General features: G+C 43.8%; 48 protein-coding genes (2 of these 48 cut by a window edge). 22 read left to right on the forward strand and 26 right to left on the reverse strand.

Going from position 1 to position 57,671, the window contains the following annotated elements; all coding sequences use genetic code 11:
* Both L4D74_RS12815 and L4D74_RS12820 read right to left on the reverse strand, forming a co-directional pair.
* Positions 1–1,131: the 5' portion of a sensor histidine kinase gene (locus tag L4D74_RS12815; protein WP_428752563.1), read on the reverse strand. Its footprint begins 927 nt before the window's first position; the window shows 1,131 of its 2,058 coding nt (coding positions 1–1,131); it begins with the start codon at positions 1,129–1,131; its stop codon lies beyond the left edge, outside the window.
* Positions 1,121–2,581, reverse strand: a complete 1,461-nt coding sequence (locus L4D74_RS12820; RefSeq protein ID WP_428752469.1) for a sigma-54-dependent transcriptional regulator — start codon at positions 2,579–2,581, stop codon at positions 1,121–1,123. Before L4D74_RS12820 ends, L4D74_RS12815 begins: the two co-directional genes overlap by 11 nt.
* Before the next feature lie 243 nt (positions 2,582–2,824).
* On the opposite strand from L4D74_RS12820, the gene L4D74_RS12825 reads away from it, so the two are divergent.
* The 7 genes from L4D74_RS12825 to L4D74_RS12855 all read left to right on the forward strand — a co-directional run bounded on the left by L4D74_RS12825 (position 2,825) and on the right by L4D74_RS12855 (position 8,553).
* A complete protein-coding gene (locus tag L4D74_RS12825; protein ID WP_428752470.1) occupies positions 2,825–3,658 on the forward strand; it encodes an ABC transporter substrate-binding protein in 834 nt (277 codons plus the stop codon).
* Complete coding sequence (locus L4D74_RS12830) at positions 3,658–4,359, forward strand: ABC transporter permease (RefSeq protein ID WP_250619059.1); 702 nt, start codon at positions 3,658–3,660, stop codon at positions 4,357–4,359. Before L4D74_RS12825 ends, L4D74_RS12830 begins: the two co-directional genes overlap by 1 nt.
* Positions 4,360–4,504: 145 nt before the next feature.
* The gene (locus L4D74_RS12835; RefSeq protein WP_428752471.1) at positions 4,505–5,242 is read left to right on the forward strand and encodes an energy-coupling factor ABC transporter ATP-binding protein; all 738 of its coding nucleotides are present in this window, start codon (positions 4,505–4,507) and stop codon (positions 5,240–5,242) included.
* Entirely contained in the window at positions 5,220–5,804 is a 585-nt protein-coding gene (gene mobA, locus L4D74_RS12840) for a molybdenum cofactor guanylyltransferase MobA (protein WP_428752472.1), read from the forward strand. Before L4D74_RS12835 ends, mobA begins: the two co-directional genes overlap by 23 nt.
* A 142-nt stretch (positions 5,805–5,946) precedes the next feature.
* Positions 5,947–7,731, forward strand: coding sequence for a bifunctional molybdopterin-guanine dinucleotide biosynthesis adaptor protein MobB/molybdopterin molybdotransferase MoeA (locus L4D74_RS12845; RefSeq protein WP_428752564.1), 1,785 nt, complete (start codon positions 5,947–5,949; stop codon positions 7,729–7,731).
* A 27-nt stretch (positions 7,732–7,758) separates the two neighbouring features.
* Entirely contained in the window at positions 7,759–8,025 is a 267-nt protein-coding gene (locus L4D74_RS12850; protein WP_250619056.1) for a DUF2960 domain-containing protein, read from the forward strand.
* Between the two features lie 279 nt (positions 8,026–8,304).
* On the forward strand, positions 8,305–8,553 hold the full coding sequence (locus L4D74_RS12855; protein ID WP_428752473.1) for a hypothetical protein: 249 nt from the start codon (positions 8,305–8,307) through the stop codon (positions 8,551–8,553).
* 54 nt (positions 8,554–8,607) lie between these two features.
* Here L4D74_RS12855 and L4D74_RS12860 read toward each other — a convergent pair whose 3' ends face one another.
* Entirely contained in the window at positions 8,608–9,243 is a 636-nt protein-coding gene (locus L4D74_RS12860; protein WP_428752474.1) for a LysE family translocator, read from the reverse strand.
* 251 nt (positions 9,244–9,494) lie between these two features.
* On the opposite strand from L4D74_RS12860, the gene L4D74_RS12865 reads away from it, so the two are divergent.
* A complete protein-coding gene (locus L4D74_RS12865; RefSeq protein ID WP_428752475.1) occupies positions 9,495–10,976 on the forward strand; it encodes a carboxypeptidase M32 in 1,482 nt (493 codons plus the stop codon).
* 157 nt (positions 10,977–11,133) lie between these two features.
* Here L4D74_RS12865 and L4D74_RS12870 read toward each other — a convergent pair whose 3' ends face one another.
* From L4D74_RS12870 to uxaC, 12 genes are all read right to left on the reverse strand, one after another.
* Positions 11,134–11,832: a hypothetical protein gene (locus L4D74_RS12870; protein ID WP_265677639.1), complete on the reverse strand. Its 699-nt coding sequence runs from the start codon at positions 11,830–11,832 to the stop codon at positions 11,134–11,136.
* Positions 11,833–11,934: 102 nt separating this feature from the next.
* Positions 11,935–12,999 (reverse strand): DUF1254 domain-containing protein, encoded by a 1,065-nt coding sequence (locus L4D74_RS12875; RefSeq protein ID WP_428752476.1) that lies wholly within the window; start codon positions 12,997–12,999, stop codon positions 11,935–11,937.
* A 381-nt stretch (positions 13,000–13,380) separates the two neighbouring features.
* Positions 13,381–14,667, reverse strand: a complete 1,287-nt coding sequence (locus L4D74_RS12880) for a radical SAM protein (RefSeq protein WP_428752477.1) — start codon at positions 14,665–14,667, stop codon at positions 13,381–13,383.
* On the reverse strand, positions 14,658–15,341 hold the full coding sequence (locus L4D74_RS12885; RefSeq protein WP_428752478.1) for an ABC transporter ATP-binding protein: 684 nt from the start codon (positions 15,339–15,341) through the stop codon (positions 14,658–14,660). Before L4D74_RS12885 ends, L4D74_RS12880 begins: the two co-directional genes overlap by 10 nt.
* Entirely contained in the window at positions 15,334–16,596 is a 1,263-nt protein-coding gene (locus L4D74_RS12890; RefSeq protein WP_428752479.1) for an efflux RND transporter periplasmic adaptor subunit, read from the reverse strand. The genes L4D74_RS12885 and L4D74_RS12890 overlap by 8 nt, the downstream gene beginning before the upstream one ends.
* Before the next feature lie 7 nt (positions 16,597–16,603).
* Complete coding sequence (locus tag L4D74_RS12895) at positions 16,604–18,970, reverse strand: hypothetical protein (RefSeq protein ID WP_428752480.1); 2,367 nt, start codon at positions 18,968–18,970, stop codon at positions 16,604–16,606.
* Between the two features lie 84 nt (positions 18,971–19,054).
* The gene (locus L4D74_RS12900; protein WP_265677633.1) at positions 19,055–19,258 is read right to left on the reverse strand and encodes a hypothetical protein; all 204 of its coding nucleotides are present in this window, start codon (positions 19,256–19,258) and stop codon (positions 19,055–19,057) included.
* Positions 19,259–19,613: 355 nt separating this feature from the next.
* On the reverse strand, positions 19,614–20,762 hold the full coding sequence (locus L4D74_RS12905) for an S-(hydroxymethyl)glutathione dehydrogenase/class III alcohol dehydrogenase (RefSeq protein WP_428752481.1): 1,149 nt from the start codon (positions 20,760–20,762) through the stop codon (positions 19,614–19,616).
* Positions 20,763–21,223: 461 nt separating this feature from the next.
* The gene (locus L4D74_RS12910) at positions 21,224–21,970 is read right to left on the reverse strand and encodes a GntR family transcriptional regulator (RefSeq protein ID WP_428752482.1); all 747 of its coding nucleotides are present in this window, start codon (positions 21,968–21,970) and stop codon (positions 21,224–21,226) included.
* Positions 21,971–22,266: 296 nt separating this feature from the next.
* Positions 22,267–23,754, reverse strand: a complete 1,488-nt coding sequence (locus L4D74_RS12915) for a UxaA family hydrolase (protein ID WP_428752483.1) — start codon at positions 23,752–23,754, stop codon at positions 22,267–22,269.
* A gap of 11 nt (positions 23,755–23,765) precedes the next feature.
* Entirely contained in the window at positions 23,766–25,226 is a 1,461-nt protein-coding gene (locus L4D74_RS12920) for a tagaturonate reductase (RefSeq protein WP_428752484.1), read from the reverse strand.
* Between the two features lie 33 nt (positions 25,227–25,259).
* The gene (uxaC, locus tag L4D74_RS12925) at positions 25,260–26,669 is read right to left on the reverse strand and encodes a glucuronate isomerase (protein ID WP_428752485.1); all 1,410 of its coding nucleotides are present in this window, start codon (positions 26,667–26,669) and stop codon (positions 25,260–25,262) included.
* A 344-nt stretch (positions 26,670–27,013) separates the two neighbouring features.
* Between uxaC and L4D74_RS12930 the strand changes: the two genes are divergently transcribed.
* Genes L4D74_RS12930 through L4D74_RS12940 form a run of 3 tightly spaced genes read left to right on the forward strand, consistent with a single transcriptional unit; the run spans position 27,014 to position 29,909 of the window.
* Positions 27,014–27,535, forward strand: a complete 522-nt coding sequence (locus tag L4D74_RS12930) for a TRAP transporter small permease (RefSeq protein WP_428752486.1) — start codon at positions 27,014–27,016, stop codon at positions 27,533–27,535.
* Positions 27,536–27,559: 24 nt separating this feature from the next.
* Positions 27,560–28,918, forward strand: a complete 1,359-nt coding sequence (locus tag L4D74_RS12935; RefSeq protein WP_428752487.1) for a TRAP transporter large permease — start codon at positions 27,560–27,562, stop codon at positions 28,916–28,918.
* A gap of 28 nt (positions 28,919–28,946) precedes the next feature.
* Entirely contained in the window at positions 28,947–29,909 is a 963-nt protein-coding gene (locus tag L4D74_RS12940; RefSeq protein ID WP_428752488.1) for a TRAP transporter substrate-binding protein, read from the forward strand.
* A gap of 102 nt (positions 29,910–30,011) precedes the next feature.
* Here the strand turns inward: L4D74_RS12940 and L4D74_RS12945 are convergent, their stop codons facing one another.
* Both L4D74_RS12945 and L4D74_RS12950 read right to left on the reverse strand, forming a co-directional pair.
* Positions 30,012–30,803, reverse strand: coding sequence for a hypothetical protein (locus tag L4D74_RS12945; RefSeq protein WP_428752489.1), 792 nt, complete (start codon positions 30,801–30,803; stop codon positions 30,012–30,014).
* A 202-nt stretch (positions 30,804–31,005) separates the two neighbouring features.
* Positions 31,006–32,193 (reverse strand): MFS transporter, encoded by a 1,188-nt coding sequence (locus tag L4D74_RS12950; protein ID WP_428752490.1) that lies wholly within the window; start codon positions 32,191–32,193, stop codon positions 31,006–31,008.
* Between the two features lie 186 nt (positions 32,194–32,379).
* Between L4D74_RS12950 and L4D74_RS12955 the strand changes: the two genes are divergently transcribed.
* The 4 genes from L4D74_RS12955 to L4D74_RS12970 all read left to right on the forward strand — a co-directional run bounded on the left by L4D74_RS12955 (position 32,380) and on the right by L4D74_RS12970 (position 35,240).
* The gene (locus L4D74_RS12955; RefSeq protein ID WP_428752491.1) at positions 32,380–33,300 is read left to right on the forward strand and encodes a LysR family transcriptional regulator; all 921 of its coding nucleotides are present in this window, start codon (positions 32,380–32,382) and stop codon (positions 33,298–33,300) included.
* A 176-nt stretch (positions 33,301–33,476) separates the two neighbouring features.
* Positions 33,477–33,908, forward strand: coding sequence for a YMGG-like glycine zipper-containing protein (locus tag L4D74_RS12960; protein ID WP_428752492.1), 432 nt, complete (start codon positions 33,477–33,479; stop codon positions 33,906–33,908).
* Positions 33,909–34,025: 117 nt separating this feature from the next.
* Positions 34,026–34,562, forward strand: a complete 537-nt coding sequence (locus tag L4D74_RS12965; RefSeq protein ID WP_428752493.1) for a porin family protein — start codon at positions 34,026–34,028, stop codon at positions 34,560–34,562.
* 204 nt (positions 34,563–34,766) lie between these two features.
* A complete protein-coding gene (locus L4D74_RS12970; RefSeq protein ID WP_428752494.1) occupies positions 34,767–35,240 on the forward strand; it encodes a hypothetical protein in 474 nt (157 codons plus the stop codon).
* Between the two features lie 86 nt (positions 35,241–35,326).
* Here L4D74_RS12970 and L4D74_RS12975 read toward each other — a convergent pair whose 3' ends face one another.
* The 3 genes from L4D74_RS12975 to L4D74_RS12985 all read right to left on the reverse strand — a co-directional run bounded on the left by L4D74_RS12975 (position 35,327) and on the right by L4D74_RS12985 (position 41,431).
* Complete coding sequence (locus L4D74_RS12975; RefSeq protein WP_265677110.1) at positions 35,327–35,848, reverse strand: porin family protein; 522 nt, start codon at positions 35,846–35,848, stop codon at positions 35,327–35,329.
* Positions 35,849–36,020: 172 nt separating this feature from the next.
* Complete coding sequence (hrpA, locus tag L4D74_RS12980) at positions 36,021–39,947, reverse strand: ATP-dependent RNA helicase HrpA (protein ID WP_428752495.1); 3,927 nt, start codon at positions 39,945–39,947, stop codon at positions 36,021–36,023.
* 161 nt (positions 39,948–40,108) lie between these two features.
* A complete protein-coding gene (locus L4D74_RS12985; protein WP_265677108.1) occupies positions 40,109–41,431 on the reverse strand; it encodes a MipA/OmpV family protein in 1,323 nt (440 codons plus the stop codon).
* Positions 41,432–41,694: 263 nt separating this feature from the next.
* Here L4D74_RS12985 and L4D74_RS12990 point away from each other — a divergent pair, with 263 nt between their 5' ends.
* The 3 genes from L4D74_RS12990 (at position 41,695) to L4D74_RS13000 (ending at position 44,639) form a co-directional block, all read left to right on the forward strand.
* Positions 41,695–42,108 carry a VC1380 family protein gene (locus L4D74_RS12990; protein ID WP_428752496.1) on the forward strand — a complete coding sequence of 138 codons (414 nt, stop codon included), beginning with the start codon at positions 41,695–41,697 and terminating at the stop codon, positions 42,106–42,108.
* Positions 42,105–44,093, forward strand: a complete 1,989-nt coding sequence (locus L4D74_RS12995; protein WP_428752497.1) for a metallophosphoesterase family protein — start codon at positions 42,105–42,107, stop codon at positions 44,091–44,093. The genes L4D74_RS12990 and L4D74_RS12995 overlap by 4 nt, the downstream gene beginning before the upstream one ends.
* Before the next feature lie 99 nt (positions 44,094–44,192).
* Positions 44,193–44,639 carry a tellurite resistance TerB family protein gene (locus tag L4D74_RS13000; protein WP_428752498.1) on the forward strand — a complete coding sequence of 149 codons (447 nt, stop codon included), beginning with the start codon at positions 44,193–44,195 and terminating at the stop codon, positions 44,637–44,639.
* 136 nt (positions 44,640–44,775) lie between these two features.
* Here L4D74_RS13000 and L4D74_RS13005 read toward each other — a convergent pair whose 3' ends face one another.
* Complete coding sequence (locus L4D74_RS13005; protein ID WP_428752499.1) at positions 44,776–45,306, reverse strand: 3'-5' exonuclease; 531 nt, start codon at positions 45,304–45,306, stop codon at positions 44,776–44,778.
* Between the two features lie 89 nt (positions 45,307–45,395).
* Positions 45,396–47,012: a sensor domain-containing diguanylate cyclase gene (locus L4D74_RS13010; RefSeq protein ID WP_428752500.1), complete on the reverse strand. Its 1,617-nt coding sequence runs from the start codon at positions 47,010–47,012 to the stop codon at positions 45,396–45,398.
* 280 nt (positions 47,013–47,292) lie between these two features.
* Between L4D74_RS13010 and L4D74_RS13015 the strand changes: the two genes are divergently transcribed.
* The 3 genes from L4D74_RS13015 (at position 47,293) to L4D74_RS13025 (ending at position 52,662) form a co-directional block, all read left to right on the forward strand.
* Positions 47,293–47,925 (forward strand): DUF2760 domain-containing protein, encoded by a 633-nt coding sequence (locus tag L4D74_RS13015; RefSeq protein ID WP_428752501.1) that lies wholly within the window; start codon positions 47,293–47,295, stop codon positions 47,923–47,925.
* Positions 47,925–49,763 (forward strand): Hsp70 family protein, encoded by a 1,839-nt coding sequence (locus L4D74_RS13020; protein WP_428752502.1) that lies wholly within the window; start codon positions 47,925–47,927, stop codon positions 49,761–49,763. Before L4D74_RS13015 ends, L4D74_RS13020 begins: the two co-directional genes overlap by 1 nt.
* Before the next feature lie 97 nt (positions 49,764–49,860).
* Positions 49,861–52,662, forward strand: coding sequence for an Hsp70 family protein (locus L4D74_RS13025; protein WP_428752503.1), 2,802 nt, complete (start codon positions 49,861–49,863; stop codon positions 52,660–52,662).
* A 118-nt stretch (positions 52,663–52,780) separates the two neighbouring features.
* On the opposite strand, the gene L4D74_RS13030 is transcribed toward L4D74_RS13025, so the two are convergent.
* Entirely contained in the window at positions 52,781–53,464 is a 684-nt protein-coding gene (locus tag L4D74_RS13030) for a ShlB/FhaC/HecB family protein (protein ID WP_428752565.1), read from the reverse strand.
* A 161-nt stretch (positions 53,465–53,625) separates the two neighbouring features.
* Complete coding sequence (locus L4D74_RS13035) at positions 53,626–54,750, reverse strand: OmpP1/FadL family transporter (protein ID WP_428752504.1); 1,125 nt, start codon at positions 54,748–54,750, stop codon at positions 53,626–53,628.
* A gap of 117 nt (positions 54,751–54,867) precedes the next feature.
* On the opposite strand from L4D74_RS13035, the gene L4D74_RS13040 reads away from it, so the two are divergent.
* The gene (locus L4D74_RS13040) at positions 54,868–55,665 is read left to right on the forward strand and encodes a Crp/Fnr family transcriptional regulator (RefSeq protein ID WP_428752505.1); all 798 of its coding nucleotides are present in this window, start codon (positions 54,868–54,870) and stop codon (positions 55,663–55,665) included.
* Between the two features lie 150 nt (positions 55,666–55,815).
* Here the strand turns inward: L4D74_RS13040 and L4D74_RS13045 are convergent, their stop codons facing one another.
* Together L4D74_RS13045 and L4D74_RS13050 are read right to left on the reverse strand one after the other, a co-directional pair.
* The gene (locus tag L4D74_RS13045; protein WP_428752506.1) at positions 55,816–56,472 is read right to left on the reverse strand and encodes a DUF2913 family protein; all 657 of its coding nucleotides are present in this window, start codon (positions 56,470–56,472) and stop codon (positions 55,816–55,818) included.
* Positions 56,472–57,671: the 3' portion of a Bcr/CflA family multidrug efflux MFS transporter gene (locus L4D74_RS13050; RefSeq protein WP_428752507.1), read on the reverse strand. The gene runs 6 nt beyond the window's last position; the window shows 1,200 of its 1,206 coding nt (coding positions 7–1,206); its start codon lies beyond the right edge, outside the window — the gene reads right to left on this strand; it ends in the stop codon at positions 56,472–56,474. Before L4D74_RS13050 ends, L4D74_RS13045 begins: the two co-directional genes overlap by 1 nt.

The raw sequence follows: 57,671 nt of genomic DNA on the forward strand, positions 1-57,671 counted from the left end.
GATACGCTCTTCGTCTTTACCAAGCTGTACCATTTTCACCACTCGGTGAATTTGCTCAATGGGTTTAAAAAGACCACGCGCACCGCGGTAAACAATAAATCCAGACAGTAATAATATAGTGACGATGATGGCAGTCACCTCACCGACATTGGTTAAATAGGTTTTTAGCAATGGCCATGCTCGGTAGCCAGTATAAGCGATACCGACAATATTATTATCCATATCACGTAGTGCATCATAGCCGGCAATGTACCAAGTATCATAGACATAGGCTTTATCGATCCAACGTTGTCCTTGTTCAAGGACACTTTTGCGTACTTCGTCAGAGACGATAGTGCCTATTGCTCGGCGACCTTGATATGACGCTTCAATCGGAACATTCGTCGCCACCCGTAAATCTTCTAAAAAGATGGTTACGGTACCCTTAACATGGCGAGCTTGGCTTGTTTCTGAGTAAATGGTGTCCCGAATGCTGTCAACAAGTTCAAGGTTATTATTGAGCAATACCCCACCATCAAGATAACCAACCACGTTACTCGTATCATCAAATATCATAATTACCGAGCGGCTAACCAACGAACGCGTTTCTAATGCTTGCGTCGCCTGATGGCGCACCTCAGAATGCTCAGCAACTTGAGGCTCTAAAGCAAAAGCATCTTCACGTTTCAATACATCAAAAAAAGATCGTTGGCTCGCCATCTTTTGATAGTGACGAGAGTCGGCTTGTGGATTAACGGTACCTTTTATATTGGATAAACTTTGAATTGGAATCCAGCGTAAAAAATCGAGTTGATAACGCGAGTTTTGCAACTTAACCCATTCATCAAACTCTTGAGAAGACTGTATATGAGCAAGCCGCGTACGAAACTCATACGACTCTGAGAACGCCTGTAGGTGTTCGTGCTGCTCATTTTGTAAGCTATCCAGCTTGTCGGTGACAATATTCAGCCGCTCACCAACATCAACCAAAGCGCTTTGCCATGTATAGTGAATAGACCAATAGGCTGTAATCGCGAACATGGCAATTAGGGTAAGGACAATGGGGGCAGACGTAAGAAACAATAGTCGATAACGCACCATTGTCTGAGTACGAAATCGCCATCGGCTGACTAAATAACTATTAATCCTCATTCGACAGCCTGCATTCATCCCATTCCTTATACTTACGCTCTAGTGTTTTCCTCGCGACGCCTAAATCACGAGACGCAGCAGACTTATTACCAGAATGGAAATCCATGACTTGTTGTATGTGCGCCTTCTCAACATCTTTTAAGGACCATGAATCTGGATAGCCAAATTGAGACTCACCAGATCCGCTTGTTGCAGGTAGCGTGGTGATATCATTGGATGATAACGTTATCGCAGCGCTGACTACGGGGCCATTTAGCTCTCTAAAGTAATGCGCTGGCGGCTTACTAAGCAGTATACAGCGCTCTAACATATTCTTGAGTTCTCGTACATTACCCGGCCAATCATAATCTTGCATGGCATACATATCTTCATGCGCCCAGTTTGGCTCGGTAACGCCCAACTCTTTCGCCAACATCCTTGTTAAATACGGGACTAACTCGTTCAAGTCGCTGAGTCGTGTGCGCAATGCCGGAACTTCGATCTTTAACACGTTCAAACGATAGAATAGATCTTGCCTAAACTTACCGTCTTCAACTTCTTGTTGTAGATTTCGGTTGGTGGCTGCGACGATTCGAACATCAACACTGATTTCTCGCTCAGTACCAACGGGTCTCACAGTACGCTGTTCAAGCACTCTCAATAATGATGCTTGCATAGCTAATGGCATTTCACCAATTTCATCTAGAAACAATGTGCCGCCACTGGCCACTCTAAATAACCCTTCACGACTTTTCTTAGCGCCAGTAAACGCGCCTGCCGCATGACCAAACAGTTCACTTTCCAGTAACTCTGGTGCTAATGCGCCACAGTTAATCGCCACATAAGGCCCCTTTCGTTTGCTGGCATCATGTAGCCCTCTTGCCACTAACTCTTTACCTGTACCTGACTCACCTTCTATTAACACCGACGCCTTTGAGGGCGCAAATTGACTGATGAGTTGTTTAAGCTGCGTGGTTTTAATAGAGGAGCCAATTAATTCCTTGGAAACTCGGCGGTTAATATCATGACTTAATGCTGCGGTAACACGTTCAGCGGAACGCTTGTCCATACAACGGCTAACAGCTTGAAGCATTTGTTGAAGATTAAATGGCTTCAAAATAAAATCCGACGCGCCCAATTTAAGTGCGCTAATGGCCACCTCTAAATCAGCATAACCCGTCATAAAGATGATATCGGCCTTGCGATCCGCATCATTGAAGGCTTCTTCCCACTCAATACCTGAACGTCCCGGCAAATTTATGTCTAGGATAATCAAATCATAGTGGTTCTTAAGCCGCAGTGCTTCTGCTTCCTCCACACTACCGGCAGTGTCAACATGACCAAAAGCTTTGCCGAGCGCTTTTTTTAGTACCGCTTGCATGCCAACTTCATCGTCAACGACAAGGGCCGAAAAGGCAAGATAAGGGGACGCTTGCGCGTGGGAGTTTTCAGAAGAGTCAAAAAATGTCATAAATACTTGTTATTATTCCTATTTGAGACAGAGTGTACCAACCTGAGTCAAAACATCCTCATTAATATTGCGACATTTTGTCCCAGCTCAAATTAATTGTAGTTTACCTTTCGGAAAATTTAGCAAAATGTCGCACTTTGCCACTTTTTTCCTATAAAAATTATGGCATTGTCTTTGCTTAATATGCTGTGTCACCCCGAGCATTACGCTCTCCTATAAAAATAGACAAAAATGGATAACATTATGAAGCTCCCTCATTTGATGGTTTCAGCCCTTTCCGTGGCAGTACTTTCTGTATCGGCTTATGCAGAGACTCCTCAAAGCGAACTGCCTCACGTCAGACTTGCGACAACCACAAGCACATATCATTCTGGTTTATTAGACTACCTACTACCTGAATTTACGAAAGAAACAGGATACCAAGTGGATATTATTGCCGCTGGTACCGGAAAATCTCTTCGAATGGGCGAAAATGGCGATGTGGATCTTGTCATGACACACGCGCCTAAAGCAGAAGCTGCATTTGTAGAAGCAGGTTACGGCATCGAGCCACACAAAGTAATGTACAACGACTTTGTTATCGTCGGCCCTGAAAAAGATCCAGCCAACGTACATGACCAAAAAAGTATTGACCAAGTGTTCGATAGCATCGCCAAAACCAATGCTATTTTCATCTCACGAGGCGATGATTCCGGCACACATAAGAAAGAGCTGCAAATTTGGCAGCAGGCAAAAATTGAACCAAACTTTGGAGGTTACCGTTCTGTTGGACAAGGCATGGGACCAACACTCAACATGGCGTCCGAGATGCAGGGCTACACCATGACGGACCGTGGAACTTGGCTTGCCTACCAAGCGAAACTCGATTTAGCGGTGCTGTTTGAAGGAGATAAGCAGCTATTTAACCCTTATCAAGTCATTTTGGTTAATCCTACTCGCTTCCCAACACTAAATACCGAGGGAGCGAAAGCACTAAGTCAGTGGCTAATTTCAGACAAAGGTCAGACAATGATTAACAGCTATCGCAAAATGGGTGAACAGTTGTTTGTTGCCAATGCAGAGAAATCCAATCGTTAATGAGTATTACCGAAACGACCATGGAGGCCTTTGGCCTCCTATTTAGCCTAGACCGAGAGCTGTGGAAAATTGTCGCAGTGTCTTTTAGTGTCTCTATTTCCGCCGTCTCTTTGGTGGTCTTGCCAGCTATCTTATTTTCTTACCTACTCGCCTATAGTAACTTTCCCGGTAAATGGATGCTGTTATCTTTAGTTAATACGCTACAAGCTATCCCTACTGTGGTCATCGGATTACTGCTTTACATGCTGCTTTCTCGCTCAGGTCCATTAGGTGACTGGCAAATGCTGTTTACCCAAAAAGCCATGATCATAGGGCAAATGCTAATTTGCTTTCCAGTTCTGGTTTCTATGATGCACGGTGCTTTACAAAGCACAGACCGAAGAGCAATGGAAACCTCCATTACTCTAGGGGTGTCGAGAACTCGTACGTTGATGACTCTCATATGGGAATCTCGTTTCCCATTACTAGCAGCTGTTGTCGCTGGATTTTCCCGCATCGTCACAGAAGTGGGATGCTCAATGATGGTTGGGGGAAATATTATGGGACTCACTAGAAATATCCCTACCGCTATCGCAATGGAAAGTCATAAAGGCGCTTTTGCTCAAGGTGTAGCGTTAGGGATTGTCCTATTACTTCTGGCGTTAGTTTTAAACTTCATGCTTTCGTCTATGAGAGGCAAAGGGGTGCTGCGAACCCATTAACGCCCCTATGCGTTGTTTCATGAATAACATATTCGTTAAACAATATTATTTCGAAACACCTGAACATTCAGGGCTCGAAGGTGGCTACGAATTAGCATTCACCACTATACTTATTTAAAGGCTCTGCTTTAGGATTACAAAAATAATGACAATACAATTAAAAGCTAAGCAGATTTCCATGCGCTTCAATACTCGCGTGCTTTTCCATATCCCTGAGTTAAGTATTGGTCCCAATGATGCCGTCTACCTCAAAGGGGCAAATGGAGTAGGTAAAACGACCCTACTGAAAATTTTAGCTGGCCTGTTAAAACCTAGTAGCGGTGAAATCACCCCGAAACAAGGAGGTTTTATAAGCCGATTTTGGTCTGGGTCAGGTCGAAAAGACGTCATTTATTTGCATCAATCCGCGTACTTGTTCGATGGCACTGTTTATCAAAACGTTGTTTACGGCTTAAAGCACCGCCGACAGGACGCCCACGATAAACGTGCCGATGTTATCGCCGCACTGCGACTTGTAGGGTTAGAAACGCTTGCTGACGAACATGTTTCTGTACTATCAGGCGGCGAAAAACAGCGGGTTGCAATGGCAAGAGCTTGGGTGCTCAAACCTTCGATTTTGCTAATGGATGAGCCTAGTGCTTCCCTTGACCAAGAATCGATCGAACGCTTAGTCATTATGGCTCAAAATCTTTTGGACTTGGGCTCTAGTATTGTCGTCACAAGCCACCAAGCCAATAAACTCACGGCGTTATGCCGAAAACAGTGGTGGATAAAAGACTGTACCTTGATAGAATCGCCCTTGCTACAAGTTATCGATAAAAGCACTATCCATAAAAGCGATATCAAACAAGAGAGTACTTATGCTGCAACCAACGCAGACTAGTTGGGTTATCCTCGCCGGAGGACAAGCCTCACGCATGGGCGGAAATGACAAAGGGCTCATCGAGTTCAATGGCAAGCCATTGATTGAGCACGTATTACAACAATTGTCGTCTCAAACCAATAACATCACGATTAATGCCAACCGAAACCATCACCGTTACACGCAATATGGCCCTGTAATTAGTGACACCTTCCCAGACTATCCCGGCCCTTTAGGTGGCATTCACGCAGGCCTTCTTGCTGCAAATACTGACTGGGTCGGCTTTGTACCTTGTGACAGCCCTTTTATCGATTCATCACTCATTTCTCGATTTTGTGACAAGGTCACGCCAAATTCGGATATTCTTGTTGCGCACGATGGTGAATTTCATCAGCCCGTCTTTACGATGTTTCATCGACGGGTACTTCCCAAGCTAGAAGCATTTTTAGAAAGGGGCGATCGGAAAATCATTCTCCTTTATAAAGATTGTCACACCGATTATGTCGACTTTTCTGACTCGCCTGACTGCTTTGTTAACCTTAATACACCAGAAGAACTTGCTCGCTTGGCTGCGAACCATTGAGCAAAACCTTCTTTGATTAACGCAAAAACTGAATAGAGCTACGTCGCTTCAAAAATAAGGACTTCTGCCCAACGTAATGGCTGACGTTTCCTTCCTACAGAGCGGCTTACGAAAACCATCGAAATTAGAGTTTGTTATGACCATAAAAACTATCAACAACATTCCACTTCTCGGTTTTGCTGCATACAGCGGCACAGGTAAAACAACATTATTAGAAGCCTTATTGCCGAAATTAACCGCTACTGGGCTTAGAATTGGTGTACTAAAACACGCACACCACAATTTTGATGTCGATAAACCCGGTAAAGACAGCTACCGCTTACGCAAAGCTGGCGCGAGCCAAATGTTAATCTCTTCCCGCTATCGTCATGCCTTAATGACAGAGACGCCAGAGGAAGAAGCGAACTTCGAACACTTACTCTCCCGTTTTGACCATAAAGCACTCGACGTGATATTGGTGGAAGGATGTAAGAATATCGCGTTTCCGAAGATTGAGCTGAACCGAAAAGAATTGAGTAAACCTTGGCTTCATCCCAGTGACGAGAATATTATTGCCGTCGCAAGCGATAGCGCGCTTGACGTGTCATTACCTACTATGGACATTAATGACTTAGATGCTATCACTCAGTTTATCATCGAATACCTAGCGCCAACTGCACAAACTGAAGTAGCCGCAAGTTGCTGCGATACGCTGTCGCCTGCCTTACTGTCGGTCAAACAAGGACAGCAGAAAATACTAGAGGCAGTTTCATCAGCAGCCATGACTGAAAATGTCGAGCTCATGTCAGCGTATGGCCGCGTACTCGCGCAAGATATCGTTTCCCCTATTAACGTGCCAGCCTACACCAACTCAGCAATGGACGGATTTGCACTGCGTGCTGAAGATTTACCAACTGAAAACAATGGTCAGCAGCAATTTGATGTAGTTGCTAGTATCATGGCAGGTCACGCGTTTGACGGTATATTGCAGCAAGGTCATGCGGCTCAGATCATGACTGGCGCGCCGATGCCAAAAGGTGCAGATACGGTAGTCATGCGTGAGCAAGCAACGCACGCTAACAGCAAAGTTTCTTTTGGTAATGCTGCTATTACACCTGGTCAAAATGTCAGACAAGCTGGCGAAGATCTTGCCATCGGACAATCGGTGTTTGAGAAAGGTACCTTAATTGAAGCCCCAGAGCTTGGCATGATAGGATCACTTGGATTTGGCCAGGTTGAAGTAAAACGTAAACTTAAAGTCGCCGTCTTTTCTACTGGCGATGAAGTACAGGCGCCTGGCAGCCCTTTAAAAGCAAATTCTATCTATGATTCGAACCGTTTTACCATTATGGCAATGCTTCAAAAGCTCGGTTGCGATATTGTCGATCTCGGAATTCTTGAAGATGACGAATCTGTCATGGAAGCCGCTATCTTAAACGCCAGTGAGTCAGCGGATCTCGTGGTAACGTCCGGTGGAGTCTCTGTTGGTGATGCTGACTTTATCAAAGATGTACTTGAAAAAAGCGGTAATGTTGATTTTTGGCGCATAAACATGCGACCAGGTCGTCCCCTCGCCTTCGGCCATATTAATGGTAAACCGTTTTTCGGCTTACCGGGTAACCCTGTCGCGGTGATGGTATCGTTCATTAATTTTGTGGAGCCGGCGATTAAAAAAATGCAGGGTATCGCAGAGTTTTTGCCTTTCAAAGCAAGCGCTGTCGCTGAAATGCCGCTTCGTTCACGCCAAGGACGCACCGAATTTAGCCGAGGTGTCTACACTATGAATGAAGAAACTGGTCACTTGACAGTGCGAACGACTGGCAAACAAGGCTCTGGGATCTTACGTTCAATGAGTGAAGCAAATTGTCTCATTGAGATATCTCCGAATATCGATACAGTAAAAACCGGTGAAAGCGTGACAATTGTCCCACTTCAAGGCAGAATCTAGCGTAAAATTTTCAGCAGGTAGCAAATTATGGCTCGTACCATTCTTTACACATATAAAGACGAAGACAAAACACTGACGTTTTCTTATCAACAGCATCGCAACATCCATGAAGCGGTGGCAGAAGCTGAAGGTATCGATTTGACTGAGTTTCTAAAAATGGAACAACAAATCGAAGCAATTTCTGATACAAAGTCGGTGCGTAACTACCGTGATAATCACTTTCGTAAACTTGGTTTTACTAAATTGACGCTCGCCCAAAAAGAAAACCATGGTGTAGGTAAAAAGCCTCAATAGCCACTTTGTGTATACCATCTAGCTTAATCGCGGCAATCACCGTTATGCGAAACGTCGCGATTAAGCTTGCTCTCTTCACAAGTTCCCCTTCATTGAAAATGATGTGTCGCCATGATTACATCGACTCAACAAGCACTATCCCTTTTCTTGAACAGCAGTCCCATCTCTTTCAATCGAAACAAAAATGCTAAACGCAACGGAACTTTTGGCGTGAAATGGCAACTAAATACCCTATAGAAGATTACAATAACGAAAGTTAAGTTAGTCAATTAGGATCACATGTTTAAGTTATTATCATTAAGCGTCATATTTTTTGTACTCACTGGCTGTGCAACACAGAACCAATTAGCAAGCGAACGAGCGTTATACCAACACAACACGGATGCTCGAAATTTCTGTAAAGCCATTGACGAAGAGAATCTCTCTTATCAGTGTTTTGATGAATATGTTCTAAATTCACCCACTGTCACGCAACATGAGTTACTCACTATCAAGCAGTCACTGCAACGTGCCAAGCAACAATCTTGATAACGTATATGATGGTACAGAGCCAATAATTGCGCGAGTTAAGTGGGCTTCAGATTATATTTCCGGTTCTTCGACAAGCAGTTTTATCCCTAAAGCAATCAATACAAATCCGGTGGTCCCTTCCATCCAGCGCATGAAGCGACCACTTTTTAGCAGCGATTTAGCCGAATTGAGCATACCCGATAAACTGCACTGCCATAACATCGCAATAAGAAAATGAATCGACGCCATTGCCATTGATTGTGCAAACGGTGAATACTCAGGGTTGATGAACTGCGGCAGAAATGCCAGATAAAAGACCGCGGTTTTAGGGTTCAATACATTTGAGAGAAAGCCCTCTCTGAGCGATATTGACGTACCCACACCTTGTGAGGCTGTCTCAGCAATAGGAACACCTTTTGCTGCTCGTAGCGCTCGCAAACTCGAAATGCCCAACCATATTAAATACAGTGCACCAACACCTTTCACTAATGAAAACAGCTCGGCAGACTGCGTCAATATGACAGAGATCCCCAAAGCGGAGAACGTCGCATGGACAAACAGTCCAAGGCAAATGCCTAAACTTGTTATCGCGCCATCTTGAAAACCTCCTCTTGAGGTATTTCTTATAACCAACGCAGTGTCAAGCCCGGGAGTCATGGTGAGGATAACAATAGCGACAAGGAAAGCTTCTACATTTAGGAAATACATAACATCCACTGTTTCATGTTCATCAAGGGTAAAGTGGATTTTGACTCAAGCACAACCTAATAGCTACTAAATCGGCAGTAAATAGACAATTAATCGGTAGCAAATAAACATAAATAGTCACTCGCGGATCCGACTAAGCGCCTTCGTTAAAGTGCTAAATAGAAAAAGTGACCGACTTGTTCGCTAAATCTTTTCGTAATCTATTGTAAATGTTAACTTAGCAACATCGTTCGCTTGGAAGGTTACGTAATATGGAAAACTACAATAAACTCGTTGAACATTACAAAACAATAGCAAATTTTAATCATCTCTCTGCAATTTGTGGATGGGACGCTGCCGCGATGATGCCTTCAGGAGGCAACCAAGCTCGCTCTGAAGCCATGGCGCAATTGTCCTTACACATCCACCAACTGTCTACCGCCCCGCACCTTTCTGACTTAATTAACCAAGCCCAAGACGAAAACCTCTCTGCGCCTGAGCATGCCAGCTTACGAGAAATGAAAAGGCAATGGCAGCTAAGTACCGTAGTGCCGGAAGACTTGGTCAAAGCTAAATCATTGGCAGGTTCAAAATGTGAACACGCTTGGCGAACGCAGCGTGGGGCGAACGATTGGTCTGGTTTTTGTAACAACTTCGAAGAAGTGGTCAACCTTTCACAGCAAGAAGCGAAAATTCGTGGTGAGGTAGCTGGCCTAACACCGTACGATGCTATGCTGGACATCTACGAACCAGGCGTCAATTCTGAGCAGCTAGATAGTATTTTTGGTGACCTGACTTCATGGTTACCAGAACTTACCCAACAAGTTCAAGACAAACAAAAACAAGAATCCGTTCATACTAGTAATGAAAGCTATTCTACCTCAGCGCAAAATGCGCTAGGCCTAGAGGTAATGTCGTTACTGAACTTTGACTTTGAACATGGCCGACTCGATATTAGTTCTCACCCATTTTGTGGCGGAGTGCCGGAAGACGTTCGTATTACCACTCGCTATGACGAACAAGATTTCGTGCAATCTCTAATGGGAATTGTCCATGAAACGGGTCACGCTCGTTATGAGCAAGGCTTGCCTCGACAATGGGCTGGTTTGCCGGCTGGACAAGCTCGCTCTATGGGCATTCACGAATCTCAATCGCTGTTTTTTGAAATGCAGCTAGGGCGTAGTGACCCATTTATTGCTAACCTTGCGCCACTTGCACGCCAACATTTTAAAGGCAATGACCCATCCGTCTTTGAAGCAAACAATTTGAAGAAAATCTACACCCGCGTTCAGCCCGGTTATATTCGCGTAGACGCGGATGAGTTGACCTACCCCGCTCATGTCATCCTACGTTACGAAATCGAGCGCGATTTAATGAACGGTAAAATTAGCTATAAAGACATTCCAGAGCTTTGGGATAACAAAATGCAGCAATATCTAGGCTTATCGACAAAAGATAACTATAAAGATGGCTGTATGCAGGATATCCATTGGACCGACGGCGCATTTGGCTATTTCCCATCTTATACACTTGGGGCTATGTACGCGGCTCAATTTATGGCAGCGATGAAAAAAACCGTGGATGTAGATGACGCCATTCGCTCAGGGGAACTATCGCCAATCTTTACTTGGTTGTCTGAAAATATCTGGAGTAAAGCGAGCCTCTTAACCACAGACGAATTAGTTAAACAGGCAACTGGCGATACCCTTAACCCGCATCATTTTGAGAATCACCTCCGAAATCGTTATTTATAAGGTGAAGATAACAGCGTAGCTATTGCTCCCCATCACAATAGCTACGTTTGTAGGGCGGTTCGTACTCAAATTACCTAACTGATGACGTTTACTAAACGCCCTATGAAGCCAGTGGTTAGAGTATCTAGCGCTGCATTTAGGGAGTGCGTTTTCCGTGCTAGAACGCATATTTGTATTTGAAATAAACCTCACCACCTGTTTCTATCGATGTACTGTAATCGTACTCTTCCGCTTGCTGCCACTGGTTTGTGGTGCCTAGTCGGAATTGGTGGCTCTTGTATTGATAGCTAACAAAAGTATCGAATTTAAAACTATCCTCTTTCTCTCCATCAACCACCGTATAGAATGGATCTAGACCGACTGACCAGCCATTGCCCAGTTGTATACGATTATAACTTCCGACGGTGTAAATTGCTCTGTGATGGCTTCCGCCCAACTCACCTGCACTGCCAATAGTCACGATTGGGTATAATTGTAGGGTGTCGTTAAGTTTTAGAGAATAAATTGCGCCTAAAGATGCTGTATAGCCATGGTACTCCTCCTCACCTAGTACCTTGGCAGTGGTTATCGTATTGTCAAAGTACACCCCAAGATCACCAACTACTCCCATTCGAGCGTAACGAGTGTTGATGCTATCCAAACTATCTTTGGACTCGATAGATAATAGATTTTTACCCCAACCCACACCAACAGAGACGTCGCCGTTTGTCTCTTCACCGTTAGCGCCGTAATTCTGAGACAAGGTACCGCCTACGCTTGAGTACACTGCCGTTGGATCGCTCATGTCTACATCTTTAGCGAGTGCAGACAGTGACACAATAGTCACCACCAATAATGCTAATTTTCGTTTTTTCATTACCTTCACCCAGAACAAAAGTGGGTGGCTTTATTTACCACCCACTTTCAAAATCATGTCGCCTTTTTAGTCATCGAGTACTTTCTAGTCATCGAGTACTTTCTAGTCATCTAGTACTTTCAAATCATCTAACACGTTGAAGTCTCCAGATTTAACAATCTCACTAGGTTGGTAATGACGCATCATTAAGTTCCAGGCGCCTGTGTCGTTGTTAATATCAATATTGTTCTTCTTACCTTCACAACCAAAGTGGATGGTAAATGTTCCATCGGCATTAGGTTCGGCGGTATAAGAGTTCAAACTCGCGTTCTCAGAAAACATGTAGATGTCTTTGTTGTACACGGTAAGTGACCAGAATGCGCCGTTCTTAGGGTCATCGAAAGTAAGGACCTGACACTGCATATTGGTGTTTTGTTTGGCCGCTTGATAGACGTTATCTACGGTGTTAGCGCCAGCCCAGCCCATAGCGGCACCAATTGGGTGCTTATAAGCATCAACTTCATCGGACGCGCCAAACATATTAAAACTGTTAATCCCTTTCGAAGCGCTGACCAACAGTTCGTGATGAGTCGCTTCAAATGACTTAGTCTCGTAGTTCACAGGAACGAAAGGTACTGCGGAACCCGCTTTAAGCACTAGGTTGTTTTGTACCTCGCGCATTTTTTCCATGTCAGCTTCTGTCGCATCGGTACCTAAGCGAACGACTATCCATACGTACGGTGTAGACCCTTTGATCTCGACAATATTGGGTTCAGTACCCCCGTAGGCTAGATGACGAGTAAAGTGATTCCCATCGACTTGCTGTAATGACAGGTAACGCCCTTCCTCAACCGCAGGAAGCGTAATCTCAGCGCCCTTCGTCGTATCGACTAAAATGGTCGAGTACAGCGTGTCTTTTTGCATGCGAACCACATTTTGCTTATCAACTGGTGTAGGCTCACGGTAGTGTAGCCAATTGTTAATGCCAACGCGCTCCTGTTGGATTAAGAAGTTACGCTCAGACTCAGCTTGTGCATAGTTTCGTACCGTAACAACCTCAGACGAAGCGCTTTTGTCTTCAAAATATTTAAGGCCGTTTTCACCAGTGAAACTGTCTGTACCTCCTACTGCTGCGAACGCTGAACCAGTAAAACCAAGAGTAAGTACGGTTATTAATAGTTTTTTCATAATGCATACCTTATTTGTGTTGCAACAAGGCGACACAGACAAACCCAAAACAGCGAAACATTTTTACCGCTTTGAATTGAGTCACGATGTCTATCCTTGAGTAAGTTGAACTATTATCGAGTTGATAAAACAACGCATTTCTTAATCGTATTGTTACCTGTTAATGATATTACTGGAAATCATTAGTTCTCATAGCTGATATCCACCTAGGTAATAACAAAGGGCATATCATTTGCCTGCAACAACGGAGCGTGAGCTAACTCTTTTCAAAATATGCGGATCATTGTCGAACCTTCTATAGATATAAAAAAGCCCCATCAGAAAGATGAGGCACTATGGATCTTCACACGTTTTGGTCTAGCAGTCGTCGGGGTTTGTAAATTACGCCTCTCGCGCTAAAGAAGCATATTTAGCGACGGTATTGAATAGCTCCCTTGACCCACAGCAGGTCTTACTGGCTTTACTATCGTACTTTAGAGAGTTAATCCTGTCATGAGAACACCCGCCACGGCAAAACTGAAACCATTCACATGATTTGAGTGCGCGTAAACTGTGTTGCTCTTCTACTATCATATCGTTGTGAAACTCTGACTGCTCATAAAGCGTTGCCAAATCATGTTTTAATATCGAGCCATAAACCGAGCCCGGAGTGCCAAGGTACTTGTCGCAAGCTGTAATATCGCCATTAGGCTCTACGGTGATGATTTCTCGAGCGCAATTCTGATCCCAATAACATTGAGAATGTTGCGAGGTTTCCTGAGTCAGGTAGGCAACAATATCTTCAAACAATGGGATGGAAAGCTCGTCTCTGAATGACTGCCACCATATTTTGAATACTGCGCTAAGAAATGAAATGTATTCTCTGTAGGTGATAAATCGTTTGTCTTGCTCGATGTCCGAAGTTTGTGTATTGCTCGGTACATAGTTTAAGAACTCGACATTATCTATTTTGGCGGCAACAAGGTTACTTAACATAGGGGTAATTTCACACGTCGTGATTTCTCTATCGACCACCATCAGCGCACCATATTGAATATGATGCTGCTTAAGTCTATTGAGCGTTCGGATGATCCTGTCACTACAGCCTCTACCATTAATATCAACACGTCGACGATCATTTATAGCTGGCGAACCATCAAAACTGACGCCTACCGGAAGCCCAATGCCTTTTATAAAGGTGATCCATTCATTTGACATACTGAGCGCGTTAGTCTGAATGCTATTAGATATCTGTTGGTTTGGGGTTTTCAGTGTCTGTTGAACCCAAATGAGTTTTCTGAAAAATTCTGGTTTTAATAAGGTGACTTCGCCACCATGCCAAATAAACTCAAAGCGCTCAATATTAGGCGTAGACAAAAGCCGTTTGACCATAGTAACCATGGTTGAGAAACTCATGGTTGCATCCGGTCGATCAGACCACGATACACAGTATTTACAACGTAGATTGCACTTACGTGTCACCTTAACGATTGCCACGAGTTTATTACCTGTTACCGCACGTGACGACGTAACATTCTGATTAATTCTGTCAAACTCTATCACTTCGTCGACTGATAGCATGTTCTCCTTTGGGGTAGACCCTATGATATGGGCAGCAAGCTTTTTATAGTCCTTATTTGCCAGTGCGATAAGGTTGTCAGGGTCAATTAGCCGATTATCTATTGCCATGTGTTAACTCTTTCCTCTACGATTTCACCATCATGCATAGTCAGTTGTTTAGTCCCGTAATTCGCCGCGTGGTTTGAGTGCGTCACCATGACAATGGTTGCCCCGTTGTGATAAATCTTGCGCAAAGTTTCTAGCACGACCTTACCGGATTCACTATCAAGATTACCCGTAGGTTCGTCTGCAAGAATCAGTTTGGGCTGACTCACACAGGCCCTTGCAATGGCGACGCGTTGCTGTTGCCCGCCTGAAAGTTGGAAAGGCTTGTGGTTCAATCGGTGACCAAGTTGAATATCTTGCAAACTTTTCTTGGCCATCGATTTGGCTTGCACTGGGTTGTATCCTCGATACAACAGAGGAAGTTCAACGTTTTCAAGTGACGATAGATGCGGGATTAGGTTGAAAGATTGAAAAACGTAACCCAATGTCGCTCGTCGAACCCTTACTATATTGGTGTTGCTCATTCGAGACACCTGATGCTCATCCAATGTATATGAGCCCTGATCTAACGCTTCAAAAAGTCCTAAAACATTAAGCAATGTTGACTTTCCGCTACCAGACGGACCCATGATAGAGACAAACTCATGATTATTTATCGTCAAATCAATATCATTTAGAGCAGTGGTACGAACCGTATCGGTTTGGAAATGTTTCGTCGCGTTAGCCAGTTCAATCATTAGCAGCAACCTTTATAAATGCAGAGTGAGTGTAGGTGTTGTTATTGAGAGTAATCACGATCATTTCGCGGTCTACCCCCTCAAACAGCTCGACTTGCTTATTACTTAGCCGGCGAGCTTTTACCTTTGAGCGCACAGCGATCCGCGTCGCTGGATCGAAATGATAGAGGTATTGATGTCCATCTTCGTTGACGATGGCTTTTTCTTGGGTAATGAAAGCTTTATCTGGCGAAGTGGTTTGAATATTCACCGCGATAGATTGACCCCGAGTGAGGGTGTCAGGTTTGAGATCTTTAAATTCAAACTTGACCTTGAATTTGCCATTTTTCACGAGCTTAGAAGTCTGTTTGACTGTGAGAGCATATGGCTTGCCATCGATCGTTGCTGTAACCAATGATGTGTCATGAATTTGGTGCAAATAATATTCACCAATTTGTGCTTCCAAATGATAGGTGCTTGGCTGGTCAACTAGCCCAATGGTTTGTCCCGTAGCAATATTCTGCCCTATTTTAATATCTAGCTCTGAGACCACACCATTAAAGGGAGACCGTATGACCAACTGATCTAGCCCCTGTGAAACGAGGGCTTTCAGCTCAAATAGCTCCTCGATGGAGGTATCAATTACTTGTACGTGTTGTGACGACGCTTTCATTTCCGAACCTAGGAATTCACGTAGCAGCTTGTATCGTGTCTGCCAGTGTTCCAGCTTGTCGGTTAAATTGTGGATTTGATTCTCTTCAATGTAGCCAGAGCTAGAGATAATTCTTTTTTTAGCTAACTCTCTAGACAGTATGTTCATATTGTATTTCGCCTCACTGTAATCAAGCTGGCTGTTGAGTTGCTGACTTTCTATGGATAATTTCAGGCTACGCAGATTTGAGATCTGCTCAGCGATGAACGAAATTCGAGACGAAGTTTCCATGACAAGATTATGATTACTGAGCTCTGCAATCACGTCTCCTTTTAGTACCGACTCTGACGCAGTCCTATTGATCTGGGTGACATTTCCACCGGACAACGCTGTAAGAACGTGGCTACTGCTAGGGATGGCGATGGCTCGGGCGTGAATCGTTTCACTGACCACTGATCTTGTGACGTGATGCATGGCCACGGCGGTATCTGGAACGCGAATAGTTTCATTATTAGGTCGAAACTTCCAAGCTAACCAAACTAACATCGCAATGAGCAAAGCAATGGAAAGAAGGACAAACCATGACTTGAGATGAATACGTTTTTGAGGAATATAAGTGTCCATAGCTTATCTATTCTAGGTGAGCACGATTAAATTTTCGGTGAGATATTAAGTACACGGCGACAGAAATGACGGCGGCAAACAGAGCAAGCACAGTGATGGAAAAACCAGAATAGAAAATCACAATGTTTGACTCATACGCCGGAAGCGGAATAACATTTTTAGACACTAACGTTCCTATCCACAAAGCGGCAATCGCTGCTATCAAACTGGGCAGTGTGAGTCGTTTGAGCAAAAATAGAACATTCATTGTCTTATGCGCGCCCATCGCTTCCATAATGGCCAATATTCGACTCAACTTTTGTGTTTCTGATAAGCCTACCAGCAGAGAAGTCATCACAAGCAATGCAATACAAACTGCGATCAATCCTCGTAGAACACCGCCAATTTGGATCTGTTCGTCAAAATATTCACGCTGCAGTTGTTCAAGCAAGATCCCTTTTGAGGCGCCGGGGTAACTATGTTGAAATTTGACTAGTTTGCTCGCTAGATCGTGCTCGGTTTTAAACGCTGCAATTACATATCGCTGGGGTTGATCTGTTATCAGAATTGCGGTCGCTAGCGGAGACTCACTCAGCTCTCCGAGTTCAAAATTCTGGATCACTTTTGTGACAGTAAAAGCGTACGGGGTCGAATCAAAGGTAAAGTTAAAACGATGGTTAATGAGTTTCTCAAATTCAGTAAACCCAAACTGCCGAGCAAAGCTCTCCGTAACAATGGCATTGTATTCAAACTCTTTTGGGTTAACTTGAACAGCAGAGCGATGCCCTGCCAGTGTTTCTACCCCCAATACATGATGGATATCAGGGCCTGCATACATTGCGTTTGTTGATATAAATTCGTCTTCATTGGTTTGCATTCCATGCTGTAGGCCCAAGGAAATTCTCGATTTATCAAATGGTCGCCAACTACTGGTCGCGACAAATTCTATGTCTTGTTGAATAGCGCTAGGTATGGATGTCACCGGTGTATTGTTCGCGCTTTGCACTATTTCTAATACCGCATGTCGATCAGATTGGTAGCCATAGTCGGTTTTTAACAGGCGCTCATTTTCAATGTAGCTTGCCAAACCTAAGCTGACCATAATGCCGGAAATGAGAATTTGGATACCCAAGAGAAGGTGGTTTGATGACCAGTGCGCCGTTTTCTCGTATCGAGTGGTCGTAATGTTATGACTGACACTACGAATAACGCGATAACTAATGATGCTTTCATACAATAAGGTAACGGTCACAAGGCCAACAAAAACATAAGTTATCGTCGTTACGTTTTGGGCAATAAGATATTGAACTTGTGGGGAGAGGTCGAATTGCTGCTGGATAATAACACTGAGGATTTGGGCTGAGATAAAACAAAATGATAAAAACAGCAATTGATAACTAAGGACATCAAACAGCGCCTGCGATGAACTGCACCCAACGGACAACTTTACCTTTAAACTCTGCAATTTCTTTGTCAGTGAAATAGAGCTTAAACAAAAATAGCAAGCCACAGTACAGCAAGCGACAATGAATCCAACCATATAAATGATGTTTAAGGTCGCTTTGGAAATGGTGTTATGTATATCGTCTGGCAACCCCAAGTCATAGTGTATCTGTGATACTGGGTTTGCCTGCAGATCGATAAACTCTTGGGCTGTAAAAGGTGCGCCCGGAAGATTGGGGGCATTCTGGCTAACAAAGTCAGACAACATTGCTGATGATAATGCATTGGCTTCGCTAAGCTGAGCAAACAAGTAAATAGCAACGTCGTACCAGTTGTGTGACATACCGTGGTAATAATTGTCCCAGAGAGCACTATGATTGACAATCGCTCCGACTCTAAACGACGTGTCCTCCCTGATTGATAACACGTCTTTGATGGTGAACAAGCCGATGCTCTCCACATGAATCACTTTTCCCTTTGGCTCATCAAAACCCAGGTAGTCTCTATTAAACTCAGGTGTAATGATTATCTCGTTATCTTTAAGTCGAGGAGGTACCGTGGTAAATGGATTTATCAACGAAAAGAAATTATCGCTCGCTGTATATAAGTCGCGAGTAGTGGTGGTAGTGGTGTCACTTTTAAGAGTGACTCTTGGATTTCCAAGAAAGCTCGCACCTTCAACCATAGAGCTTTCTTTTATTGCGTGATACGCAGGAAAAGGAGCCATAGAGGAGCGAACGACATCACCGTTGGGCAGGTTAAAATTAGTCTGAAGTCGAACTAAGTTTTCGCTTGTCGAATAATAACTATCAATCGCTCGGTCGGTTACAAAAATTGAGACCGAGAAGCTGAGACACATAATGCCAACGACATAAGTTAGATAGGAAATAAGCATCCCGAAAGGGTCGGCCACTATGTCATAGGCCAGCTCTTTTAAGCAATTCAATCTCATACGCTACCAAGATCACTGTATATTTTAGTCATAGTTAGCCCGACCCTTTCGGTGACTTATGAAGAGCATTTAACGGAAGTCGCTCTATTCTTTATTGCCGAAGCCTCGAGACCAACTCCACGCAGAAATAGCCTGACTTCGTTCAAAAAGTTCTAAGTTGAGAGATGAGGTTAGAACCTTTTCAGTTCTACCCATACCCAGACTTGTATCCAGAGCGTTAAGTTTATGATTCAGCGAATTGACAGCAGATTCGTGTTCGCGAACGTGCAGTTTTTCCAAAGCACTCATAGGTGATCTCCTTTATATCCATGATTTAATTGTGGTTAATCATAGGGTTTGGGCTTTACGTTTCAAAAATAACTTACCTATGATTCAGGTGACCGCTCAGATAACAGAACTTTCATATCAAATAGTTACATTTATATTGTGTCGTGCCGCGCAGTTTCCCGGGAATTTCGAAAAAAGGCAGACAATCAAAATATTACCAACGATTGGCTTAATTGGAGTGAATTAGAACAGAAGAGAAGCATAGCCAGTACAACACAAAAAAAAAGCGCCTCCGTTAAACAACAGAGGCGCTAGACAAATCATTTATCACTATTCGTGTAACCTAGTATGGCTTTACCCTAGGTCAACACTACCTTTACTTATCCATATGTAGAACGGTACGGATTGACTCACCTTTGTGCATCAATTCAAACGCTTCGTTTACATCTTGTAGACCCATGGTATGAGTGATGAACTCTTGAAGACCAAACTCACCTGCCATGTAGCGGTTAACGATTTCAGGTAGCTCTGAGCGGCCTTTCACGCCACCGAAAGCAGAACCACGCCATACACGACCGGTAACCAGTTGGAATGGACGGGTAGAGATCTCTTGGCCCGCGCCAGCCACACCGATAATGACAGATTCGCCCCACCCTTTGTGACAGCACTCAAGTGCTTGACGCATCACGTTAACGTTACCGATACACTCAAACGAGTAATCAACACCGCCATCCGTCATGTCAACAATCACTTCTTGGATTGGCTTATCAAACTTCATTGGGTTAATGCAGTCAGTCGCGCCAAGCTGTTTCGCTAGCTCAAACTTACTTTCGTTGATATCTACGCCAATAATGGTTTTTGCACCCGCCATACGTGCACCGATAATGGCAGAAAGACCAATACCACCAAGACCAAATACCGCAACAGTGTCGCCTTGTTGTACTTTAGCCGTGTTTAGCACAGCGCCCATACCCGTTGTGACACCACAGCCAAGTAGACATACTTCTTCAAGTGGCGCTTCTTTAGCGACTTTCGCTAATGAAATTTCTGGAAGTACTGTGTATTCAGAGAACGTTGAGCAACCCATGTAATGAAAGATTGTTTCGCCATTAATCGAGAAGCGGCTTGTGCCGTCTGGCATTAGACCTTGACCTTGCGTTTCACGTACCGCTTGGCATAAGTTTGTTTTGCCAGAAGTACAGAACTTACAAACACCACATTCTGCGGTATATAGTGGAATAACATGGTCGCCAACTTCAACGCTAGTCACACCTTCACCGATCATTTCAACAATACCGCCACCTTCGTGACCTAAGATTGATGGGAAGATACCTTCTGGATCGTCGCCAGAAAGCGTAAACGCGTCGGTATGGCATACACCCGTTGCCACGATGCGAACAAGCACCTCGCCCGCCTTAGGAAGTTGTACGTCAACTTCTTCCATCTTTAGTGGTTCGCCAGCAGCCCAAGCTACCATAGCTTTTGATTTAATTGATGTTTGACCTGGTTTAATTTCAAGTGCCATTGGGTTTTCCTTTTTGTTTACTTCGGGACAGTAAAATGAGCGATAAAAATAGACGCCGCATAAAGCGAACGAAGAGTGTGCTCACTCGCTGTTTCGTTTTGATGGGCTTAGTATAGATAATTACCAATCTTTGATAATCCCACCAAATTGAAATTAATTATTACGATTATGTAATAATTAGCAGGGTGAAACCACCTCGCTCATACTGCAATATAGATGCAGCGTAATACAACATTAGGATTAGTTAGGTAGTTAGACAAAGTCTAATTTGAGAATGACGCACATTTTGAAACTAAAGGAGCAACGTCTTAGATAATAAACGCTGCTAGTTATGAGTTAGACGTGGACTGATAAACGGATACTTACATAGTCGGATATAACAAAACGAGACTAGCAGGATCGCAAAATACGCCTGCTAGCTCTAAGCGTGGAAGGTTACTGAAACAACCTAATCAACCTACTTACAGGTTGACGGGGCTTTCAGAAAATAAAAAACGATCAAAATCCTCACTTGACGCATCAAATAGCATCTGTTTGGTATTTTCTATATGCTGCCACGCCGCCTCCCTAGCTGCTACTGGGTCCTTTTGAATCAAAGCCTGCACGATTTTGTCATGCTCAGAGCACCAACTGCGGATTTGCGTATCCTTTATATGCTCATGCAGTTTCTTCCAGTAAGGGTTATCCTCTCGATGATTACACATAACTTCTGCGATATGCACAACGACAGAATTTTGTGTACAACGAGCAAGTTGAATATGAAATTCACTATCCCAATAAGAATCACGTGAAAAGTCATCTTTTTTAGCTTGCTCTTGAATTCTCATGAGTGCGACAAGGTCTTGCTTCGTTGCTTGAGTGGCCGCAAATTCAGCAATATTACTTTCAAATAATTGTCGTGCTTGCAACAATTCAAACGGTCCGCACATTTTAATGAAGGCAGTGGGATCAGGAGTAAGATCGTCAGTCGTCATTTTCGGCTCAAGGGTCGCATTGATAAGCCGAATACCAGAGCCTTTTCGTACCTCAACAAAACCTTCAACTTCCAGCATAATCATTGCTTCTCGAATGACGGTTCTGCTAACTTGCATTTCTTCTGCGATCAATCGCTCGGCAGGCAGCATATCACCGACCTGATACTTCTTTGCTGCGATATCATCCTTAATACGGTTTGCAACCTTATGGTATAGTTTTTCGTTTGGTTCCATGCTTCATACTCATCTGATTGCTTGTTATACCAATTATTCTAACAAACTTATGCCTTTAGACAAGTCAACGACGCCGAGTATCATGACTTAATTATAGATTTAATGAAAAAACCTGAACGTAAAAAAATTAAGTAGTTGATAATTAAATAGATATTATCCAATTTAAATCGTTTAGCACTTCGTAATTCAGGCTCAGTCAATAATAAAAAAAGCTCTAAAACAATCAGAACATATATGACAACTTAATTAGTTGAGATATACATCACGTGATAGCATCCTAGAGCTGTGTTCTACTGCTATAACGTTACACCACTTTTGTAGATTGCAATTTCTCTAAAGTCATTCTTTTCATTGCAAGTTTGTTCACCATTCACAATCAATACCACCTTATCAATATATGACGATAACAACTCTTCAATCGTCACACGCTCAACCAGAGCACCCGCGTTAAAATCGATCCAATGGGGTTTGCGCTGGGCAAGCTCACTGTTAGTAGCCAGCTTCATAGTAGGCACAGGACCACCATAAGGCGTCCCTCGACCGGTACTAAACAAAACCATGTGGCAACCTGCGATACTTAATGCTGAAGTTGCTATCGCGTCATTTCCCGGAGCACTTAATAAATTAAGACCTTTGGCTATGAGTTTGTCTCCGTACCGAAGTACATCGACCACTTTGCTTCGCCCAGCTTTTTGGGTGCACCCTAATGATTTCTCCTCTAAGGTAGAGATGCCTCCGGCCTTATTCCCTGGCGATGGGTTTTCATAGATAGGCTGATCATGATCTATAAAGTATTGTTTGAAATCATTAATCATTGATACCGTTTGCTCAAACGTTCCTTTATTTTGACACCGGCGCATTAGAATACGTTCTGCGCCAAACATTTCTGGCACTTCTGTTAAGACAGAGGTACCACCATTGGTTATAACATAGTCAGAAAACCGACCAAGTAGCGGATTAGCAGTAATCCCAGAAAATCCATCAGACCCCCCACACTCTAGACCGAAACGCACTTCACTGAGTAAACCGTTTTCTCTAGAATCTTGTCTCATGGTTTGATGCAGCTCTCCTAGTATTTCAATGCCTACCTCAACCTCGTCATCTTGCTCTTGACACACTAAGAAACGCACTCGATCAGAGTCGTACTCACCAAGAGACTCTTTAAAAGCGCTAACTTGATTATTTTCACAACCAAGCCCGACGATTAATACCCCTCCGGCATTCGGGTGCGTAGCAAGGCGTTGTAAAAGCAGCTTGGTGTTTGCATGATCCACACCAAGCTGTGAGCAGCCATATTGATGAGTAAACACTTGAATGCCATCGATATCCCCTACATCGTTATTAGCTTCATAATTTTTTTTCATCATATGAGCCATCGCATTGACACACCCAACAGTTGGAATAATCCATAGCTCGTTTCGGATACCAATTTCGCCATTGGCACGACGAAAAAGCTGAACTTGTCGATCGGGTAACGTCGATGAGACCTCTTGAAATTCTGGCTTATATTGATACTCCTCCAGCTCAGCTAGATTGGTACGAACATTGTGATGATCCACCAGTTCCCCAACTTGAATGGACGTCACTGCATGGCCAATAGGATATCCGTATTTAATGACCTCAGCCCCAGCTTCAATCGATGCAAGCGCTACTTTATGTGCTTGAGGAATAGTCGATACAAGTTGTAGGTTTTGACACCCTACACGAATCATACTGCCTTCATTAAGATCATGTAGCGCCACAGCAACGTTGTCCGCATCATGAATTTTAAAGATTGAATTCACGCAATAGCTCCTTAAACTTGACTAAGCGCACGACGCATACCAATTTGTAAAATCGTCTCCACATGCCTTGTCACTTCATCGCTAAGCTGGCTAATTGTATTTAGGTCCATTCCCCAATGCGATACGTTTCCAAGTACTTTTTCAACCAACACATTTACCTGGATATCTCCCCTTTCGATTTGTGGCCATTCAGTTGCGAATAGCTCTAACCAATCTTGGTCATCACTAAGAGTAAATTCTTCACTCCCGCGCTTACCGCGATAAAAGGTAATTAAAGCCGCAAGAGAGAACGTCAAATATGGCGGGGGGGTAGCATTTTGATTGGTATAATTTAGAATCTGGGGGAGCAATCTAGTTTTAAATTTGCTCATACTATTTAGAGCGATAGAAAGTAATTGATGCTTAATATATGGGTTCTTAAAGCGATTTTCGACATCCATCGCGAATGATTGCAACTCTGACTGTGGCAAGGATAGTGTTGGGATAACTTCATCAAAAACAATTCGTTTAAAGTAATTATAGATTTGATCGTCTTGTAAGCTCTCGCCGACAGTATCAATACCTACTTGGAAAGCAACCGGAACTAGCGCGGTATGGGCTCCGTTTAGGATGGCAACTTTACGCTCCTTATACGGTTTAATATCTTCGACAATTAGTATATTGATGTTGTTGGTGTCATTGAGTTGGTCCAAGCACAACGCCCTGTTCAACCAATCCGGTCCTTGAATTACAAACAAGTAGAAGCATTCCGCACTCACCAAGAAACTATCTTGATAGCCTAATTTCGACTCCAGCTTCTGTACTTCATCATGTGGATACCCAGTAACAATTCGGTCGACCAGTGTAGAACAAAATGTATTTGCGTCGTTTATCCATGCGGTAAACGCCTCTGGCAACCTCCATAATGAAATATATTGATGAATGATCGCTTTTAATGCTTCGCCGTTATAATCAATGAGTTCACACGGAATAATAACCACACCACTTTCATCACTACCATCAAATGCGATAAAACGCTCCCATAACATCCGAGTCAATTTTGCAGGAAAACTGCTTGGAGGCGCATCTGTCAGGTTATCTTGCTCGACATAAGTAATGCCCGCTTCAGTCGTGTTTGAAAATACGAATCGAATATCTGGATTTCGTGCCAATTCTAGAACGGCATCAAATTCCCCATAAGCGGAAAGCTCTTCATTTACAGAACTAACAAGGCGAGTGTCGGATACCTTGTTGCCATTGACATCAAGTCCACGAATAATTGTTGTATACAGTCCCTGCTGAGTGTTCAAGATCGGTGGATACGCCGTATCAATAGGTCGAATGATACTGACTCCACTATCAAAATCTGTATGTTCATTAAGTAAATCTATTTGCCAGTCTACGAACGCACGTAAAAAATTCCCTTCTCCAAACTGGATGACTCTCGTTGGGTATTGTTTTACTGAGAACGTTTCGCGATTAAGTTTTTTCATCTTATATACCTATTATTATTCTCAAGTAGCGTATTACTTAGCGGTAATCGCAAAATAGTTCTTAGCGTTGTAGTAGCAAATATCGCGGACCATTCTACTCAATAGTTCAAAATCCGCAGGCGCTTCTCCTTTTTCGACCCATTGACCAATAGTCTGGCAAAGAATACGGCGGAAATACTCGTGTCTGGTGTAGGATAAGAAACTTCGACTATCCGTTAGCATCCCAACAAAACGACTTAACAAGCCCAATTGTGCTAATTGAGTAATCTGACGTTCCATACCATCTTTTTGATCGTTGAACCACCAGCCAGATCCAAACTGAATTTTTCCTTCCACCCCTCCTTGAAAATTCCCACACATAGTAGCGAGTACTTCGTTATCTCTAGGGTTCAAACAATATAGAATGGTTTTGGGCAACGCATCTTCTCGATCGAGTGCATCTAGGAGACGAGACAAAGGCAGCGCCACTAGTCCATCATTGATAGAGTCAAATCCCGTATCCGGCCCTAATATATTGAACATTCTTGTATTATTATTTCGCATTGCGCCAATATGATATTGCTGCACCCAGCCGCGCTCCGCATATTGCTTTCCAAGATAAACTAGTATTGCCGTTCTGAATTGTGCGACTTCTAACTCATCAACGGCACCGCCTGATAAGCGTTTTGCCAAAATACGATCTAAATCGTGTGGCGTTGATTCAGCAAAAGACACCGTATCTAGTGCATGATCTGAAATGGTACATCCATGCTGTGCAAAGTGATCCAAACGGTTAAATAACGCCAAACAAAGATCGGAAAATGTTCCAATCTCCACATTCGCTACTTCGGAGAGTGAATCGATATACGCAGGAAATGTATCTAAGTGAATATTAAACGCTTTATCCGGTCGCCAGCTAGGTAGCATTTGAACTGAAAAATCCTTGTCTAAGCCAACAATTTTATGGGCTGCCAAATCATCAATAGGATCATCGGTTGTACCGACCATCTCAACGTTCATTTTCTTCATGATAGAACGAGCACTGAATTCGGGTGCTGCCAGCATTTCGTTGCAAGTATCCCAAACATGTTCAGCATTGCCTTCATTCAGAACCATGTTGGTCAACCCAAAAGGACGCCTTAGTTCAAGATGCGTCCAGTGAAAAATTGGATTGCCGATGGTAAACGGGACCGTTCGAGCAAACGCCAAGAACTTGTCTTTGTCCGACGCATTACCAGTGCACAACCTCTCGTCAACCCCATTACTACGCATTGCTCTCCATTTATAATGATCTCCACGTAACCAAATATCCGTTAGGTTAGTAAACTGGTAATCGCTCGCAACTTGACTGGGTGGGAGGTGGCAGTGATAGTCAATAATCGGTAAATCTGCCGCCACATCGTGGTACAGCCGCTTTGCAAAATCGTTGTACAGCAAAAAGTCGTCACTCATAAAATTGTTCATACCAATATCACCATATTTGTTATACCAATACTTAAGATAATACAGAAAACAACAAATACAACAACTATACAACTCAACAGTACGATTGATACATGTGATTAAAATCACCTATTTACTGCTTTATTTTGGAAAACCATGCCTTGAATCACGTTTCTACAACGTGTTATACAAAAAGTTTATTTATTTGATCTTAGGTGGTTTTTAGATTTTAAGTTTGTGTAATATATATCGTGATTTTGGTTGGACCAAAAAAGTGGCATTAGATAATCCTAATCGTTTTCGATATTAAGATGATTAAGACCGCCTAACGCCGGCGAATTGACGATGTTAGAAGAGATAATGGAATGATTATTGATTTAATCAATGAATATATAGGTAAAACACTTCGTGTATTACTCACACTATTTATGGCCTTGATGATTATTGCTGTGACATGGCAAGTTTTTTCAAGATTTGTACTAAATAGTCCATCCAATTTTACGGACGAACTATCTCGCTATTTACTTGTATGGATTGGTATTTTAGGTGGCGCATACACCTTTTCTATTCGACGACACCTAGCCTTAGAGATGATCTCATCCAAAGTAGGAGAAAAAGGAAAAAACATCCTAGCCATTGTTACCAATTTCTTCGTTGTTTTACTGTCTTCCGTAGCGTTCATCTATGGTGGATTTGAACTGGTCAGTGCAACACTTGCAAATGGACAAATTTCACCGGGGATCGTGCTTTTTGGTCACCATTTTCTTATCGGCTATCTCTACGTAGTCGTTCCACTAGCAGGCGTTCTAATTAGCTACTTTGGAATTCTTGACATGATTAATGCCGCGATTTGCTTAGCGAAAGGAACTCACAAGCGAGAAGCTTAGTGCGTTGTAATAGGAAATTATACTATGACTCTTACTGATCTATTATTCTCTCAAGAATTCTTATTAAATGCTCCAGACGTATTTTATGCGGCCTTTCCTGTTATTGTTTTATTTGGCACGCTAGGATTTCTATTAATTATTGGTGTTCCTATCGCCTTCGCAATAGGGCTCGCGTCATTTTTTACTGTATTTGTCGATTTTCCAATCGAACAAACATCAGTACTGGTATCCCAAAAGCTGGCAAACGGCTTAAATAACTTTGGGCTTCTTGCTTTACCTTTTTTCATCGTTGCTGGAAACCTCATGAATCGAGGGGGCCTTGCCAAACGACTCATCAACTTTGCTATGCTGCTTGGGGGGCGTCTTCCTGGTGGGTTATCTCATGTAAACGTTATTGCAAATATGATGTTTGGTGCATTATCTGGCTCAGCTACTGCATCAGCAGCAGCGGTAGGCGGTATCATGCGTCCACTTCAGGATGATAATAACTATCCACGTGCTTTTTCAACCGCCGTTAACGTAACATCCTGCCCCGCAGGCTTGCTAATTCCACCATCGAATATTCTAATATTGTACGCCCTAGTCAGTAGTACATCGGTACAATATTTATTCATCGCTGGATATGTACCCGGTATCATGATGGGTTTATCGATCATGGTCGGTATTTTCCTTTTCGGCAAAAAGCATGGTATTCCAACAGAAACTTTCGAATTCAAAGAGAAAGTCAGTAAGGTCGTTTTTGATGCGCTACCAAGTTTGAGTTTAGTCATCATTATTATGGGCGGGATTTTAGCTGGCATATTTACGGCAACTGAAGCTTCAGCAATTGCCGTTGTCTATTGCTTGATCCTAGGCTTTGCCTACAAAGAACTAAAAATAAAAGACCTATTTCCCACTATTGTTGAAAGTGTTGTCACAACATCCATAGTCCTTTTAATGGTTGCGACGTCTTCAGCAATGTCATGGTCCATGGCCAATGCTGATATACCGACCTTTATATCCGATTTCATTCTGTCCGCATCAGAAAACCCTTTAATGGTATTACTGTTAATGAACGTGGTATTGCTGATTATCGGAACTTTCATGGATATGACGCCAGCCGTATTGATCTTCACACCGATCTTTCTTCCGATAGCCACATTGATGGGAATAGACCCTATCCACTTCGGAATTATCATGGTGTTTAACCTGTGCATCGGTATCTGTACGCCCCCTGTTGGCACTGCGCTATTTGTCGGCTGTAGTGTCTACGACACTAAGCTCGGCGAAGTGGTTCCCAAAATGATACCGCTGTTTATGATGATGCTACTCACCTTAGCACTCGTCATTCTTTTCCCTTCATTAAGTCTTTGGCTACCAGAAATGGCCGGATATGTTAAATAACTAGTATTAATAAAGTAGGAATATTCCAATGAAACATTTAAATAAACTCTTATTATCTTGCGCTATTTCTGCACTACTTGTTGGAAATGCTCACGCAACATTGAAATTATCTCATGCATTACCGACCGAGCACCCAGTGCACGAATCGCTAGACTGGTTTGCAAAGCAAGTAAGACAAGATGCAAAAATACGTGTCAAAGTCTACCCTAACGGTACATTAGGCGACGAATCTGAAGGATTACAGATGGTCCAAAATGGCACAGTCGCACTGACTAAAGCGAGTGCGGCCACATTAAACACATTTGCACCAGACTATAACTTACTGTCTTTACCTTATTTATACGAGAGTAGAGAACAGTATGAAGCCGTGCTAAATGGACCAATCGGCAAACAAATTCTGGCTTCATCTCGTGACTCAGGTTTTATTGGTCTTGCTTTCCTTGATGCGGGAGAGCGTAGCTTCTACACCAGTAAACCGATTCGGACTCCAGAAGATCTAAAAGGAATGAAAATTAGGGTTCAGAGCTCTGCCCTTTCCATAGATACCATTAAAGCACTAGGTGGTACACCTGTACCGCTTCCATATGGCGAGCTTTACTCAGCAATGCAGCAAGGCGTGGTTGATGGTGCAGAAAATAATATTCCATCTTATTACTCTTCTCGTCACTACGAAGTCAAAAATGTATTCTCTAAAGATATGCACACTATGGTTCCTGATGTACTAGTGATCTCGACAAAAGTTTGGGATTCATTGACTGATGAACAAAAAGCCGGAATCCGTAAGGCAGCTAACGATACTATCCCAGTGCAGGAAGCTAAGTGGACTGAGTATGAGAAAGAAGCCATTGCCTCACTGACTAAAAATAATGTTACTTTTGTAGAAAGCGATATTTTGGCGTTCCAAAAAGCGGTAAAGCCTGTCTATGATAAATTCCGCAAGGAAAATCCGGATCTCGTTCCTCTGTTAGATCAAATTCAAGCTACCAAGTAGCGTCACCCGTTAAGTTGCAAATAAGTAGGCCTCAATAATATTATTGAGGCCTACTATTAAGTGATGGAGCCATGAACGTTCTCAAACGCTAAATAACCGTATTTACTCCTTTAAACCGACATAGCGTATGCTGTTCCTATAGGGATAATGTCCATCTGGCCATTTGAATATGGGGTAATGATAAAGTTCAGATTCAAAAATTTTGACTAGCCCAGGGAGTTCCTCACGCAAGGCCTGTTTATTTTTAATCCCCATTTCATCACTTTGTAAATCGGCGGCCGATCCTAAATAAGCCGCCGTACCAAGGTAGAAGAATTCAACAGTTTTACACGCGCTGTCACAAGTTGGATCATTATAACGATATAAACCTTTCTCATCGGCTAATTGCCACTGCTTTCGCAATAGGCTCTGCTGATTTTCGCTGTCGCTAAAGACCAATGGTAAGTACCATTGCCATCCCGCATTAACGATCAAATGATGAATCTCCTCTTGCGAAGCATCTCTTGAAGATTTTGGGTTAGTCTCATCAGCTGAAAGATCTTGCCCTACTATATATTCAAGATACGGGCTAAGGCTCTCAAAAGCGGCCTCACTCAAGCCACTGCGTGTCATAATTAACGTTGCATGGTTCTGGCGCAAGTGTGACAACAATGCTGGCTCATCAACGCTGCCATCCTCGTTATTATCGAGCCACTGTGCCGTGACATTTGCCGCATGTTTTATCTTGCTCGATTCGACATTCTCTGTTGCACAAATTGTCACAGCATCAAAGACTCGTGCTTTTTGAACAAAAAAATCTCCCGGACAACCATCCACTGGTTCTGTTGCTGGCGAGAACTCCGAAGCGCTAGACATGCCAGCGACTAAAATGAATAAACTAACAAGTAATTTCATCGTTACTCCATGTAAATTCCAAAAGACTACGTTACCATTTCACGCGAAATCACACTGTATCGCTGCGTCATACCCTGTCGTTATTTTGTGAATCCTAACTATACGCATGAGCTGAATCATTCACTTATTGAACGATCGTAATCTGCTATTAAGTGCTTTTAGATTCACACTACTTTCGACTCAATTTTATCGGGCAGCGCTTCTATGCAGCATGACTTTCTCTGATTGCTGCGGTATGAGTTTCCCGACGGTTAATCACGACAATAAATATCACCCCAACTATTGGTACCACAATAGCAGCAAAAGGGATCATGCCTGCACCCACTTGGCTATCTATGACGACACCGCCTAACACACCACCAAAAGCATTCGCTAAGTTAAAAGCCGATATATTAGCAGTCGCCGCTAACTCTTGACCGTCGCCACCATGATTCATGACACGTAATTGCATGGCGGGTACATTGGCAAAAGAGGCGACACCGAATACGAAAGCCGCTGCCACAAATAGCCACTGATTATTAACAGCAAGCCCAACTAAAACTAACGAAGCTATCATTGCTATAACCCAAAAAATCGAAGCCTTTTGTAAATTATGATCAGATGAACGGCCACCTAGCGTATTACCAACAATCAGCCCCACCCCAACGACAACCAAGATCCATGTTACAGCGCCTTCACTAAATCCAGTCACGTGCATAGCTATCGGTGCGATATAGCCATATAACGTCATAAAACCCGACCAAGCAAACACGGTAATTGCCAAGCTCATTAACAACATTGGATTTTTAAAGGCTTTCAATTGCATTGCGCTACTTTTAGTCTCTCCATGCCCAGTTGATTTAATGCCGGACAAAATGAACGTCATTGCGACAAGTCCAAAACCGGCGACCACTAGGAATGTGACATGCCAACCAAACTCCAAACCAATCCAGGTTCCCCCTGGTACCCCTAGCACGTTAGCTAACGTAAGGCCTGCAAACATCTGCCCCACAGCACGACCTGCTAATTTTTCAGACACTAAACTGGTCGCCACAACGGCACCAATGCCATAAAAAGGGCCTTGCACTAACCCTGTAATCACTCGGCTCCACATAAGAACTTGGTAATTAACCGCAAAGGCAGACATTAGGTTACCTAGGATAAACAGCACCATTAAACTGGCGAGAACCACCTTTTTATTAAATCGAGCCAAATATATCGTCAGTATAGGCCCTCCAAATACAATCGCTAACGCATAAGCACTAATCAAATAGCCGGCCTGCCCTTCAGTGATCGACAATGACATGGCGATTTGCGGCAAAATACCAGCTATCACAAACTCTGCAGTACCAATGGCAAACGCAGCAAGCGTCAATATCCATACTTGCATGGGCATCTTGTTGTTATTCATACTTACACTCTCTTCATCGCTTTGGAGCACGTGATACCACGACTCCAATTGGGTAATAATTGATGCCCTCTAGTCTATAGATTCCATTTAATTTGATAATTACCTTAATTTTGAATTCATTATTTGGTTAATCTAAATAATAATGAGCCTAATAGCGTGTTCAATTGGCAGTAAGTGGGAGTCACTATGGATAAGTTTGCAGATATGACAATGTTCGTTAGCATAGTCAAACACAAAGGGTTAGCCGCTGCGGGGCGAGAGTTGGGTCTGTCTCCCGCTACAGTTACCTCGCGATTGAAAGCCTTAGAGCAAAGATACGGAGTTAAGTTACTCAACCGAAGTACACGACATCTATCATTAACCGATTCCGGTGCACTCTATTATCAGTCGAGTTTAGAGATTATTAATAATGTAAATGAAGCGGAAAGCTTGCTTCAAAGTGGTTTAAATGAAGTAAAAGGAACCCTTAAAATAGCCGCCCCAAGCGATATTGGACGGCAAGCTATCCTGCCAATACTCACATCATTTTGCCAACAGTACCCAAATGTCATCCCTCATTTATATCTCAATGATACACTCACCAATATCACGGAGTCTGGTATTGATATTGTCATTCGTTATGGCGAGCTGGCCGACAGTAACCTCATCTCCCGACGGCTTGCATCAAGTCAACGTGTTCTTTGTGCATCCCCAGAGTACTTACGCAAGCATGGCGTACCCACTACCCCGGCGGAACTCACAAGCCATCACTGTCTCGCCATGTTACGAAGCCATGAAGAACTTACTCGATGGCACTTTCGTCAGGGGGATACACATCAGTCAGTCGCAGTTCAACCCCGTCGTTTTTCTGATGATGGTGAAGTGATACGTCGCTGGGCATTAGACGGTTATGGCATCGCACTAAAGTCCCTATTAGATGTTCAACAGGACATTAATAGCGATAAATTACAGGTGGTTTTAAGTGACTATCGAGTTAACTTCACCGCGTCAAATTCTGCATCCAGTAGCGATTTAAATGTCGTCTATGTCAGCCGACAATATCAACCCAAGCGAATTCGCCTTTTTCTAGACTTTCTCTTAAGCGAATTTGAAACGCCTAGTTGGTAATTCGTTCTCAGTCTTATGCGCCTCCATAAGACTGGAATACTTTAGCCACCATAATAGATAGGTATTCTTAGGGTGATTCCATTTGGTTATCAGACCTATAACAACTAATCAATTCTCACAGACTGAATCATCTCGTAATATTTACCTCGTCCCAACAACGCAGAGTGAGATTCAATATGACCTTTACTATTAAGCACGCCAAAGCCGCTATGGTGGCAACAACATTAATGGTACTTGCAGGATGCGCTTCACCCGCCTTTGATTCAGACAATGAAAATGCAGCACGTAATCGTGGCGCTGCTGGTGGGGTCTTACTCGGAGCAACCATGGGAGCGTTAACGGGTGACGCAGGTCTAGCGGCTAAAGGCGCAGTAGCTGGCGGGGTTGCGGGTGGGGTTGCAGGTTCAATGAAAGATCTTGATGACTCTCGCTCAACAAACGACACACAAATATTGGCAGATGGCGTATCACAAGACCATCGCAGTGATGCAGAAAAACGCGTCGCAGAACTTGAAGCCGAGATTCGCATCAAAGAGCTAGAAGCGCAACTCGCAGAAAACGATTCTAAAAATACAACGTCACAAAATAAAAACGACTCTGAGAGCTAATCGCGCTCCACTATTCACATTATTCGTATCAAGTGACATGTCGTCATTTGAAGACACAACTAATCATCATCATGGACAAATTAGAACGGACGCTACAACCACTAAGGTTCTAATACTATGACATTTAGCAAATTTATTCTTCCAACGATCTTCGCCTTTTCCGCCGCTGCACCGGCTTTTGCTTCTAACAGCACTGACGTATCAGGTCATCGTGTCGGGCTTGGCTATTCAAACACAGACCTCGTTATTGATAACAGCGGCCTTGATTGGGGTGATGGTATCAAGCTCGAATATGGCTATGACATTAACCGTATTGTGGGCATCAACGCTTCATACCAGAACAATAATGGAAAAACAGGCAATCTTGAAATTGATGGAAGTAATTACAAAATAGATACCGACCTAGGTTACATGTTTACGCTAGACGGTTGGGCGATCAAACCCTATGGTGCAGTCGGTCTCATTCGTGCCAATGAAACACAAACTCGTAGCAATGGTAAAACATTTTCGAATAAAGAAACATCATTGATGGGTGGGTTTGGCGTACGAGCGAACATCGATATGGGTTTGTATACCGATTTACGCTATGACTTCTATAACGTAAATAATTTGAACACTGACCAACTTTCACTAACTGTCGGCTACAAGTTCTAACCTATCTCATCCTTTCTTTGTTAAGGCTCACACCGTTTGAGCCTTAACTCCCCTTATGCAATAGCCTTCCCTTATCCTCTTGTTTGCACTCATTGTTAATCCCTTTAAACATCTCTAGAAAAGCAACCTGATATACCATTCATGTTATCAATTTAAAGCAAGGACTTACCAAGACACGGATGGTCTCCTATAGAGAACATATGAATGAATAAATTACTGCTAGCCACCCTCTTTACCGCCTCTTTATCTGGCTGCTCTGTGTACAATATGGCGAAAGAAGTTTCTCAAATGATCAACTACGACGTCACTTCCAACGATGTCTATTTTAATTCATCAGACGGTAGCCAATATTTAGTGGCTCCAAACCGTAACAAAGAAAAGCATCAAATTCTGGTGTGTTATAACAACGAAGGTCTCTTTTCCTATACCGCCGAAGAGCCACTACGAGCGGCCGCCAATGAATGGCTTGAACAGAACCGAGATGGCGCGATTGCGACCGAAGGAAATAAAAACTCTGGAGTAGTGGAGGCGCGCGTTTGTTACGAGTATCTGTACGAAGCACCACAACCAATTGGCGCATATCTTGATGAAGAAACAGGTGAGGTTGTCATTGTTGGTGAAAAAATATTAGAAAATGACAAGGATTCTGAGGTTACAACACTCGACGACGAATCGTAGATAACGTCGAGCTAAAACCTATTCACAGACATTAAAAAAGCGACCTTCGGTCGCTTTTTTAAGATTCATACGTCTATCACACTATCTTAGAAGATGTGAAGCGTTGCGTTGATAGTGAAACTATCTAAGTCTTTACTGTTTGCAATGGTTTTTACACCATTGAAACGCTGCCAGCTCGCGCCCACAGAAAGCATGTCTGTCACAAAGTACTCTGCACCAACACCGTACATAAAATCAGTACCGTTGTCGCTGCTTTGGTTGCTTAGACCGTTTTTATAATCCGCGTTGTAATAGTGCAGACCACCTTTTGCGTACAGCTGAACCGGACCAATATCGATGCTTGGTTTAAGCGCTGCATACCAAGAGCCTAGCTCTGCATACCCATTGCCTTTGTTTTGGTCATTGATATCGAAATTACCGTGCTTCCAGTAACCCGCTTCAATACCAATAATTGGTAGAATACCAGTACCAACATGGAAACCCATTGGTGTGTCGCTGTTGTTATTGTAGTCAGCACGACCTGCAGAAACACCACCGTATAACCACGCGTCAGCAAATGCCGACGTCGATGCACCAACAAGCGCAAGCGCTAAAAGTGTCTTTTTCATTGTAAACCTTCTTGTTTATGAAATAGCGGTGAATCCAATAAAAGCCACCGCGGAGCTTTATATATCACATACCCTATCTTAATAGGAATCCCTTCGTTTCAAATTTTGGTAAAACTTCTTGAATTCCATGGTATTGAGCTGTTATTTGTCTAACTATTCACGTTTTCTGTGACTAACATGCGTCAATGGCATTACGAACTCGCTTGTCGGAGACCGGATAAGGTGTTCCAAGTTGTTGAGCAAAGAAACTGACTCTTAGTTCTTCAATCATCCAACGAACTTCTTTGACATTTTCGGGTATTTTCATGCCCTTTGGAATTTTGTTCAGTAACTCTTTGTAATCTTGGGTGACCGATTCCACTTTGAGCATGTGCATTCTATCTCGGTTTGGATCAATGGGAAGTTTCTCCATTCGACGTTCAATTGCACGTAAATACCGCAAGATATCAGGTAATCGCTTCCAACCACACTCGGTAGCAAAGCCCTTAAATATCAACCCTTCAATCTGTGCTTTGATATCAGATAACGCAAACGCCATCGACAAATCCACACGCCCTTTTAACTTTTTGTTCAAGTTAAACGCCGTGGTTAGAATCGTCTCTACTTGCTGGGCGATATCCACCACGGTTTCATCTAACTCAGCGCGAACGTGCTCTTTCAGCGCATCAAATTTTTCTGAATCCCAAACCAGACCGCCCTGCTCTTCAATCAACTTATCAATACCACAGGATATGCAGTCATCAATCAAATCTAAGACTTTGCCATATGGGTTGAAATACAAGCCCAGCTTTGACTTATTAGGCAAATTGGTATGTAAGTATTTAATGGGTGAAGGGACATTAAGCAACACCAATCGACGCTGCCCTTCTTTCATCACAAGCTCTTGCTCTACTTCTGTCTCGAACAGTTTAATCTCGACACTGTCTTTCTTATCCACCAGCGCAGGATAAGCCTTCACATCAAAGCCACCACGTTTTTGCGAATACACTTTAGGTAACTCGCCAAAGCTCCATGTGTGGAGACCTTGTTGTTCAATATCGTCATCGGCCACTTTTGACAATGTTGCTTGTACTTTGTCTTTTAGGCTTTCTTTCAATTCAAACAAATCGCGATTTTCTTTAAGCTTGCGATTGCGGTGATCAACGGCTCTAAAAGTGATCTTTAGATGATCGGTTAGTTGGGTAAGGTTCCACTGTTCGCGAAGAATTTCAACGCCCGTCATACGGCGCAGCTCTTTTTCTAGCGAATCCAACAGTGGCGCTTCCATCACCTTGGTACGTGCTAAAAAAGCATCGGCGTAGTTAGGTGCTGGAACAAAGTTCTTTCGTACCGTTTTTGGTAATGACTTAATTAAACTTACAATCAGTTCATGTCGTAGCCCAGGAATTTGCCAGTCAAATCCATCACTATCGATTTGGTTTAATATCGGCAGTGGGATGTGAACTGTCACACCATCGTTGTCTTCACCCGGTTCAAACTGATAACTGAGCTTGAGCTTAAAATCGCCTTGATGCCAAAAGTTCGGGTAATCCAACTCCGTAACGTGACTGGCATCCCCTTTAAACAGCTGCTCTTTTTCAAAGTTCAGTAGATCTTTATTCGTCTTACTGACTTTTTTCCACCACGTGTCAAAGTGCTTTCCGGATACAACATCGGTATCAACACGCTGGTCATAAAAATCAAACAATTCATCATCATCAACCAAGATATCGCGACGACGAGATTTGTGTTCCAACTCTTCTACTTCTTGCAGCAGCTTACGGTTTTGTTTAAAGAAAGCGTGTTTTGTCTCCCACTCTCCTTCTACCAACGCACTGCGAATGAAAATTTCTCGGCTAACCACTGGGTCAATCTGGCTATAGTTAACCAGGCGCTTTGGTACGATAGGAATGCCATATAGCATCACTTTCTCATGCGCCATGACCGCAGCTTGTTTCTTCGACCAATGGGGTTCGCTATAGCTGGTTTTCACCAAGTGCTTGGCTAACGGTTCAATCCACTCTGGCTGGATTTTGGCGATAATTCGCCCCCACAACTTAGACGTTTCAACCAATTCCGCCGACATGATCCATTTCGGCTGTTTCTTAAACAAACCAGAGCCCGGGAAAATATGAAAACGAGCATTACGGGCGCCTTGGTATTCGTTTTTCTCTTGGTCTTTTACACCGATGTGAGACAGCAATCCCACAAGCAAAGCCATATGAACGGACTGCTCGTTTGCCGGCTCCTGGTTTAACTTAGCATCCATTTCGCGCATGGCTTGATGGATTTGGAAATAGACATCTTGCCATTCACGAACACGCAAATAATTAAGAAAGTCAGTCTTACAATGACGTCTAAATTGGTTGCCCGATAGCTCTTTCTGTTTGGTTTGAATGTAATCCCACAGATTCACAAACGCCATAAAGTCGGATTCTTTATCAAAGAATCGACGATGCTTATCATCCGATGACTGCTGCTTATCACTCGGTCTTTCGCGCGGATCTTGAATCGACAAGGCCGATGCAATCACCATAATTTCTTTTAAACAGCCGAGTCTTGGTGCTTCCAGCACCATACGCCCTAGTCGGGGATCAATAGGTAACTTGGCGAGTTTACGTCCAATTGACGTAAGTCGCTTACGCGGATCTTTCGCTTTATCGTTAATTGCCCCTAATTCTTCGAGCAATCGTATACCGTCTTGAACATTACGTTTATCAGGTACCTCAACGAACGGGAAAGCATCGATGTCGCCAAGTCCTAATGCCGTCATTTGCAAAATAACTGACGCTAGATTCGTTCGTAATATCTCAGGGTCGGTAAACTCAGCGCGAGATTCAAAATCTTCTTCTGAATAAAGGCGAATACAAATACCTTCAGCCACTCGTCCACAACGACCTTTTCGTTGATTAGCGCTCGCTTGAGAGATGTCCTCGATTGGCAGCCGCTGTACTTTAGTACGGTAACTATAGCGGCTAATTCTCGCGGTTCCCGGATCGATAACATAACGAATTCCAGGAACGGTAAGCGACGTTTCAGCTACGTTAGTGGCAAGTACAATACGGCGACCAGTATGAGACTGGAAAATCTTGTTTTGCTCACCCGAAGATAATCGCGCGTACAAAGGCACAATTTCAGTATCTCGCAGGTTTCTTTTGTTCAGCGCATCCGCAGTATCTCGAATTTCGCGTTCGCCATTCATAAAGATAAGAATGTCGCCTAACCCTTCATCACACAATTCATCAACCGCTTCAAAGATGCCTTCTAGCTGGTCGCGGTCAGCATCATCTTCTCCACGTAATGGACGATAACGGGTATCCACCGGATAGGTTCTACCCGACACTTCAATAATAGGCGCGTCGTTAAAGTGTTTTGAAAAACGCTCTGGGTCGATCGTGGCTGAGGTAATGATGATTTTTAAATCTGGGCGCTTTGGCAATAACTCTCGCAAGTAGCCCAAAATAAAGTCGATGTTAAGGCTACGTTCGTGCGCTTCATCGATGATGATAGTGTCATACTGATTTAAATAACGGTCATGTTGGATCTCAGCCAGTAAGATACCGTCCGTCATTAATTTAATTTGGGTACTATCCGAGATTTGGTCGTTAAATCGAACTTTATAGCCGACAAACTCACCAAGTGGCGATTCCATTTCTTCCGCAATACGGTTGGCAACCGAACGTGCAGCAAGTCGACGTGGTTGAGTGTGGCCAATAAGTCCAAACTTGCCTCGACCTAATTCGGAACAGATTTTTGGTAGCTGCGTGGTTTTACCTGAGCCCGTTTCACCTGCAACAATCACCACTTGATTCTCTAGGATTGCTTTAGCGATATCGTCTTTCTTTTGGCTGACTGGCAACAACTCAGGGTAATTAATGGTCGCTTTATGGGTACCGCGCTGTTGCGCCTGCATCATAGACTTAGCAATATCCATCGCTATTTCGTCGAAAACCGCCGCTTTTGATTGTTCATTTTTAATGCGACTCGCGCCAGAAATGCGCTTATGGAGACGAAAACGGTCGCGAATCATGCACTCATTCAATGCTTTTTTTAGTGAATGCGCGTTATTTGCTTTGGCCGTTGGGTTGTTGTTATTGTTTTCAGAGAGAGAGGAAGTCAAAACATTTCCTAGTTCAATTTTCGATTTACAAACTGGCGGGATTGTAGCACAGCTCGGTGTTTGCGTTAACTCAGACGTAATAAAAAGCCCCGCTTTCGCGAGGCTTATAAGCTTAGAGGCCACATGTTTTAACACAAACTCGCGACTGCAATAGCAAAAGGTTAGAAATCGTACTGAAGATAAACGGTACTATAGTTGCTGCCGCCTTTGATTCGGCCGAACTGCGATGATGCTTCAAAGATCGCACTGCGGTGATGCAACGAGTAACCTAGCCACAAGCTTTCCCATTCGGGTTTTCTAAAGATAGAGCCGATGTTGACGTCATAAGAGATGTCAATGTAGTTCATCACGTGGCTTGCCGTCTTTTCTTTCTTGTCCATTTCTTGCTGTTCAATATAGGTAATATTGTCGATGTATGACACACCATTACCCACACCAAGTCGCATTTTTACAGGCCAGTTGAATGTATAGTAAGCCTTAATTAGTGCCACAAATTCGTTACCCGTATCTTGTACTTCCGAGCTCCAATGATGGGCATAACCCGGGCTAAAATAGATATCAAGAGGCAAACCAAACAACTCATCTGTCAGCGGGTGCCCATAGAAAACCGACGTCACTTGGTTGTTATACGGGTCACGTTTCCCATTAAATGTCAGAATGTCCCCCATGTCCGATGGCGACGCATAACCATGAGCGACACGTACATACGGTTTAGTACTGATATCACGACTGTGCTGTTTAGCTTTAGAAGTCGATTTTTTCTTCTCGTTAAAGAAACCGAATCCTAAATACACCTCACCTTCAAAGCGCTCTTTAATCACATCGGAATGATAAGCCGAGTTATCCAGCATACGAATATTCGTTGCACCAAGCATATAAAGGTTTGAAACCAAGTGATACTTAGCATCAACACCCATTGCATAATCGAAAGCGCCGTTGATATCTTGGCTTTGACCATTGTATGAACCGTAGTACTCAGTATTAAAGCCAGAGTCTTTATAACGCAGTGTCACATTCGGCTTAAGTTCAAGATCACCATAATCAAGCGTACCTTGCAATCTTAGATTCGCATGTTTGTTATAGTCATAATCGGTCATAAGTTCGGTATCAAGGTGCCACGTGTCATCGATGTTATAACGTAGTTGCAAACCATAATCGAGAGTATCGCCACGAGCCGCATTTTGCTCACCTGCAGGGATATCTATAAAGCGTAATCGTGAGATCGCGTTCACTTCGAATTGGTTGTCGTCTGCTTTATAAAGATGCGCTCCCGCTGTCATACCATCGAGAAAGACATAATCATTCTTAAAGTACATCATTGGAATGAAAGTGCTAACTGTTGAGTCTTGGCTTTGTGTCGCAAACGGAATATTGGCTGTACGCCAAACTGCTGCGATGCCCCACTCTGCCTCTTGCGCTGCGTTTGCTACTGTGGTGCTACCTAAAATAGTAACAAGTCCCAACGCGAGATTTTTCTTTATCATGTCTTACTGTGTCTCCAACCGGATTATCAATTTTTGTGCAATATTTAGTGCTATAGAGTAGGTTACGCTTGAACAAACTGCATTCACGTCACCAAGCTTGGCAAACGAAATGTCAAATATACTAACAACCGCTACCGCATAGAAGAAGAGTTGTTATATTATTAGTTTTATTGAATTTATATGTCACGAAATTGTGAGTAGCTTAACGGCTAATTAATCACCACAGATTATCGGAGGCATAGTTTCCACTATTTAGACTAATCGTGAAAGTATCAAATTTAAAAAAAGTTCTCGATTCTTTGCCTGATGATAAAGAATGCCATGTTGTTACTGGTGAAAAGTGGCTCCCTGAACGACTTATCCACACTGAACTCGACAACGACCTTCTCTTCCTTGAATTCGATAACGCGCCAGATGAAGGCGAAGAGGGAATCGAAGGTCGCGGATTTGTTGATCATGAAATTGACTTATTACGCTCACGAATCACGGATATCCTTGGCCAAAATGACTCCCCCACAGCTACCGCTGATGCGCTATTGGGCTTTTTCCTAGTGGGGCATGAGCTTTCCAGCAGTGACTTCGTGGAATTGTTAGAGTCGATGGAGGAAGAGATCCAAAGTACGCCATTTGAAGGTTCGAACGCGACAGAGCTATCGTCAAGCGAGGTCTGTGCATGACGATAAATCAAACTCAAGCACAGCCAATTGCACCACTCGTTGCCGGTCCTATTTTACGACGAGTTAACCCGCATGAGTTTTCATTATGGATGGCATCGTCGGTTAACCCAAAACGATTAGTGATTTGCTTAAAGCAAAAAAATCCTCGCTACTTCCCTGTTTCCTACGAACAGAGCTATCAAGTCAGTTCGAAATTATGGCTTATCCAGTGTCATATCCCTATCGAACTCGAACCCAATGCCAGTCTTAGCTACGATGTCTATCTAGATGATATCGGTAATAGTGTAATTGATAACAATGTGCTCTACGCCACACACGCTAACATTGAGTTCATGGTCTCTACTAAGGCAGACCATGTTCTTCACGGCTCATGCCGAAACCCGCACCACTCTAGTAACGACAGCCTTCTAACCATAGATGAGCAACTCGAACGACAAGTTGAAGAGCAACCCGATATGCTGTTGCTCAATGGGGACCAAATCTACGCAGACCACGTCGCTGGCCCTATGCTTGATGCCATTCATCAAGTCATCACATTGCTTGATTTGCCGGGGGAATCTTTCTCGGGCTCAGGTGACATTGCCGATAGCCAACAGCTTTACCTGCACCCCAAACAGCTCTATGGTAGAGAGGGTTTACTGCCTCATACCCCATCGTCATCTTTTTGGTCCAAGTCTACTTCTAAAGCCATTTTTAGCTCAAAAGATTGTTATAACCACCTTATAACCTTCTCTGAGTTTATTGCTATGTACTTATTAGTTTGGTCACCAGAGCTTTGGAAACACATCAATATTAATCGGTTGGAACAAGCCAATTTCGAGGTCAACGGGCAACCATTGTCACAACGCTTTCAGCGTCAATGGGAAAAAGAAAAACACAATCTCTTGAAGTTCGTTGACGGTTTACCACAGGTCAGGCGTGTATTAGCACATATTCCTACCTACATGATTTTTGATGATCATGACATTACCGATGACTGGAATCTAACGGTAGGATGGGAAAAAGCCGCTTACGAGCACCCATTTTCTAGACAAATTATCGGCAATGGCATGCTAGCCTACTTACTTTGCCAGGCTTGGGGTAACGATCCTAAAATTTATCACGCAGACTGGCACGACACATTGGCAACACTGTTTGTCCCAGATCCAGCACAATGTAGCCTTAATACAGACACCTCTACCCCAGTAGTACTTAACTGCGAAGCCCTTGAGAAAGTGCGTTATCAGCTGCTTAGATATGAGCGCTGGCATTTTACCACTGATAGCCATCCCAAAGTGGTCGTGCTTGATACTCGTACCCGGCGATGGCGTTCAGAATCTAACTTAAACAAACCATCGGGTCTTATGGATTGGGAAGCATTAGTCGAATTCCAACATGAGCTGCTCAACCAAGAGTCTGTGATTGTCGTGTCTGCCGCCCCTATGTTTGGCGTGAAGTTTATTGAAACCATGCAGCGACTCGCCACCATCGCGGGTCACCCCTTAGTCATCGATGCGGAAAACTGGATGGCACATCCCGGCAGCGCCAACACCTTGCTATCCATTTTCACGCATTCAAAAACACCAAAAAACTTCGTCATTTTATCGGGTGATGTTCACTATTCTTTTGTGTATGATATCGCACTTCGCTATAGAGAAACAGACTCTCACATCTATCAGATCACTTGTAGCGGAATCAAAAACGAGTTTCCTGAACCGTTACTCAGTCTCTTCGCTACTCTTGATGCTTGGCTGTACACACCTCGTTCTCCGCTTAACTGGTTCACTAAGCGAAAGCGACTAAAAGTGTTTAAGCGACACCCTAGCCCTTCAGCCTGCCATCACCTTGTTAATCGCAGCGGTATCGGGCGGTTAAAATTAAATAAAGACGGAAAACCCAAAGAAATATCCGTCGTACATGGTGACGGAAGCGAAACTCATTTCCCTGAAACGGCCTCTAACGCGCAAGCGTTCTCTGAAACAAAAATCGTCTCTAAAACGAAATAACATCCATTCTCTGGCGCTTTACACTTGAGTTCTTTTGTAAGCGCCACTATGTATTAGTGATTAGATTATTAATGATTAGGCATCAAAAGAGGAACCGCTATGTTTACGTCCATCACCTCTATATTCAAGCAGCTTATTGAAGGCAGTGACTTATCCCAAAATCAAACAGTCAGCCCCAACCTTGCGATCGCATCATTGCTGTGTGAAGTATCCAGTGCCGATCACCAAGTTGATGAAAAAGAAGAGCAAGCGAAGCGTTCGTTGCTCTGTCGCCTACTCGAGTTATCCGATGAGGAAACCGATTCGCTGATCGAACAAGCCAAACTGAAAGTGACAGAGTCTGTCTCTTTGTACGACTTTACTTCTGGGTTGCGTGAGTTATCTCAGGAGAAACGCTTTGAATTGATTAAAGCTATGTGGGAAGTGGCAAATGCCGATGGCGTGATCGACCCTCAAGAGGATGCGGTAATTCGTAAAGTAGCCGAACTGCTCTATGTAGATCACAGTGAGTTTATTCGCGCGAAAATTCAAGTCTTAGACAAATAATTAGCTGGTAAGTCGATCAATAAATATAAGTAAATCAATAAACAGCTTCAGGTAAGCCGTCTCCGTTTACCTGAAGCTGCTTGCAGCCAAGCAGCGCTAAGACTTGGGGTAAAACAAAGACCTTACAACGAAGAGCTTACAACATAGTTAGCGCAAGTTTTGCAAGATTATAGGCATCGACGTAACCTGAGTGTTGACGCCCCTCCCACTCAATGCCTTTTGCTTCTTGTGCCGCTTTATGCCCAATACGCTTTTCTTTTAATCGATTTTGCATTCGATAAAGCGTAGCAAGGTTAACAAACTCTTTAAATGGCGGAGTAATGCCTTTTGCTAAACACTCATCAAACAAGATATGGTCATCTCGTCCCCAAGCTGCATATATTTTATTCGGGCCACCAAAGTTTTTCACCATTGACTGAACAACGGAGGCGAGTGGTCGACCTTGTTTCTCGACTTTACGCGGTGTGATACCGGTCAGTTCCGCACAAAACAAAGACACTTCGTCCTTCTCTGGTTTAACGTAGTATTGCGCTCGCTTCACCACTTGCTGAGTAACAAGATCGATCTCAGCCAACCCTACTTCAATAATTTCACCCGTCGTACCTACACCGTCCACATTCCAGCAGCACATTTCAAGGTCAAAACAAACGACTCGGTTATAATTCATAATGATATAGGCTTTATAATAAACAACGGCTCGAAGTGTAGCGCAAAATCGCCTAAAGCTCGATAGCCCCTGGTTTAACTGGTTTAGAATCAAACAATATTGGCTTTATCTCGCCCTTGTTCTTTACTGATATAAAGCTGTTCGTCTGCACGGTTTAACAATCTCTCTAAAGACTCACCACGATATACCGCAGCACCAATACTTAAGGTGCAGCAAAATGTTTTATCGATGCCCGGCCACTCTAATTTCCGAACACTTTCACAAATACCGTCTAAATAACGCTGCAATGGCGAGTAATCAATACAACGGCTAATGACCGCAAACTCATCCCCTCCTAAGCGGAACAACATGTCGTCTGGGAACGTGTTTTCTTTGATATGCACTGCAACTTGTATCAATATTTCATCGCCTACCACGTGGCCGTATTGATCGTTAATCTGCTTAAATGAATCAACATCAATGATTGCAAGGGAAAAGGGCTTATGACACGCGATATGGTACTCCGCTAAACGGTTAAACGCCCTACGGTTATAGACCTCAGTGAGAGGATCTCGCTCAACTAAGTATTGTAAATCTCTCGTCCGGCGATTGACTAATTTTGTCAGACGTCGCTGTTCACGCAACATCAATTGCACGACATATCCGAGCAACAAAGAAATAATGAAACCACCAGATGCAACGCACAATAAGATAAAAGAATCATTCGCAGACATGCCGCTGCCACGCTTAAACTGAATACTCCATTGGCGGTCGTACAAGTCAATAGTAACAGCAGCTATCTCGCCATTGATGTTATCCCATGACTGATTGCGATACATAATGGGATCATCTTCAGCATCAAATCCCATGTCGACCACTTGAATACCCACGGCCTGACCAATTGCCGTTCTGGCAACAATTTGTTGAAAATAAGCGGTGGTGCGAACCACACCAATCACGACCCCTCGCAATTCTCTTCGTCCGGGTTCAAATACTGGATGATAAACTAGCATACCTTGCTTGGGGATCGAGCGATCAAAACCATCCTGCAATAGCCGAATCTTATCGGATAGACTGGGTTGGCCTGTTTTAATGGTATTCGTAATCACGCGACGAACTCGCTCTCTCGAAGAGTAATACCCTAACGCGCGAAGATTGGCGGTATTAACCGGGTAAATGTCGCTGGCAACATAAATCGGTTCATCATTGTCCAGAATGTAGCCCATTGTGACCGGTTTATCTTTCGGGACCGTATAAATTTCGTAACTCGGAAAGTGCTCCTTTACCCTAGCAACATGTGAATCGATCTGTTCTGGGTAAACCTTTTTCATCCATTGCATGGCGATCAAGCTACTTGAACCGGCAATAATGGGCTGAGCAAACGATGAAAAACTGTTCCACGAATCTGGCGAAGTCGCATGATAAAAGCCGGCACCGGAGCCAATTAAACTGACGTCTAACATGACGAGTTCTTTTATATTCTCCGCCTGATTCTGTACTAAAAAGTCGAAATTAGATTTAGAAAGTTGCTGCTGTCCTTTATATACGAGGTGTGTAATAAAAATTGTAATCGCGATCCCGATGAAGAAAACAGCGACTGAGTACCGTTTTACACCACGGTCTTCCTTGTTTAACCCTATGCCCATTCTGACGTACTGCATTACTGACTCTATTATTGTTCTCAGTTTTAGAACTGATTTTTCTGATGTCAGTGTCGTTATTTTCATAACAATACCACTAAAAACTAGAAATACTGGTCATATCCAGACGTTGATTTCTAGTCTATGCACCAGATTTTACATCAGTTTTTTGTCCCACCTAATCTTTGCGTGCAAAAAATCAGCAAAGATCACTTAAAATTAATAAAACACCACTATCTGCTGCAATCTTCACCAACAAACTCACTTTCAAATGACATTATTGCGAAACCATCGCGCTAAGAGCCTTGATTATGCTAGACTTCGCCCCAAAGTTAGCAACTAATGACAGACACATAGAGAATCCCCTATGACCTTCGATCTAAATGTTATTCCTACCACCTTCGACATGCTGCATGCAGGCCTTGCTGCATCGAGCGTTTTGTTACTGGCAATTGCCGTTTCTCGCAAAAGCAAAGTCGTTGAAAAAGTGGTAGAGAAACCTATCGAAAAGCTTATTGAGGTTGAGAAACCTGTAGAGAAAATCGTTGAAGTTGAGAAAATTGTAGAAGTCGAAAAAGTGATTGAGAAAGTAGTAGAAGTTGAATCCAAGCTTGCTACCGCATCAACAGACTCTGCTATGCAGTTACTTTCTCTCATGCAGCAAGAAGCGCGCATTATCGACTTCTTACAAGAAGACCTTACATCCTTCTCTGATGAAGAAGTGGGTGCAGCAGCACGTGTTGTTCACTCTGGCGGTAAAAAAGTGATTGGTGATTACTTTGTCCTTTCTCCTATTCGCAGTGAAGACGAAGAATCTCGTTTAACAATTGAAGAAGGCTTTAATCCACAAGCGATTCGTCTAACTGGCAACGTGACTGGCACAGCACCATTCTCTGGTATCCTAGTTCATAAAGGTTGGAAAGCAGATAACGTTAACCTACCGAAACTTTCAGATAACTATGATGCGTCTATTATCGCACCGGCTGAGGTAGAACTATAATGGATCACAACGCTAAATACAGTGTTGGTATCGACCTTGGTACCACACATTGCGTCATGTCATTTGTTGACGCACAAGATGAAAATGCCTCCGTTGAAGTGATGGCGATTCCTCAATTAACCTCTCCGGGTACCGTTGAGAGTTTAAACCAATTAGGTTCATTCTTGTATCAACCGCATGAGCATGAGCTCGGTCATGGTTCAAGAACGCTTCCTTGGACAGAGCACCCAAGCGCGCTTGTCGGCGCCATTGCCCGTAACCTTGGATCAAAAACACCGATCCGTTTGGTCGCCAGTGCAAAATCTTGGCTTTGCCACGGTGGTGTGAACCGCCGCGAAGACTTTTTGCCACAAGGTAGCCCAGAAGAAGTGACAAAAGTGTCACCTTTACGTGTCACCGAACTATACCTTGAGCACCTTAAAAATACTTGGAACCATGCCCACCCTGAGGCTTTGCTAGAAGAGCAGGACGTGACGATCACGGTGCCTGCATCATTCGACCCAGCCGCTCGCGATCTTACCGCAGAAGCCGCTCGTAACGTTGGTCTAATGCATTTAACGCTTCTTGAAGAGCCACAAGCGGCACTTTATAGCTGGATTGATAATAGCAATGACGCATGGCGTGATGAAGTTGAAGTCGGCGACATTGTATTAGTGGTTGATGTGGGTGGTGGTACTACCGATTTATCACTCGTTGCGGTAACAGAAAACGACGGTAACTTGAACTTAGAGCGTGTCGCGGTCGGTGAGCATATCTTGCTTGGCGGTGATAATATGGATCTCGCTTTAGCTTATCGCCTTAAGATGAAGCTTGCGCAAGATGGCAAAGAGTTACAGCCTTGGCAAGTACAGGCGATGACACATGCTTGCCGTGATGCCAAAGAAGCCCTACTTAACGATGCAGAGCTTCAATCGGTACCGATTGTTGTTCCTAGCCGTGGTTCTAAGTTACTTGGTGCAACGTTAAAGACCGAACTGACTCAACAAGAAGTGCAGCAAACCTTAGTGGATGGTTTCTTCCCACAGGTGGGTATTCAAGAGCACCCAGTGCAACGCTCTCGTGGCGCTTTGACGCAAATGGGCTTGCCGTACGCACAAGATGCCGCTGTTACGCGCCATATTGCTGCATTTTTAAGTCGTCAGAGCAATGCTGCGGATCAAGCATTTGCCGGTATGCCTGGCATGCCAGCAGAACCTGAGTTTATTAAGCCAACTGCCGTGTTATTCAATGGTGGTGTACTTAAGTCGTCTCTGTTGTCAGACCGTCTCTTTAGTACGATTAACAATTGGTTGACCTCTGCTAATGCAAGTTCAGCTAAAATGTTAACTGGGCTCGACTTAGACCTAGCTGTTGCAAGTGGCGCAGCCTACTATGGCAGTGTTCGTCGTGGACAAGGCGTTCGTATTCGTGGTGGTATCGCATCCAGCTACTACATTGGTATTGAGAGTGCGATGCCTGCAATTCCAGGAATGGCACCACCAATGGAAGCACTTTGTGTTGCTCCATTTGGTATGGAAGAAGGTAGCAGTGTCGACGTACCAAGCCAAGAGTTTGGCTTAGTTATCGGACAACCGGTTCACTTCCAGTTCTTTGGTTCGACAATACGTCGTGAAGACGATGCTGGCTTACATCTTGATTACTGGAAACCAGAAGAGCTAGAAGAATTACCTGAAATTCAAGTCACTCTGCCAGTATCAGAAGGAAGAAGCAGTGGCGAAGTCGTACCTGTTACCCTATCTTCTCGAGTTACCGAACTAGGAACGTTATATCTTGAAGCTATCGCATCAGATAACGGTCAGAAATGGCATGTCGAATTCGACGTGCGCGAAGATGTTTAGTATCAAGCTAGGCAGATTTGATTTCTGATAAACTTCTATTTCAAACGGCACTTTTTAGTGCCGTTTGTCTCTTCTCCTTACCTGATTGGAGCGTATCATGGCCTCTTCTCAATATTTAGTCGGTATCGATTTAGGTACAACCAATACCGTTGTCGCATTTTGTGAAATTCAAGATGACCTCTCCAACGCCCCAGTAGAATTGTTTGAAATTGATCAACTTGTGGGACCCGGAGAGGTAGTGAGAAAACCACTACTGCCATCTTTTCGCTATCATCCTGCATCACAACAAATATCTGATGCCGATTTAACGCTTCCTTGGGAACACTCACCCATTTCTGGTGACCTTACTAAAGTCATCATTGGTGAATGGGCACGTGAACTTGGCGCTAAAGTCGAGGGACGCCAAGTTTCCAGCGCTAAGAGCTGGCTGTCACATCAAGGCGTTGACCGCGAAGACGATATTTTACCTTGGGCAGGCGCACCAGATGTGGAAAAAGTCTCGCCGGTTATTGCCAGCGCGAGTTACCTCAACCACATTCGTCAAGCATGGAACCATCGTCATCACTACAATAAATTAGAAGATCAAGATGTCGTCATCACCGTCCCTGCTTCGTTCGATGAAACTGCGCGAAAGCTCACCTTAGAAGCGGCAAAACGTGCGGGCCTGCCACGAGTTCACTTACTCGAAGAGCCTCAAGCCGTTTGTTACGACTGGTATTCGAGACATAAAGACACCGCATCCCAAGAGTTAGCACAAATACCACTGATGCTAGTCTGCGACGTAGGTGGGGGTACCACCGATTTAAGCCTCATTGAAGCTAAACATGATGAGGATGACAATCTACAACTTAACAGGATTGGCGTTGGCGAACACCTAATGCTGGGGGGAGACAATCTTGACCTCGCCCTCGCCCATATGGCAGAGCAACGATTCAATCAGAGTAAAAAACTCAATGCGGCAAGTTTAACCAAGCTCATTCAACAAACCCGTAAAGCCAAAGAAACCTTACTATCTGACTCTGCGCCTGACGAGATGAAAATTACCATGCTCGGCAGCGGCTCACGTCTGATTGGTGGCACAAAAAGCGTGTCAATTAGTCAGCAAGAGGTGCATCAAATTGCCTTAGATGGTTTTTTCCCGACAACTGAATTTGGCGACCTTCCCGATAAAAAGCGCAGTGCTGTGGTTGAATTTGGCCTACCTTACGTTGCAGATCCTGCAGTTAGTAAGCACGTTTCAGAATTCTTGCACCTGCATCAAGAGGTGGCAAAAGAAGCCTTAAACGACGGCAGTGAACCCGCTATACCTGTCGGGATTTTATTGAATGGTGGTGTGTTCAACAGCCCGTTGATCACCAAACGTCTTGTTAACCTTATCGAAGGTTGGAAAGGCGCGCCTGTTACCCTACTCAATAACCCGCATCCAGATTGGTCAGTTGCCTTAGGCGCCGTTGCCTTTGCAAAAGCACGCCGTGGCGCTCAGCTCAAAATTGGCGGCGGTAGTGCCCGTTCCTACTTCCTACATTTACAAGAGAAAAACAAATCTGGACAAGCGCTGTGTTTGCTCGCTAAAGGCACCGATGAAGGACAAGAAATTCGTCTTTCTGGTCGCCGATTCTCTTTGACCTTGGGAGAACCGGTAAGGTTTAACCTGTTAACCTCAACCCATGATTTCTTTGGACAACATCAAAAAGTCCAAAACGGTATATTGGTTAACATTGACCCTGACCAGTTTTCACCGCTTCCGCCCTACATCAATACGTTACAGGGTGACAATGTCACTCTTGCAGAAAACCAAAAACAGCGGGTTGAAGTTCAGCTTGCCTGCCAACTCACAGAAGTAGGGACGCTTAAAGTTGAGTGTGTCAGCATCAGCGATGAACAACAGCGCTGGGAGCTTGAGTTTGAAGTGCGCAACAAGCAAGCCGATCAGGAGCAAGTCAATGCTCACCCGGGGTTAGAAACTTCTCAAGCGCTGATTTCTCGACTCTACAGTGGCAATAAAAATAGTGCTGACACCAACGAAATCAAAACGCTAGGTAAAGAACTAGAAAAGAAACTGGGAAAAAAAGAAGCGTGGGACTTCCACTCTCTTCGTTCACTAGTCGATACCTTTACGCTTGGTCGTAAGCGTCGTCGCCGCTCTGAACAACATGAGAAAAACTGGTTACGTCTAACGGGTTTTTGTATGCGCCCCGGCTTTGGGGACGCGACAGACTCTTGGCGCATGGAGCAGCTATGGGGCGTTTATCAACAAGGGATCCAATTCCAAAATAACCAAGGCTGGAGTGATTGGTGGGTCTTTTGGCGCCGCGTTTCAGGTGGACTGAATGAAGAACAGCAAGAAGTCATCCTTAGCGATATAGCGAAATACCTCCACCCCGGAGCCATGAAAAATGCCAAGTTGTTCCAAACTGCTAAGGATAAGGGCTATGAAGCCATGGTTCGCCTATCCGCTAGTTTAGAAAACCTCTATGTCGATGACAAAGTGTTGTTAGCGAGTTGGTATTTAAGCAAGATAATTAACCAACCACAGTTCTTGCAAGCTCACTGTTGGGCATTGGGTCGCTTGGGGTCGCGTACGCCTCTCTATGGCAGCCAGCACAATGTAATCGCCAGAGAGCAGGTTGAACAATGGTTACCTAAATTGCTTGCGCTTGATTGGTCGAAAGAGTCAATGATTGGTTTTGCTTGTGTTTTAATGTGCCGTAAAACTGGCGATCGCTCGCTCGACATCGCAGATGACTATCGCGAACAAGTATTAACCAAGCTTCGCCAAAGTAAAGCACCAGATAGCTGGTTGTCGCTAGTTTCTGAGGTTCAAACATTGTCTGAATCCGATTCCAAACGAGTATTCGGTGACGCACTACCCGTTGGACTGCAACTCATTAAGCAGTAACGCCAATAAGCACTAAGTTCACTAAAAAGAACGTTCAATAAGCACTAAAATCAATAAGTAGAAATAGAAAAAACAGCGGCTTTGACTACTCGTCATAAGCCGCCGTTCTTTTCACTCACTAAAACTCGTAACTCACTGACCCTGCAAGTTTATTATTGGTGCCATAATCGTCTTCGGCTAACACGCCAAAGCAGTTAAACGAGGTATGGCGACTGAGCTTATAACTGAGTCCCAGTCCGCCCCAGTAACTGCGATAATTGTTTGAACCTATCGAACCACCAGCAAAGCTCAGTACACTCCAATCAGTGTCCTCAATAGGACGAACACCAAACATCCCTAAGTATGCGCCATGTGTTTGGCTACGCATCAGCACAAATTCATTTTCAACCTCTTCTGACGGCACCGCCATTTCCCCATCGTTATAGCTATAACCGGCCATAGGAAAAAGCATCCAACCCGCGGGTGCGATATCAAAATAACTCAGCGGTATGTATGTCCCTATACTGTAATTATTTCTATAACTCTCGTGCTCATAGTCGGTACGGCTGAAGTTAAAATTGACGATACCTAACTCAAATAGCCACGATCCACCCAATCTCCACTCACCGGTTTCGTTATAGCGAGCATTAAGCATTCTCGCGTCATCTAAACCAATGGAACCAGAAACAAACGAAGAGTCTGAATACCCCGCCCCAACTTTGGTGACAATTTTGGTCGGATCTTCATGGTGTTTTTCATCTGCAGATACACCGCTTGCCACCAGCAACGCGAACACCACGCCAAATCCGACAGTTTTAAGCATATAACGGAGCGCAAATGTAACATAATGGAGCGCTAATTTTTTTCTCATTACAGATTTCTTTCTCATATACCTTGGCGTAAAAACAAAAATGCCCTTCACTCAGTGAAGGGCTCAACCGTTAACAGATTCGCTCTTGAATCCTGTCTACAGTTCTTTATCGACTAGTACGCGTAACTGACGCTAATAACGTGAATTCGATTGGTATCTACACTGCCTGAAAAATAATCCAAACTTTCCGCGCTATAATTAACATCTTGCGTACCCATATGGCGATATTGGTAGGCAATACCAATACGGTCTCCGTTTGAACGAGTTTTCTCCGCTCCAAGACCTAATGACCAATTGGCGCCTATCGGCAAAGCTGGCGTCATGTTTTCAACGTCATACATTTTCGAGTCGTAACGCACACCCGCTTGGTAGGTCCAGTCACTTTGAGAATACTCTAACGCAGTACCTACGCTGTACACATCATTGGCTTTATCATCAAAGTCAGACCATAGCTCTACGCCAGTCATGGCTTTAAACGTCAGTTGTTCAGAAATTTTGTGCTGTACACCTAAGTCAAATCGCGAGGGCCACGTTGCTGAATCTAATCGCATCTCTGTTCCAGAAATACCAATATCACTCAAATCATGCTTAACACGGTGCTTATAGTTGACGGACAAGAAAGTCGACTCAGACAGATCGTACATGGCAGATAACATAAAGCTTGCGGCGGTAGAGTTGCCTTCATTGTCAATGTGTGCATTAGCAGTAGAGTCGATAGAGGTCATCAAATGCTGAACCACCACCGCCCCACCTAAAGACAAATTGTCGCTAGCTTGGTAGCCTGCAGAAAGGTGTAGATTTAGCGCCTCTTGTGAGATGGAATTAATCTGTTCATAGCCAATTAGTCCGCCACTGTAATCCATACCCAGACCGCCATCGCCATGAAGAGAGGCACCAAGTACCCAGCTGTCATTGACACGTTGTGCGTACGCTAGGCTCGGGACCAAAGAGCGAGTTTTGCCATTGCTAGAAAGGGACTCATCGAACTCATTTTTTCCATTGTGCTCTGTGTAGGCATCCAAATATTGAGCACCCACAGACAAGCTTGAATCTGTTATCGCCGTTAAGCCCGCAGGGCTTGTAATGGCGGCGCTGGCATCAATACGGTTGGAAGCGTTACCCACTCCGGCAGAAGAGACACTATCAAACGTCGCCACTTCATGAAGCAAGATGCCCCCTGCAAATGAAGAAGAGGAAAATACAGCGAGTAACGCGATGGCTAAATTGTTTTTTTTCATCGATGGGGACTCAATTAATTAAATTGTGCCCATCCTAGCCAAAAGCCCCTTACCACTTTGCACTCTTAGTGCAATGTAACCAAATAGCTCGAAAATCAGCAAAACGTTTATTTTCGTGTGATCAAGTTCAATTGGGCGCCAAGACACATAAGCCGTGGTTATATTTCATATAACCCAAACCCAATACATCTCACCGTCGTAGCGGATTATAATGACTCAACACCTGCCCTATCTAGCTATCCACCTCCTCTAGATAAAGGGCAAGAGCAAAGACCAGATCAGAGGCCGTTAATGAACGTTCAGCATGCCCTTCAATGTCACTATCACATCACATCATCATTAGCAGATAAACTGTTGGATAAAGGTAAAGTGGTGACTATTCCGAAAGGTAAGTTTTTGTGTTTTCAGGATCAGCCAACTGACGAGATTGTTATTCCCTTACGTGGCGTGCTTGGGTTCTGTCCTACCATAGACGAGGGAACGACGCTAAGTTACAACCTAATTACTCCGGGTATTGTGGTTAATGATGTTCCTCTTATCTTGGGGCAAAGCACTCAATCTGACATTCAAGCGATGACGGACTGCAAAGCCTTAACACTGCCTTTTCCTGTGGTCGAAGCACTATTAGAGACGTGCTGCGAGTTTTCAAAAATGCTTAATCTATCATTAGCGAAAAAACAACGATTTTGTTTAACGCTATTTCGGCTTCGCGGGGAAAAGAACGCACAATTAAAAATCCAGCTTGCCATGCAAGCCATTACAGAGGTAACTAGTGATGGCACGGTTCCATTAAACATCAGCACACTAGCATCATTGCTGAATATGTCTCGTAACACCGTAGGGCGACATATCAGTCAAGCCATCGTGGCAAAACAAGTGACCAAAATTGATATTGGTTATCGCCTGGTTGCTTAATACTCTGCCTTGCCCTTCACATACAAGTGAGGATTCGCACAGCGGCGCAGTAGCAATGGTTAGCGGTAATTCTGATGCCATTTACAACAAAGGCCTAGCGAAACCGCTAGGCCTTTGTTATTCACAGTAGATTGGCTAGAGAGCGCTGTATTATTTAGCGACAAAAGACAGCGGGATCTCAACCAATTGAGGCCCTTGGTTCATTGGATACACCAAGTATTCGCCATGGTATTTAACCTTGGATTTGTAATCGGTACGTTTGTGCAGCATAAAGCCAGCTTCATACGCTTTCGTAATAAACTCGGCATGGTTGCCACGAACAAACCAGCTCATTGGTTTGACTAATTTCTCACCATCAAAGCAGTCATCACACTGGTTTGCACACAAAGCAAATGAATTTTGACCGTCGGTAAAGAATTGCACCTTACTTCCATCCGTTAGGATTTCTGATGTAGTGACGCCCCAATCCGCCTGCTCCATTTGCTCTAAGAACGTTTCAATCATCGCATCAGTGACAACTTTGGTTTCGGCGCCAAAGAATTCATTGTAATAGGCAGCAATACGACGGAACGTCGACTCTAGCATGGCATTGTTGCCTTTAGAGCGCCCCATTTTTTGCCATCGGATGATATCTGGCGCAACCACTTTATGAAAACGCTGCGATTTAATACTTTTCGTTACCCAACGTAGTAAAAACAGGTTGTTTGACGTTGGTGAATCAATCACCTTTCCACTTTGATGCCCTTGACTTAGTTCTTCAAGTGCACTGTTTACCACGTTTTGAATTTCTGAATAATACTCAGACATTATGCTTTTTTTCCTAGTGTCCAATATAAGCCGGCGGATAATACCGAACAAATAGTCATTAATACAATCATTGGCCAAATTGTTCCTGCGGGGAGCATTGCGACAATTGCGCCTACCACCGAACCCGTGCCAAATCTCAATGTTCCTGCTAACGAAGAAGCGGTGCCTGCCATTGTTGGGTAGCCGCTAAGCAACAGCCCCATCGAGTTACTACCAATCGTAGACAACGTCCCAATAAATAGCATCACAAATGGCACAATTCCCCAGATACCCAAATCTAAAAAGCCACTTGCTAACAGTCCTAGTCCGGCAAACAGTTGCACGCTCAGACCAAACTTTAGCATGCCATGTAGCCCGACCTTTTTAACCAAACGACCATTGATGCTGGTCATGATAATCATGGTCACGATGTTCAAACCAAACAAATAGCCAAATTGATCAGGTGTGACTCCGTAGATATCGATGTAAACGAAGGAGCCTGCGGTTAAAAATGCAAACATACCAGCAAATGAAAATGCACCAGAAAACATTAAGCCCATGGCGACTGGATTTTTGCATAAACGGGCATAATTTCTAATGGTAGTTCTAAATCGTAACGGTTGGCGATTTTCCGGTGCTAGCGTTTCTGGGATTTTCCATAGTACCGCAGCAATAACGACGACCGAGAATGCCGTTAGCAACCAAAAGATCGAGCGCCAGCCAAACCAAATCGCTAAATGTCCACCAATCATTGGCGCGACTAACGGCGCTAAGGTAATCACCAATGTGACAAACGACATAGTGCGAGCAAAGTCTTCTTTGTCGAACATGTCTCTAACAATGGCTTGAATAATAACGGCAGCAGCGGCACCAGCAAAGCCTTGCGCCGTTCGCACTAACGTCAGCGACTCGATACTCGTTGTTGTCGCGCTCACCGCAGAAGCAATACCAAAAAAGAACACGCCAAACAGCAAAATCGGTCTACGACCAAAACTGTCGGCGAGTGGACCATGTAAAAGCTGACCAAGGGCAAAACCGGCGGTGTAGACCGTTAGCGTGATTTGTACTGCACCAGCATTAACGCCAAAATCTTTGGCAATGGTTGGCATCGCAGGTAGATACATATCGATGGCGAGCGGGGTTAACGCACCGATTGCCCCAAGCACTAGAAATAGTAATAAACCTAATTTGGGTATGTCGGGTTGCGTTCGTGATTCAGA

The sequence above is a fragment of the Vibrio cionasavignyae genome (assembly GCF_050337155.1).
Classification (GTDB): domain Bacteria; phylum Pseudomonadota; class Gammaproteobacteria; order Enterobacterales; family Vibrionaceae; genus Vibrio; species Vibrio nomapromontoriensis.

Bases quoted from the DNA above. Each gene is read 5' to 3' on its own strand.
- L4D74_RS12820 (WP_428752469.1), bottom strand. From the start codon at position 2,581: ATGACATTTTTTGACTCTTCTGAAAACTCCCACGCGCAAGCGTCCCCT.
- L4D74_RS12825 (WP_428752470.1), top strand. From the start codon at position 2,825: ATGAAGCTCCCTCATTTGATGGTTTCAGCCCTTTCCGTGGCAGTACTT.
- L4D74_RS12830 (WP_250619059.1), top strand. From the start codon at position 3,658: ATGAGTATTACCGAAACGACCATGGAGGCCTTTGGCCTCCTATTTAGC.
- L4D74_RS12835 (WP_428752471.1), top strand. From the start codon at position 4,505: ATGACAATACAATTAAAAGCTAAGCAGATTTCCATGCGCTTCAATACT.
- mobA (WP_428752472.1), top strand. From the start codon at position 5,220: ATGCTGCAACCAACGCAGACTAGTTGGGTTATCCTCGCCGGAGGACAA.
- L4D74_RS12850 (WP_250619056.1), top strand. From the start codon at position 7,759: ATGGCTCGTACCATTCTTTACACATATAAAGACGAAGACAAAACACTG.
- L4D74_RS12855 (WP_428752473.1), top strand. From the start codon at position 8,305: ATGTTTAAGTTATTATCATTAAGCGTCATATTTTTTGTACTCACTGGC.
- L4D74_RS12860 (WP_428752474.1), bottom strand. From the start codon at position 9,243: ATGTATTTCCTAAATGTAGAAGCTTTCCTTGTCGCTATTGTTATCCTC.
- L4D74_RS12865 (WP_428752475.1), top strand. From the start codon at position 9,495: ATGGAAAACTACAATAAACTCGTTGAACATTACAAAACAATAGCAAAT.
- L4D74_RS12870 (WP_265677639.1), bottom strand. From the start codon at position 11,832: ATGAAAAAACGAAAATTAGCATTATTGGTGGTGACTATTGTGTCACTG.
- L4D74_RS12875 (WP_428752476.1), bottom strand. From the start codon at position 12,999: ATGAAAAAACTATTAATAACCGTACTTACTCTTGGTTTTACTGGTTCA.
- L4D74_RS12880 (WP_428752477.1), bottom strand. From the start codon at position 14,667: ATGGCAATAGATAATCGGCTAATTGACCCTGACAACCTTATCGCACTG.
- L4D74_RS12885 (WP_428752478.1), bottom strand. From the start codon at position 15,341: ATGATTGAACTGGCTAACGCGACGAAACATTTCCAAACCGATACGGTT.
- L4D74_RS12890 (WP_428752479.1), bottom strand. From the start codon at position 16,596: ATGGACACTTATATTCCTCAAAAACGTATTCATCTCAAGTCATGGTTT.
- L4D74_RS12895 (WP_428752480.1), bottom strand. From the start codon at position 18,970: ATGAGATTGAATTGCTTAAAAGAGCTGGCCTATGACATAGTGGCCGAC.
- L4D74_RS12900 (WP_265677633.1), bottom strand. From the start codon at position 19,258: ATGAGTGCTTTGGAAAAACTGCACGTTCGCGAACACGAATCTGCTGTC.
- L4D74_RS12905 (WP_428752481.1), bottom strand. From the start codon at position 20,762: ATGGCACTTGAAATTAAACCAGGTCAAACATCAATTAAATCAAAAGCT.
- L4D74_RS12910 (WP_428752482.1), bottom strand. From the start codon at position 21,970: ATGGAACCAAACGAAAAACTATACCATAAGGTTGCAAACCGTATTAAG.
- L4D74_RS12920 (WP_428752484.1), bottom strand. From the start codon at position 25,226: ATGAAAAAACTTAATCGCGAAACGTTCTCAGTAAAACAATACCCAACG.
- uxaC (WP_428752485.1), bottom strand. From the start codon at position 26,669: ATGAACAATTTTATGAGTGACGACTTTTTGCTGTACAACGATTTTGCA.
- L4D74_RS12930 (WP_428752486.1), top strand. From the start codon at position 27,014: ATGATTATTGATTTAATCAATGAATATATAGGTAAAACACTTCGTGTA.
- L4D74_RS12935 (WP_428752487.1), top strand. From the start codon at position 27,560: ATGACTCTTACTGATCTATTATTCTCTCAAGAATTCTTATTAAATGCT.
- L4D74_RS12940 (WP_428752488.1), top strand. From the start codon at position 28,947: ATGAAACATTTAAATAAACTCTTATTATCTTGCGCTATTTCTGCACTA.
- L4D74_RS12945 (WP_428752489.1), bottom strand. From the start codon at position 30,803: ATGAAATTACTTGTTAGTTTATTCATTTTAGTCGCTGGCATGTCTAGC.
- L4D74_RS12950 (WP_428752490.1), bottom strand. From the start codon at position 32,193: ATGAATAACAACAAGATGCCCATGCAAGTATGGATATTGACGCTTGCT.
- L4D74_RS12955 (WP_428752491.1), top strand. From the start codon at position 32,380: ATGGATAAGTTTGCAGATATGACAATGTTCGTTAGCATAGTCAAACAC.
- L4D74_RS12960 (WP_428752492.1), top strand. From the start codon at position 33,477: ATGACCTTTACTATTAAGCACGCCAAAGCCGCTATGGTGGCAACAACA.
- L4D74_RS12965 (WP_428752493.1), top strand. From the start codon at position 34,026: ATGACATTTAGCAAATTTATTCTTCCAACGATCTTCGCCTTTTCCGCC.
- L4D74_RS12970 (WP_428752494.1), top strand. From the start codon at position 34,767: ATGAATAAATTACTGCTAGCCACCCTCTTTACCGCCTCTTTATCTGGC.
- L4D74_RS12975 (WP_265677110.1), bottom strand. From the start codon at position 35,848: ATGAAAAAGACACTTTTAGCGCTTGCGCTTGTTGGTGCATCGACGTCG.
- L4D74_RS12985 (WP_265677108.1), bottom strand. From the start codon at position 41,431: ATGATAAAGAAAAATCTCGCGTTGGGACTTGTTACTATTTTAGGTAGC.
- L4D74_RS12995 (WP_428752497.1), top strand. From the start codon at position 42,105: ATGACGATAAATCAAACTCAAGCACAGCCAATTGCACCACTCGTTGCC.
- L4D74_RS13000 (WP_428752498.1), top strand. From the start codon at position 44,193: ATGTTTACGTCCATCACCTCTATATTCAAGCAGCTTATTGAAGGCAGT.
- L4D74_RS13005 (WP_428752499.1), bottom strand. From the start codon at position 45,306: ATGAATTATAACCGAGTCGTTTGTTTTGACCTTGAAATGTGCTGCTGG.
- L4D74_RS13010 (WP_428752500.1), bottom strand. From the start codon at position 47,012: ATGAAAATAACGACACTGACATCAGAAAAATCAGTTCTAAAACTGAGA.
- L4D74_RS13015 (WP_428752501.1), top strand. From the start codon at position 47,293: ATGACCTTCGATCTAAATGTTATTCCTACCACCTTCGACATGCTGCAT.
- L4D74_RS13020 (WP_428752502.1), top strand. From the start codon at position 47,925: ATGGATCACAACGCTAAATACAGTGTTGGTATCGACCTTGGTACCACA.
- L4D74_RS13025 (WP_428752503.1), top strand. From the start codon at position 49,861: ATGGCCTCTTCTCAATATTTAGTCGGTATCGATTTAGGTACAACCAAT.
- L4D74_RS13030 (WP_428752565.1), bottom strand. From the start codon at position 53,464: ATGCTTAAAACTGTCGGATTTGGCGTGGTGTTCGCGTTGCTGGTGGCA.
- L4D74_RS13035 (WP_428752504.1), bottom strand. From the start codon at position 54,750: ATGAAAAAAAACAATTTAGCCATCGCGTTACTCGCTGTATTTTCCTCT.
- L4D74_RS13045 (WP_428752506.1), bottom strand. From the start codon at position 56,472: ATGTCTGAGTATTATTCAGAAATTCAAAACGTGGTAAACAGTGCACTT.